The 57125-nt window shown below is 57.0% G+C and carries 52 protein-coding genes, 2 tRNA genes and 1 pseudogene (2 of these 55 only partly in view); 29 read left to right on the top strand and 26 right to left on the bottom strand.

Annotation, left to right across the window (positions count from 1 at the left end; all coding sequences use genetic code 11):
* The 15 genes and pseudogenes from xerC to ACGHP1_RS14595 all read right to left on the bottom strand — a co-directional run.
* Positions 1-102, bottom strand: a pseudogene (gene xerC, locus ACGHP1_RS14665) (tyrosine recombinase XerC) (it extends 1295 nt beyond the left edge of the window).
* A 12-nt stretch (positions 103-114) separates the two neighbouring features.
* On the bottom strand, positions 115-429 hold the full coding sequence (locus ACGHP1_RS14660; RefSeq protein ID WP_390509766.1) for a helix-turn-helix domain-containing protein: 315 nt from the start codon (positions 427-429) through the stop codon (positions 115-117).
* A gap of 79 nt (positions 430-508) precedes the next feature.
* Positions 509-811, bottom strand: a complete 303-nt coding sequence (locus ACGHP1_RS14655) for a hypothetical protein (RefSeq protein ID WP_390509765.1) — start codon at positions 809-811, stop codon at positions 509-511.
* The gene (locus tag ACGHP1_RS14650) at positions 726-1757 is read right to left on the bottom strand and encodes a hypothetical protein (protein ID WP_390509764.1); all 1032 of its coding nucleotides are present in this window, start codon (positions 1755-1757) and stop codon (positions 726-728) included. The genes ACGHP1_RS14655 and ACGHP1_RS14650 overlap by 86 nt, the downstream gene beginning before the upstream one ends.
* A 438-nt stretch (positions 1758-2195) precedes the next feature.
* Positions 2196-3524: a phage/plasmid primase, P4 family gene (locus ACGHP1_RS14645; protein ID WP_390509763.1), complete on the bottom strand. Its 1329-nt coding sequence runs from the start codon at positions 3522-3524 to the stop codon at positions 2196-2198.
* Entirely contained in the window at positions 3517-3684 is a 168-nt protein-coding gene (locus tag ACGHP1_RS14640) for a hypothetical protein (RefSeq protein ID WP_390509762.1), read from the bottom strand. The genes ACGHP1_RS14645 and ACGHP1_RS14640 overlap by 8 nt, the downstream gene beginning before the upstream one ends.
* A 492-nt stretch (positions 3685-4176) precedes the next feature.
* Entirely contained in the window at positions 4177-4416 is a 240-nt protein-coding gene (locus ACGHP1_RS14635; protein ID WP_015564590.1) for an HPr family phosphocarrier protein, read from the bottom strand.
* Positions 4417-4431: 15 nt separating this feature from the next.
* Positions 4432-5400 carry a carbohydrate kinase gene (locus ACGHP1_RS14630; RefSeq protein ID WP_005940986.1) on the bottom strand — a complete coding sequence of 323 codons (969 nt, stop codon included), beginning with the start codon at positions 5398-5400 and terminating at the stop codon, positions 4432-4434.
* Between the two features lie 9 nt (positions 5401-5409).
* Positions 5410-6792 carry an MFS transporter gene (locus tag ACGHP1_RS14625; protein ID WP_390509761.1) on the bottom strand — a complete coding sequence of 461 codons (1383 nt, stop codon included), beginning with the start codon at positions 6790-6792 and terminating at the stop codon, positions 5410-5412.
* A gap of 33 nt (positions 6793-6825) precedes the next feature.
* Positions 6826-7218 (bottom strand): VOC family protein, encoded by a 393-nt coding sequence (locus ACGHP1_RS14620; protein ID WP_117476342.1) that lies wholly within the window; start codon positions 7216-7218, stop codon positions 6826-6828.
* The gene (locus tag ACGHP1_RS14615) at positions 7215-8276 is read right to left on the bottom strand and encodes an NAD(P)-dependent alcohol dehydrogenase (RefSeq protein WP_005940978.1); all 1062 of its coding nucleotides are present in this window, start codon (positions 8274-8276) and stop codon (positions 7215-7217) included. The genes ACGHP1_RS14620 and ACGHP1_RS14615 overlap by 4 nt, the downstream gene beginning before the upstream one ends.
* Before the next feature lie 185 nt (positions 8277-8461).
* Positions 8462-9589 (bottom strand): ROK family transcriptional regulator, encoded by a 1128-nt coding sequence (locus tag ACGHP1_RS14610; protein WP_044953544.1) that lies wholly within the window; start codon positions 9587-9589, stop codon positions 8462-8464.
* Positions 9590-9797: 208 nt separating this feature from the next.
* Positions 9798-10046, bottom strand: coding sequence for a DUF6061 family protein (locus ACGHP1_RS14605; protein WP_390509760.1), 249 nt, complete (start codon positions 10044-10046; stop codon positions 9798-9800).
* Between the two features lie 540 nt (positions 10047-10586).
* Positions 10587-11033, bottom strand: a complete 447-nt coding sequence (locus ACGHP1_RS14600) for a hypothetical protein (protein ID WP_390509758.1) — start codon at positions 11031-11033, stop codon at positions 10587-10589.
* A gap of 94 nt (positions 11034-11127) precedes the next feature.
* On the bottom strand, positions 11128-13389 hold the full coding sequence (locus tag ACGHP1_RS14595) for a glycogen/starch/alpha-glucan phosphorylase (RefSeq protein WP_390509757.1): 2262 nt from the start codon (positions 13387-13389) through the stop codon (positions 11128-11130).
* A 258-nt stretch (positions 13390-13647) separates the two neighbouring features.
* Here ACGHP1_RS14595 and ACGHP1_RS14590 point away from each other — a divergent pair, with 258 nt between their 5' ends.
* The 4 genes from ACGHP1_RS14590 to ACGHP1_RS14575 all read left to right on the top strand — a co-directional run bounded on the left by ACGHP1_RS14590 (position 13648) and on the right by ACGHP1_RS14575 (position 19602).
* Complete coding sequence (locus ACGHP1_RS14590; protein ID WP_390509756.1) at positions 13648-14505, top strand: helix-turn-helix domain-containing protein; 858 nt, start codon at positions 13648-13650, stop codon at positions 14503-14505.
* A gap of 403 nt (positions 14506-14908) precedes the next feature.
* A complete protein-coding gene (locus tag ACGHP1_RS14585) occupies positions 14909-16855 on the top strand; it encodes a hypothetical protein (RefSeq protein WP_390556590.1) in 1947 nt (648 codons plus the stop codon).
* 218 nt (positions 16856-17073) lie between these two features.
* A complete protein-coding gene (locus ACGHP1_RS14580; RefSeq protein WP_049935159.1) occupies positions 17074-17805 on the top strand; it encodes a GntR family transcriptional regulator in 732 nt (243 codons plus the stop codon).
* A 279-nt stretch (positions 17806-18084) separates the two neighbouring features.
* On the top strand, positions 18085-19602 hold the full coding sequence (locus ACGHP1_RS14575) for a sodium/proline symporter (RefSeq protein WP_005938212.1): 1518 nt from the start codon (positions 18085-18087) through the stop codon (positions 19600-19602).
* Positions 19603-19737: 135 nt separating this feature from the next.
* Here the strand turns inward: ACGHP1_RS14575 and ACGHP1_RS14570 are convergent, their stop codons facing one another.
* Together ACGHP1_RS14570 and pckA are read right to left on the bottom strand one after the other, a co-directional pair.
* Entirely contained in the window at positions 19738-20400 is a 663-nt protein-coding gene (locus ACGHP1_RS14570) for a helix-turn-helix domain-containing protein (protein WP_390509754.1), read from the bottom strand.
* A gap of 150 nt (positions 20401-20550) precedes the next feature.
* Positions 20551-22155 carry a phosphoenolpyruvate carboxykinase (ATP) gene (gene pckA / locus ACGHP1_RS14565; RefSeq protein ID WP_332375731.1) on the bottom strand — a complete coding sequence of 535 codons (1605 nt, stop codon included), beginning with the start codon at positions 22153-22155 and terminating at the stop codon, positions 20551-20553.
* A gap of 511 nt (positions 22156-22666) precedes the next feature.
* Here pckA and ACGHP1_RS14560 point away from each other — a divergent pair.
* From ACGHP1_RS14560 to thrS, 12 genes are all read left to right on the top strand, one after another.
* A complete protein-coding gene (locus ACGHP1_RS14560; RefSeq protein ID WP_390509752.1) occupies positions 22667-23299 on the top strand; it encodes a hypothetical protein in 633 nt (210 codons plus the stop codon).
* 88 nt (positions 23300-23387) lie between these two features.
* Positions 23388-23462: transfer RNA gene (locus tag ACGHP1_RS14555), tRNA-Glu, on the top strand.
* Between the two features lie 41 nt (positions 23463-23503).
* A tRNA-Asn gene (locus tag ACGHP1_RS14550) sits at positions 23504-23580 on the top strand.
* 306 nt (positions 23581-23886) lie between these two features.
* A complete protein-coding gene (trpS, locus tag ACGHP1_RS14545; protein WP_097774200.1) occupies positions 23887-24948 on the top strand; it encodes a tryptophan--tRNA ligase in 1062 nt (353 codons plus the stop codon).
* Positions 24949-25104: 156 nt separating this feature from the next.
* The gene (locus ACGHP1_RS14540; RefSeq protein WP_097774184.1) at positions 25105-25866 is read left to right on the top strand and encodes an SDR family oxidoreductase; all 762 of its coding nucleotides are present in this window, start codon (positions 25105-25107) and stop codon (positions 25864-25866) included.
* Positions 25867-26185: 319 nt separating this feature from the next.
* Complete coding sequence (locus ACGHP1_RS14535) at positions 26186-26995, top strand: gluconate 5-dehydrogenase (protein WP_005938335.1); 810 nt, start codon at positions 26186-26188, stop codon at positions 26993-26995.
* A 103-nt stretch (positions 26996-27098) separates the two neighbouring features.
* Positions 27099-27443, top strand: a complete 345-nt coding sequence (locus ACGHP1_RS14530; protein WP_005938337.1) for a cupin domain-containing protein — start codon at positions 27099-27101, stop codon at positions 27441-27443.
* Between the two features lie 45 nt (positions 27444-27488).
* On the top strand, positions 27489-28124 hold the full coding sequence (locus ACGHP1_RS14525) for an RpiB/LacA/LacB family sugar-phosphate isomerase (RefSeq protein WP_005938339.1): 636 nt from the start codon (positions 27489-27491) through the stop codon (positions 28122-28124).
* Positions 28125-28136: 12 nt separating this feature from the next.
* Positions 28137-28544: a DUF1622 domain-containing protein gene (locus tag ACGHP1_RS14520; protein ID WP_097774183.1), complete on the top strand. Its 408-nt coding sequence runs from the start codon at positions 28137-28139 to the stop codon at positions 28542-28544.
* 321 nt (positions 28545-28865) lie between these two features.
* Entirely contained in the window at positions 28866-30611 is a 1746-nt protein-coding gene (locus tag ACGHP1_RS14515) for an ammonium transporter (protein ID WP_390509751.1), read from the top strand.
* A gap of 199 nt (positions 30612-30810) precedes the next feature.
* Complete coding sequence (locus tag ACGHP1_RS14510; RefSeq protein WP_097774181.1) at positions 30811-32070, top strand: chloride channel protein; 1260 nt, start codon at positions 30811-30813, stop codon at positions 32068-32070.
* Between the two features lie 365 nt (positions 32071-32435).
* Entirely contained in the window at positions 32436-34220 is a 1785-nt protein-coding gene (thrS, locus tag ACGHP1_RS14505; RefSeq protein ID WP_005938348.1) for a threonine--tRNA ligase, read from the top strand.
* 135 nt (positions 34221-34355) lie between these two features.
* On the opposite strand, the gene ACGHP1_RS14500 is transcribed toward thrS, so the two are convergent.
* On the bottom strand, positions 34356-34877 hold the full coding sequence (locus ACGHP1_RS14500) for a hypothetical protein (RefSeq protein WP_005938352.1): 522 nt from the start codon (positions 34875-34877) through the stop codon (positions 34356-34358).
* 296 nt (positions 34878-35173) lie between these two features.
* On the opposite strand from ACGHP1_RS14500, the gene ACGHP1_RS14495 reads away from it, so the two are divergent.
* Positions 35174-36094: a sugar phosphate nucleotidyltransferase gene (locus ACGHP1_RS14495; protein WP_097774179.1), complete on the top strand. Its 921-nt coding sequence runs from the start codon at positions 35174-35176 to the stop codon at positions 36092-36094.
* A gap of 109 nt (positions 36095-36203) precedes the next feature.
* On the opposite strand, the gene ACGHP1_RS14490 is transcribed toward ACGHP1_RS14495, so the two are convergent.
* The 5 genes from ACGHP1_RS14490 to ACGHP1_RS14470 form a co-directional block, all read right to left on the bottom strand.
* Positions 36204-38504, bottom strand: a complete 2301-nt coding sequence (locus ACGHP1_RS14490; protein WP_390509750.1) for an EAL domain-containing protein — start codon at positions 38502-38504, stop codon at positions 36204-36206.
* Between the two features lie 200 nt (positions 38505-38704).
* Positions 38705-39808, bottom strand: a complete 1104-nt coding sequence (locus tag ACGHP1_RS14485) for a putative ABC transporter permease (RefSeq protein ID WP_390509749.1) — start codon at positions 39806-39808, stop codon at positions 38705-38707.
* Positions 39809-39844: 36 nt separating this feature from the next.
* On the bottom strand, positions 39845-40024 hold the full coding sequence (locus tag ACGHP1_RS14480) for a DUF6472 family protein (protein ID WP_097777082.1): 180 nt from the start codon (positions 40022-40024) through the stop codon (positions 39845-39847).
* Positions 40017-40775, bottom strand: coding sequence for a tRNA (guanosine(46)-N7)-methyltransferase TrmB (gene trmB / locus ACGHP1_RS14475; RefSeq protein ID WP_390509748.1), 759 nt, complete (start codon positions 40773-40775; stop codon positions 40017-40019). The genes ACGHP1_RS14480 and trmB overlap by 8 nt, the downstream gene beginning before the upstream one ends.
* 169 nt (positions 40776-40944) lie before the next feature.
* Complete coding sequence (locus ACGHP1_RS14470; protein WP_390509747.1) at positions 40945-42132, bottom strand: alanyl-tRNA editing protein; 1188 nt, start codon at positions 42130-42132, stop codon at positions 40945-40947.
* A 23-nt stretch (positions 42133-42155) separates the two neighbouring features.
* On the opposite strand from ACGHP1_RS14470, the gene ACGHP1_RS14465 reads away from it, so the two are divergent.
* The 4 genes from ACGHP1_RS14465 to ACGHP1_RS14450 all read left to right on the top strand — a co-directional run bounded on the left by ACGHP1_RS14465 (position 42156) and on the right by ACGHP1_RS14450 (position 45773).
* Positions 42156-42476: a hypothetical protein gene (locus ACGHP1_RS14465; RefSeq protein ID WP_101956509.1), complete on the top strand. Its 321-nt coding sequence runs from the start codon at positions 42156-42158 to the stop codon at positions 42474-42476.
* Between the two features lie 187 nt (positions 42477-42663).
* On the top strand, positions 42664-44205 hold the full coding sequence (gene malQ / locus ACGHP1_RS14460) for a 4-alpha-glucanotransferase (RefSeq protein WP_097774173.1): 1542 nt from the start codon (positions 42664-42666) through the stop codon (positions 44203-44205).
* 279 nt (positions 44206-44484) lie between these two features.
* Positions 44485-45273, top strand: coding sequence for a GGDEF domain-containing protein (locus ACGHP1_RS14455; protein ID WP_390509746.1), 789 nt, complete (start codon positions 44485-44487; stop codon positions 45271-45273).
* Positions 45274-45332: 59 nt separating this feature from the next.
* The gene (locus ACGHP1_RS14450; RefSeq protein WP_044953312.1) at positions 45333-45773 is read left to right on the top strand and encodes a hypothetical protein; all 441 of its coding nucleotides are present in this window, start codon (positions 45333-45335) and stop codon (positions 45771-45773) included.
* A 144-nt stretch (positions 45774-45917) separates the two neighbouring features.
* Here the strand turns inward: ACGHP1_RS14450 and ACGHP1_RS14445 are convergent, their stop codons facing one another.
* The 3 genes from ACGHP1_RS14445 to ACGHP1_RS14435 form a co-directional block, all read right to left on the bottom strand.
* Complete coding sequence (locus tag ACGHP1_RS14445; protein ID WP_097774171.1) at positions 45918-46601, bottom strand: 5'-methylthioadenosine/adenosylhomocysteine nucleosidase; 684 nt, start codon at positions 46599-46601, stop codon at positions 45918-45920.
* A 160-nt stretch (positions 46602-46761) separates the two neighbouring features.
* On the bottom strand, positions 46762-47895 hold the full coding sequence (ychF, locus tag ACGHP1_RS14440; RefSeq protein WP_097774170.1) for a redox-regulated ATPase YchF: 1134 nt from the start codon (positions 47893-47895) through the stop codon (positions 46762-46764).
* A gap of 181 nt (positions 47896-48076) precedes the next feature.
* Positions 48077-49393 carry a M18 family aminopeptidase gene (locus tag ACGHP1_RS14435; protein WP_390509744.1) on the bottom strand — a complete coding sequence of 439 codons (1317 nt, stop codon included), beginning with the start codon at positions 49391-49393 and terminating at the stop codon, positions 48077-48079.
* 175 nt (positions 49394-49568) lie between these two features.
* Between ACGHP1_RS14435 and ACGHP1_RS14430 the strand changes: the two genes are divergently transcribed.
* From ACGHP1_RS14430 to ACGHP1_RS14395, 8 genes are all read left to right on the top strand, one after another.
* Entirely contained in the window at positions 49569-50849 is a 1281-nt protein-coding gene (locus ACGHP1_RS14430) for a serine dehydratase subunit alpha family protein (protein ID WP_390509742.1), read from the top strand.
* Between the two features lie 135 nt (positions 50850-50984).
* Positions 50985-51683 (top strand): response regulator transcription factor, encoded by a 699-nt coding sequence (locus ACGHP1_RS14425; RefSeq protein WP_005938284.1) that lies wholly within the window; start codon positions 50985-50987, stop codon positions 51681-51683.
* A complete protein-coding gene (locus ACGHP1_RS14420) occupies positions 51683-53203 on the top strand; it encodes a cell wall metabolism sensor histidine kinase WalK (protein ID WP_005938288.1) in 1521 nt (506 codons plus the stop codon). The genes ACGHP1_RS14425 and ACGHP1_RS14420 overlap by 1 nt, the downstream gene beginning before the upstream one ends.
* 428 nt (positions 53204-53631) lie before the next feature.
* The gene (gene rpe / locus ACGHP1_RS14415) at positions 53632-54282 is read left to right on the top strand and encodes a ribulose-phosphate 3-epimerase (protein ID WP_005938290.1); all 651 of its coding nucleotides are present in this window, start codon (positions 53632-53634) and stop codon (positions 54280-54282) included.
* 14 nt (positions 54283-54296) lie between these two features.
* The gene (locus tag ACGHP1_RS14410) at positions 54297-55316 is read left to right on the top strand and encodes an RnfABCDGE type electron transport complex subunit D (protein ID WP_005938292.1); all 1020 of its coding nucleotides are present in this window, start codon (positions 54297-54299) and stop codon (positions 55314-55316) included.
* A complete protein-coding gene (locus ACGHP1_RS14405; RefSeq protein ID WP_005938295.1) occupies positions 55313-56035 on the top strand; it encodes an Rnf-Nqr domain containing protein in 723 nt (240 codons plus the stop codon). Before ACGHP1_RS14410 ends, ACGHP1_RS14405 begins: the two co-directional genes overlap by 4 nt.
* Positions 56032-56643 (top strand): Rnf-Nqr domain containing protein, encoded by a 612-nt coding sequence (locus ACGHP1_RS14400; protein WP_005938298.1) that lies wholly within the window; start codon positions 56032-56034, stop codon positions 56641-56643. Before ACGHP1_RS14405 ends, ACGHP1_RS14400 begins: the two co-directional genes overlap by 4 nt.
* A gap of 24 nt (positions 56644-56667) precedes the next feature.
* On the top strand, positions 56668-57125 hold the 5' portion of the coding sequence (locus tag ACGHP1_RS14395; protein ID WP_390509740.1) for a putative glycoside hydrolase. Its footprint extends 622 nt past the window's final position; the window shows 458 of its 1080 coding nt (coding positions 1-458); it begins with the start codon at positions 56668-56670; its stop codon lies beyond the right edge, outside the window.

The raw sequence follows: 57125 nt of genomic DNA, 5'->3' as shown, positions 1-57125 counted from the left end.
TTTGGTCTTGAAACTCTCCCATCCCTCGCAGGGCTTGCCGGAATGGTCTTTGTACTTGTAACGGACGGAGTAAGAATCTCCGCGCTTCATGATAGATGCCATAGATTACCTCCCTCAGACCGCCGCAAACCAGTTGTCGAAACTCTGCTTGTTCACCCGGATGCTGGTGCCGATGCGCAGCACCCGGAAATCCTTCGTGGTGTTGCACAGGTTGTACGCCGCACGGGGAGAGATCGCCAAAAGTTGGGCAATCTCCTCCACCCGGTAAACAAGAGGTTCGTGCTTGGCTGCTTTGGTCTGGTCAGAAGATCCAATGGCAGGGGATTTAGACGCTTTCATTGTAACCGGGTTCGAGTCCATTTTCAAGGACTTATTCGTATAATCTTTATATTTCACATCTTCGGTCATGTCAGGCCGATTCATATTCATAGGCAGACCTCCACTTCCTTGTAACCGGGTGCCGGGGCAGAAAGTGCCAGCTTTCTGCTCCGAACTCTCCCGATGAGGTTCAGATTTCCGAGTGCCTCTCCTGTGTGCGGGGCTGTGCCGCTGGTTTGTTTTGCGCCTGTTCTGCCTGCAAGCGGCTCAGCAGTTGCAGAACGGAATCCCGTGCTTTCTCCTTGACCTGCTCCTTGCTCTTCTGTCGGACATCCGGCTTCAGCAGCTTCTCCTGCAAGCGGGTAGCGGTGGTTTGCATGGTTTTGAGAAACTTGTCCAGCACGGTGTCAAGACGGTGGGCGGCATATTCCCTCGTGGCTTTGGGAGCCTTGCGTTCCGGGGACAGCACCCACTTTTTTGTGTCCTCGATCATCCGCATATCTTCCTTGCGGGTCTCGGTGCGTACCACGTCCGTCACGACCTCCACCGCCTTGTCGTAGGCCGCAGCCGAAACATCTTCCAGCAAGGTTTTCCATGTCCGAAACTTTCAGGGTCAACTCGTTCAGCTTGCTCTGCTGGGCGGCAAGCTGCTCCTTCTGCTTGGCAAGAATGAAGTCCTGCTTTTCCAGATATTTGCGGTTGCCGTACTCCGCTTCTTCCTCCAATTCCAGTCCATGCCGCTTGGCGATCTCGAACAGCATCTTTCGACAGGCGGCATCAAAGGTGATCTTGCGGTTGTTCCGGCGGCTGAGAGGCTTATCCGGGTCGGGCAAGTCGAAACCTAACGCTTCCAATGCCTTTTCCTGCTGGGGTGCCACCTCGCCGTACTTGTTTTCGCAGTCGAACACATGACGCTCGTGGATGTGGGGTGTGCTTTCGTCCAGATGCAGTGCCCAGTCCAGCACATGAACATGGTCGCCGAATTTAGCCTTGAACTCCTCGATGAACTCGGTGACGATGTTCAGCAGATCCTCCGCCGAAGCGTGTTCATCCAGCGTTCCAAGTTGGTAAATAGTCTCTTCCGGGCAGGTCTTGCGGCTGGACAGCAGGTCGGGAATAGAGCGGTTGCGCTCCGTGTGCCGGATTTTGGCATTGCGCTCGTTCTGGCTTTCCACAAAAACCGTGTAGTGGGTTTCGTAGAACTGCCGTTCTACGTCCGAGAAGGTTGCCGCCAGATCGTCCGTGTCTTGTGGAGCGAGAGCCGAACGGAAACCGTGAAAGCAGTCCCAGTAGATGTTACCCTTGGCACGTTCCGGGTCGATGTGCTCACTGTTGGCAAGGTTGAAACTCCGGTCATTGTGTTTTGGGTTATAGGTGCCGTGGGCTCCGGCTCGTCCGTTGTGTCGTGTTAATTTCAGATAGGCATCCCTCCGTTTCAACAGCTTGGCGTGGAAAAACGCAGCAGCGGAGCTGCTGGATCTGCCGCCGTTTTGCGCCAGATAATACCCAGTAGTAGTATATGACGCACAGCATCATATCACTGGGCAAGGGTTTCACCCTTGACCCTTGCAAAGAGCTGGTCTCGCCTGTCGGCTCGGTCGGTGCTTCAAAATACCTGCGGCCTTTTGAGGTCGCCACTGGCGACCCGCACCTCTGCACTCTTGCTCCGGGCAAGCCGCCCTGAAGGACAGCTCGTCCGGTTTTTCAGAGGGTCATTTTGACCCTCTGATTTTGGCAAACTGTCAACCTGACACTTTGCCAACACCCCCCTATAAAGGAGAACTTTGGCGTTTCGCTGCGTACGTGCGTACGCAGCAGGCGGCTTTCTCTGTACGCACGTACGCAGCGAAAGACCGAAAACGCACCATATAGGGGGATCAAAAGCGGGTCATGCCCGCCAGCCATTGGGGGGTGAGGTCAGGCTGCACAAGGGCTTCGATGCCCACAAAGCCCCGGACACGCCGCCCGGAAGAATTGATGATGTTGTTGGTGTGTTCCAGATTGTACCTGCGCTGGTTGGCAATCAGCGCATCGCTGAATCCTCTGGCCTTGATCGCATTCAGGCTGTTCTCCTCACACCACATCTTGTAGATCTCATACAGCTCTTTCGAGCTGGTGCAGGCATCCGCCTTCAAGCGGATGTAGCCCTCGGATTCGAGGAAATCGAACACGTTGTTGTCCCGCTTCACCAGTTCCCGATTGCGCTTGGCACGGTCACTCTCGGTGAACTGGAAGCCATTCTTCACCAGCCGCTGCAAGCCCTCAAATGCCCACAGCAGGATGCCCTCAACCTCTGCCGCCATCTTCTCGGCAATGTCCGGGTCATCCACACGAGACAGGGGCTTGTCCTTGGTGGTCAGGATGAGCTGACGGCGATAGAAACCGTCCGAGCGGTCATACAATGCCTGCAGATCGCCGTTGCTGAACGCCAGCAGACGGGCGTACATCCAACCCTGATAGCTCTGTTTGCCCTTGCGCTCCAAGTCCATCTGCCCCTGTGCGGTCACAATGGATTTGACATAGTTGGTCTGACGCAGGGCTTCCATCCGCATATCATCGTCCACGCAGAGCAGGGTGTGCTCCAGATCGGCACGAGCAAAACGGTTCTCCGAGATTTTGCCGATGCTGCCATCCTTCATGTTGCAGCCGAACAGCCGGGACAGCACCACACCGATCTGCGACTTGCCCTCGCCGCCGCTGCCCTTGATGACCATCATGCGCTGCCCCTTATTGCTGGGAATCAGGCAATAGCCGATGAACTCCTGCACTGTGGGAATGTCCTCCGGGTAGAGCAGGTCGGACAGGAACCGCAGCCAGTGGACGGGCTGGGCGGCTTTCGGGTCATACTTGACGGGCAGACGGTTGCGCACAATCTCCGGCTTACCTTCCTGAAAGGTACCGGCCAGATACAGGGTGCCGTTTGCCAGCGCAATGCGGTCGGTGACGGGCGGGAAGTCCTCCACCTGTGCCGCCAGTTTCAGAACATCTACGACATTGCTGACCCGTTTTGCGATATTTGCGCCGATATGGTCTCGCAGCATATCGAAAATTTCACAGCGCAGGTTCATGGTGTCCGTGACCCTGCCTTCCGGGGTGAAAAATGCGCCATTCGAGTAAAGCAGCTGGTGGGTACTCAGAAAATCATCACAAAACAGGGATTCGTTGAAAAAAACCTTCTTGAACCATGCGGGGGTAAAATTACTCATAGGCATTCCATCCTTTCGTTGGCGTCACGGAAAACGATGTGGTCAATTTGACCACATCGTTTTTCTCCGCAACTGGGAAATCAACGTCCTGCCGTTTTCCCTGCATGGCTTTCCTGCCCCCTTCCGGCGGCGTTTTCCGGCTCTCCCACTTGGGGGTCATCGCCGGGTATCCCATGCAGACGGTCATGCGGTTTTCAAGGTCCAACGGGCAAAACGGCAACAAAAAAGCCGTCACAGAACAGACCAGCCCTGCCTTCGCTTTTTCTAGAAGGTCATGCTAGTCGGTTATGTAACGGCTGAAAGCCAAGATGTTCAGCCCCGCAGGGTCTGAACGAATATGTAAAAATATGTTATATTCAATTGTTGGGATAGATTACCACAAAAATCGAACCGTGTCAACAAAAAGTTTTGAAAGCGCGTTGTTTTCGGCAGCTTGCAAGAAAAAGCAAGGGAAACTTTGGCAAAAAGAGAGAGGGCTGGGCGGTGCCAGCCCTCTTGACAAGGCAATGAGGCACATCAATATGGGCTTGCAAAATTTATTAAGGGAATGCGGTGATAGTAGGACTTATACAAATCAAAACACCGCCCGATTCTGGTGAAGGAGAACCAGAATTGAACGGTGCAAATGGAAGAAGGAGAAAAGCGTAGAAAATCAGACGATGCAATCTGGGAGCAGCGCATGGAGCTGTGTCAGCAGTTCTTCGCAGGAATCGGAATAAATCACAAGGGTAAGCGGATTACTCAGGTCGAGACTGTAAATGCCAAGCAGGGATTTGGCATCAATGGTATATCGCCCGGAGACTAAGTCCATCTCATAGGGATATTTGGACAGCAAATCTACAAAGTCCTTGACCTGATCGACCTGCCGCATTCTGATCTGTAATTTTGTCATAGGGTATCCTTTCTTTTACATCAGTGGGATAGAGGCAATGCAGTTCTGAATTTCCACCATGGAGGGCATTGCAGGGATTGCGCCGCCCTTTGTCGTGGTCAGACTGCCCGCTGCATTGCCGAAGCGGACGATTTCTTCAAGCTCAAATGCAGGGAGGGTACGCAAATCCTCCGCAGCTTTTCTCCGCAGCTGGTAGTGAATTGCGCCCATGAAAGCATCGCCTGCACCCGTCGTGTCCACGGTAGGCACATCATAGGTGGGAAGATGCCCTGCGCCCACAGCGTTCCGGTAATAAGCACCCTTTGCACCCAGCGATACCAGCACAAGAGATGGCCCCATTTCGAGCAGGGCTTGTGAGCCGCGGGCAAGGTCGCTTTCGTTTGTGATAAGCTGCATTTCTTCCTCGGAAACTTTCAGAAGATCCGCCAGCTTGACACCTTCCTGCATCTGGACAACGGCATCTGCCGGGTGCTCCCACAGAAGCGGACGGTAATTGGGGTCAAAGCTGACCAGCTTGCCCTGCTGCCGTGCATACCGCGCAGCTTCCAACGTGGCGGTGCGGCTCGGGTCGGAGGTCAGAGAGACAGAGCCGAAATGGAAGATGGCAGCATCGTCAATCAGATTCCTGTTGACTTCTGCCGAAGTCAGCATCACATCGGCACCGGGGTTCCGGTAAAAGGTAAAGGAGCGGTCTCCCTTGCTGTCAAGCTGTACGAAGGCAAGGGTCGTGGGAATCTTTTCGTCAATCACCAGACCGGACACATCAATGCTGCTTTCCACAAGAGTCTGGCGGAGAAAATCGCCAAATCCGTCTTTGCCGACTTTTCCGATGAATGCTGTTTTGCCGCCCAGACGGGCATTCATGGCAAGGACATTGGCGGGTGCACCGCCGGGATTCCGGGCAAACAATTCGATGCCCTGTGCATTGGTTCCGTTCGGGGTAAAGTCGATCAGGCTTTCTCCCAAAGCTACAACATCAAACATGGTATCACCTCAACCTGTTTTTTTAGCGTTCAGTTCGGACATAATCTGGTTATACGAACGCTTACTGATTCGGTAGAAGAACAGGACAATCGCTGTTATCAGCCACAGCACACCGGGAAGCAGCGAGAATGCATAGTGCATCGCATTCTGCACGGCAGCATTCTGCACCTGATTGGGGGCAAAACTCAATGTACTCAGCACACCAGCCAGCGCAGAGGTGCCAATCGCCATGCCCAGCTTGTTCCCCAGTGAAACGAATGCGTACTGGAAACCATCGTTGCGGACACCGGTTTTCCACTCGCCATACTCCACGCAGTCGGGAATGATGGCGTAGATGGCGGTATTGAATCCGCAGAAGAAGAACTGGGACAGTGCAGCGAATGTATAGAACGGAATGGGAGAAGAAACTGCACTGAAGAAATAGAGCGCAATCAGGGAAACGCCGGTTCCGGCAGCGAAAAGGGAAGCGGTGTGCCCTTTGTTGCCCAGCTTTTCAAACACGAAGGGGAATGCCGCAGCACCCAGAATGGAGGGAACGATCAGGATCATCGAGTAGATGGTAAACAGATTCTCGTTGCCTTCCACATATTTGAAGTAATAGAGCAGGTCGGCATTGCGGCCATACAGCGTCACACCGAACAGGAACTGACCCGCCAGTGCAATCAGGTAGGGCTTGTTCTGAAGCGCTGCATCCAACTGCTTTTTCAGTGAGACTTTTTTCCGCTCCGGGGGCTGGACGACCTCTTTGGTTTTGGCAAAACAGAACCAGTGACAGAGGGTGAAGATACCGCCGTAAAGGACGGTCACCAGAAGATATCCCCGTGCTGCATTATCACCGCCAAAAGCAGAGATCAAAGGTAGGGTGATGATGTTGATGATATTGATGGCGATCATGGCACAGACGGAGCGGGAGGTGTTGATTTTCGCACGCTCCTCGATGTTCTGGGTCAGGGTGCCGCAGAGCGTACCATAAGGGATGTTCACGCAAGTATAGCCCAGAACCAGTACACAGTAAGTAATGTACATATACAGGCTCTTAGCACTGTCTGACCATGTGGGGTGCGCCCAGAACGTCAGCACGAGCACCACAGCAGTTGCCGGTGCGCCGAACAGCAGCCATGGACGGTAGCGTCCCCAGCGGGAACGGGTGCGGTCGCTCAGCGAACCGATCACGGGGTCATTGATGGCATCCCAGAAGCGGGAGACCAGCATCAGGAGGGACACTGCCGCCATGCTGATGCCGCAGACATCGGTGTAAAAAATCATCAAGAAGTTGCCAACGAACATCCAGCTGAAGTTGCAACCCACATCGCCCATGCCGTAAGCGATTTTACTGATCAGAGGGACTTTGATGTTCGTATCCTGCTGTTTCGGCTCTGCTGTGTAACTCATACGACGCGCTCCTTTCTCCTCTTGACGCGATGCTTATAATTTCTGGCAGAACTCTATTCTCTCTTTATTCGGGCCTTCGACCATGAAAAAGCGAACACCGTTTTCCCAGAACGGCAGTGACTGGATGCTGGAATGCAGCAGGTGCATCCCTGCCTCTTTTGCCGCAGCAAAGGCGGCTTCGATATCGGTCGTTGCCAGAGCTACATGGTCGATTGCTCCGGCCTTTTCCGCCGCACGATGGTTTTCATAGGTTTCGATCATCAGATCGCCAAGCTGAAGAAACGCAACGCGCTCCCCGGCGGCTTTGTTCACCGTTTCCAGCGCAGAAACAAACCCCAGCTTCTTGTAAAATGCAATGGTCTTGTCGAGATCATTTGTTGGGATGCCAATGTGCGCCACACCGGTCAGAACCTGCGGAAAGCTCATACCTTCGTTTCCTCCGCAATCTTCACCACTGCTTTGACGATGTTGGCCTTGTCCGAAATGCTCTTGTCCATGGCATTCTGGATGTCGTCAAAGTCAAAGATGTTGGTCACAATACCCTTCAGATTGATTTTGCCGGAAGCAACGGCATCGATCGCCATGGGGTAAATGTGGCGATAACGGAACACGGTCTTGAAGGTCAGTTCCTTGTCCAGTGCAAGGCTCATAGGCAGGGTCATCTCGCCGGATTTGGAGTAACCAACCAGAACGATGTTTGCGCCCTTCTGCGCCATCTCAATGGCCTGGCGGGTAGTGATTTCTGTACCAGCAGTCTCGATAACGAGGTCGCAGCCCAGACCATCGGTCAGATCGAGAATCGTCTGGACAGCATCCTTTTCGCGGCTGTTGATCACACCGTCTGCACCCAGTTCAAGAGCCTTATCCAGACGCTTCTGCATGATATCTACAACGTAAACACGGGAAACACCCTCGGCTTTCAGCGCCATCATGGAGACCAGACCAATGCAGCCTGCACCCATGACCACCGCAGTCTGACCGGCATGAGCACCGCCCTGATTGGCGGCGTGGAAACCAACGGCCAGAGGCTCGATCAGCGCACCTTCCATGGTGCTTACGTTGTCCGGTAGCTTGAAGCAGAGGTTTGCTTCATGTGCCACATACTCCTGAAAAACACCGTCTACCGGCGGGGTAGCGAAGAACACGACATCCGGGCAGAGGTTGTATTTGCCCTCACGGCAGAACTTGCAGTGACCGCAGGTCTTGCCCGGCTCCAGCGCAACGCGGTCGCCGACTTTCAGATGCTTAACAGCACTGCCAACTTCCACGACTGTGCCGCCCGGCTCGTGGCCCAGCACGAACGGTGGCTTGACCACATAATTGCCGATCGCACCCGTTTCATAGTAGTGCATATCGCTGCCGCAGATGCCAACGTATTCCAGCTTGACAAGAACCTCGTCCTCTTTGGGTGTGGGGATCGGGCGGGTGGTGTAGCCCATCTTGCCGATGCCGTTCATGACTGCAACTTTCATTGTGCCTTTCATAAGATGACCTCCGTTTTTATTTGTTTATTAACTTTTATAAAGTGTTTATGAATGTGACTACAAATTAACACACCGCACAACCAAAGTCAAGCCCTTTTTCGCGGATTCGGAAAACTGCACAAGGAAAAAGCGGCGGAATTGTGCAAAAAATCGAGGACGGCAGGTGCCGTCCTCGATGGGAAGGTTTATAGGTTCTGAATAAAGGCTTCGATATGGAGCAGAGCGGCTCCCAGCGCAGAGGCTTCCAGCCTATAGCGGCTGAACTTCAGGTAGGAACTGTCCGGCTCAAACGTATTACGCTCGACCAGCATTTCCCGGAGCGGTTCGCCAAACTCTGCCAGAAAGCCGCCAACGTAGCCGCCAACAATTACATCACAGTCGAAGGTCATGCGCAGATTATTGACTGCTACAGCAAGGTAAGAAAGGTATTCATTCCATGCCGTTTGCAAAGCTGCATTGCCGGAGCGCAACCCGTCAAAGAATAGTGCAAGATTTCCGTCGGTCAGCTGGGAGAGGACTTTTGCAGAGCAATAGGCATCCAGACAGCCCTTTTTTCCGCAGTAGCAGGGGCGGCCATCGGGAACGAGCGTGTTGTGCCCGAACTCTCCGGCACGAAGATGGTCGCCGCCATAGAGCGCTCCACCGGTCAGAATCGCACCGCCGACACTGTTGCTCAGAGAAAGGTAGACAAGGCTGCGGGGAGATTCGAGGTCGCGCACTTCAGCAAGTCCGGCAGCGTTCGCGTCGTTGATGAACCGGCAGGAGAACGGGATGTAACGGCTGAATTCTTCGGTAGGAACATTCCGCAGACCCAAGGCATGAGAGTAAACCAATGTCTGCCCCTCTTTGTCCAGAATACCGGGCAGCGAAATGCCGACGCCCAAGATTTTTTCGACCGGGCAGCCCTCTTTTTCAATCAGCCCCTGCACGATTCCGGCAAGCATTTCCGCATAGGTGTCCGACCGCTCATAAAGACGCTTTTTACGCTCATAGTGGAGAAGGTTACCGGACAGATCGACCAGAACTGCTCCGACATGATTCTGGGTGATCTCCAGTCCGACCGCAAGTCTGGCATTCCGCACGGGAGCAAATGCTCTCGCCTTGCGCCCACCGGTAGATTCAAAGGTGCCGACCTCCTGCACCAGTCCCATCGCCATCAGTTCTTTGACATTCTGCAATACGGTCGGCCAGCTGTTGTTGACTTTTGCCGCAAGCTCCGGCTGCGAGATTCGGTCGCAGGAAAAAATGCTGCGAATCGTTCGGATGCGGTTGATTTTTTTAACATCACGGTTATTTGCGCCGCTGCCGGTCATGGGCTTACTCACCTCCAAGAGCAGATTCAACATTTGAAAGAAGATTTATAAAGCTCTTTCTTATTATAGAGAATCTGGAGAGATTCTGCAAGGGAAACATTTACAAAAAAGCGTTAGCCGAAAAGAGCGAGTTGCTTATGGATAAGAAGCGATGCTACCAGCTTATGGCAAACCATAGGTCGGTGGGCACCGTGTTCTTTATAGGGACTTAATCTTCCAGCCTGCCGTGGTCGCATCCCAGCGAGAGATAGTGCTCCATCTCTCCTCCCAGCACAAGCTGTGCATACTCCAAAGGCTTATGGTAGAGCAGCCAGTCAAGTTCTGCCCGTTGTTTCGGGGTGCTGCCGTACTTGTCCTCGATGGCGACGCAGTCGATGGCAACGGCAGAGCCATCAGCGAACCGGGCTTCCACCCGGTTGGTGTCCATGTTGTAGCGGCAGGAAAGCAGTTTGTTCATGGGAAAACTCCTTTTATATAAGGTGGTGTCAGTTCGATTGTCCGTATCCCTGCCAAGAATCAAATTGTTGATGTACATTTGATGTGTGGTATAAATTGGTGATATAGAGTGTGCCTTTCGCCGGATGAAACAGACCTGTTTTCACCCCATTGCATAAAAATCCGATACCTGTTTTAAGGTGCTGATTTTGGCTCTGCACATTTTTGCACACTTTTTGCACACCGGAACGGCTGGATAACGGATGCAAGAGGGGATAACAGGTGCAAAGAATGCAGCAGATGCAAAATGCAAATTTACGGTGAAACGATAAAAATAACGATTTTACGCAACTCTGGAAATTGACGATTGTTGCACGTTGGTTTCTCTTAATCAGTGGGCCCAGGGTTCGAGTCCCTGGAGGTGCACCAGATATTGAACGCCAAATCGTAAGATTTGGCGTTCTTTTTTGTTATGCAACCCCGAAAAATCGGGGCTTGCACGGTCAATGCACGGTTTTTGCACGGTTGGTGTTTTCATAGGAATCCTCTGCATGGGCTGGAATTACTTTGAAATGCGTGGTAAATTTTGCATTAGGTCAGCAGAGCCAAACGGAGCTGCGCCTTTACTTCGGGGTCTGCATTCTTCAGCAGTTCCAGCAGAGCGGTCATAGAAATGGTCGGTTCGCCTGCGGCGGGTAACTGCGCCAATATCTGCATGGATGCAGACAGACTGCCGCTGAACTTCCGGCGGGCAAACTGCCTGATTTTGGTTGATACAGGCGTAGAATGCGTTTGGATTTTTAGCGGTCATCCGCCAGAATGGATATTTGATGATGACTGGGGTGTTGTAGCCAACGCCCAATTCCAGAAAGAGGATGCGCTGTCCCTCGTGACGGCGCAGAAATTCACTGTATCGCTCTGTCGCACGGTGCCATCCTTCATCCGCTACATAAGTAAAAGACGGGGTGCTGTGCATTTGTGCAGTACCCCGTCTTTTATTTGTGTTCATCTGCGCCCGGCTCATAGAGCAGCTCCAAATGCGGTGCCCATGGTTAGATAGATCTCGTCCTGCGGCAGAAGATCAATAAAATTGCGATAATAAACTATTTGCCCAGATGCCAGATGTCGCGGTCGTACTCGGCAATGGTGCGGTCGGAGGAGAACATGCCCGCTTTGGCAATGTTCACCAGACACTTGCGCCGCCAGCCCTTCGGGTCGCAGGCGTAATCGCTGAGGGCCTGCCCCTTGCGCACAACATAGGCGTTGAAGTCCGGCAGGGTCTGGAACCAGTCTTTATGGATCAGCTCGTTGTGCAGGCGGGTCAGGTTTTCGGCGTGACCGGCGGCCAGCATCTCCGGGCCGGTGAGGAAGTTGATAGCGCGGCGGATGTTGGCATCCCCCTCCACCCACTGGGCGGGGTCGTAGTCGCCCACGGCGTAGCGGTGGATGACCTGATCGGAGGTCTGGCCGAAGATATAGATGTTCTCCTCGCCCACCTGCTGGCTGATCTCCACATTGGCACCGTCCATGGTGCCCAGCGTCAGCGCGCCGTTCAGCATGAACTTCATGTTGCCGGTGCCGGAAGCTTCCTTGGAGGCAAGGCTGATCTGCTCGGACAGGTCGCAGGCGGGGATTAGCTTTTCGGCGGCGGTAACGTTGTAGTTCTCCACGAACACCACCTGCAGCCACTTGGACACTTCCGGGTCTGCGGCAATGACCTTGGACAGGGTCAGCAGCGCATGGATGATGTCCTTTGCAATGGTGTAGGCAGGTGCCGCCTTGGCACCGAAGATGCTCACCAGCGGAGCAGCGGGCAGGTGCCCGGCCTTGATCTCGTAGTACTGATGGATGAGGTACAGCAGGTTCAGCTGCTGGCGCTTATACTCGTGCAGGCGCTTGGACTGGATATCGAACACAGCATCGATGTTCACGCTCACCTTCTGGGTGCGCAGCAGCCAGTCAGCCAGTGCTTCCTTGTTGGCCTTTTTCACAGCGGTCAGCTGCTCCAGCACAGCTTCGTCGTCAGCAAAAGCCAGCAGCTTTTCCAGCTCGGTGGCATCCTTACGGAAGCCGGAGCCGATGTGCTGTTCCAGTGCGGCGGTCAGGCGGGGGTCGCATTCCAGCAGCCAGCGGCGGAAGGTGATGCCGTTGGTCTTATTGTTGAACTTTTCCGGATACAGCTCGTAAAAGCCGTGCAGCTCGGAATTTTTCAAAATCTCGGTGTGCAGCGCTGCCACGCCGTTGGTGGAGTGGGTGAAGTGGATGTCCATGTGGGCCATGTGCACCCGGTCGTCCTTGTCGATGATGGCAAGGCTCTCATCCTTGGTGCGGGTGCGGGCCAGTGCGTCCAACTTTTCGATAATGGGCATCAGCTGGGGCACCACGGCATCCAGATAGGCGCGGGGCCACTTTTCCAGCGCTTCGGCCAGAATGGTGTGGTTGGTGTAGGCGCAGGTCTTTGTGACGATCTTTACGGCTTCCTCAAATTCGATGCCCTTTTCGCCCAGCAGCCGGATCAGCTCCGGGATGACCATGCTGGGGTGGGTGTCGTTGATCTGGATGGCGGCGTAGTCGGCCAGATCATGGTAATCGCAGCCCCGGGCGGCACACTCGGACAGAATGAGCTGGGCACCGGCAGAAACCATCAGGTACTGCTGGTACACCCGCAGGCGGCGGCCTGCCTCATCGGAATCGTCCGGGTAGAGGAAGAGGGTCAGGTTCTTGTCGATGGCAGTTTTATCGAAGGCAATGCCGTCATGGACGATGCTCTCATCGATGGTGTCAAGGTCAAACAGGTTCAGGGTGTTGGTGCGGCCCTCGTAGCCGGTGACCGCCAGCTTGTACAGCCGGGCAGTGTACTCCTTGCCCGCCAGCTCCACCGGGTAGGTGATGTCGGTCTTTTCCGCCCAGCTGTGGGCGGTGAGCCACGGGTCGGGCTTTTCGTTCTGCACGCCGTCCTCAAAGGACTGATGGAACAGGCCGAAGTGATACCGCAGGCCCACGCCGTCGCCGGGCAGGTTCAGCGTTGCCAGAGAGTCGAGGAAGCAGGCCGCCAGACGGCCCAGACCGCCGTTGCCAAGAGAAGGTTCCGGCTCCACCTCTTCGATATCGGAAAGGCTCTTGCCGACGGCAGCCAGTGCATCGCGGGCTTCATCGTACAGTCCCAGATTGATGAGGTTGTTGGACAGCAGCTTGCCGATGAGAAATTCGGCGCTGATATAGTACAGCTTGCGGCCGGTGACCGGCTGCACACGGTCGGCGCTCTTCTGCCGGACGAGTTCCAGCAGCGCGAGATACAGCTCCTGATTCGTGCAGTCTGCCAGCGGCTTGCCCGTGAGACCCTGTAACGTTTCGGTAAAGCTCATAAATGCATCCTCCTTTGTTAGGGTGGATCTGAAAAGTCGAAAATTTAGTCTATTTCTACAAGCACAGCCGGATCTTGCGTGAAACAGCCTTAGATCCCGTTTGTGCTTGCGAAATATTCGTCATTTTCTTTGTTTTCAAATACACCTTGCGGAAAACAGGTTTGACATCTGTACTTCCAGATATACCACATAAAACAATCAAAATCTTGCCTAAAAAGCGCAGACTGTGGTACAATCCTATCATCGGGAGGTGAAACAATGCAAAATCAGGCATCTTTGCAGGAGACCAAGCAGCATGGTGCCGTGCGGTTTCCCTTCAATCTGTATCCCTGCACCATTCCGGGGGACTTTCCGCAGGTGGCGCTCCACTGGCAGGAGAGCATGGAGCTGGTCTTTGTCAAGCGGGGCACAGGACTGGTGCAGGTGGGCGCTGAGAGCTGCCCGGCCCGCATGGGGGACATCTTTATTTTTACGCCCGGCACCCTCCATGCCCTGCGGCAGGCCGAGGGGCAGTGCATGGAATACGAAAATATCATTTTTGAGCTGGAGCTTCTGGGCGGCGCAGAGGACCTTTGTGCCGAGAAATATCTGCTTCCGCTGCAAAGCGGGCGCTTGTCGCTGCCTGCGCGGCTGACCCCGAACGATTTGTGCTATCTGCAGGCCGCCGCCTGCCTGCGGGAGGTGGAGGATGCCAACCGCGCCAAGCTCCCCGGCTACGAGCTGCAGGTCAAGGGGGCATTGCTGCGGTTTCTTGCCCTGCTCCTTGCACAGGGCCGGCAGCGGCTTGCCGCCGAGACAGCCGACACCCAGCGGCTGAAAACGCTCCTGCAATGGCTCTCGGCCCATTATACCGAGGAACTCCGGGTCTCCGATGCCGCCGGGGTCTGCTCCTTCAGTGCCAGCCACTTCATGCGGTGGTTCCGGCAGATGACCGGGCAGAGCTTTGTGGCCTTTCTGAACGAGTACCGGCTCAACGCCGCCGCCGAAGCGCTGCAGGCCACGGATGAGACGGTTCTGACCATCGCTTCCCGGTGCGGGTTTGAGAACCTCTCCTATTTTAACCGGGCGTTCAAGGCGCACTTCGGCATGACACCCCGGGAGTACCGGAAAAAATAAGCAAAACGAGGCCGTTCTGCCTCTCTGGAAAAGAGAGGGAACGGCCTCGTTTTTTGCACATCAGATCTCCGGCGGCGGGCAGCAGCTCTCCCGTGGGATGAGCTTATGCGGCACGATGATCTTGGTTGCCAGAAGATTCGGGTTTTCGATATAAAAAAGAAAAGGCAGTGCAGCCCGCCGGGGCCACACTGCCTTTGTCAGACTTTATTGTAATCGATTCTGCTGCGATGCACAAGAGCAAGATTGTACAAAAATAGAAAACAGGGAAACCGGTCTTGTGTGAAAATATATTGCATTGGATCGCTGCAGTCTATTGCAATGACCGTTCAAAAGCGTTAGAATAAAAACAATGATTTGTCTGTAACAGACAGGAAAAATTTTACTTTCAAGGAGGACTTTGCAAATGAAAAAACGTTTGATCAGCATGGTTCTGGCGGTCAGTATGGCCGTCAGCATCATGCCTGCCCCTGCTTTTGCGTCGGGGGGGGGGCAGCAACCTGAAACTGTGATCGGGCAGGAGATCGACCGGCAAAACAGCAGTGAGGACTATTCAGAGGTCTCTTCGCTGGATCAGCTGACCTATACAAACAACGAGTGCAAGGTCCGGCTGACGGAAAACATTGTGATGACCGGGGCAGTTACAGTTAACAATGGAAACCGTTTGACCATTGATCTGAACGGCCATACGCTTACGGCAGCGGAAAACAGCAGAGCGTTCTTTATCCAGAACGGCGCGCTGACGATCGAGGACAGCGGCAGCACGGGTGTCATTCAGGGCAGCGGGACCGTGACTGGCAACGGCGGTGCCATCTGGATGAGCAGCAGTGACAGCAACAATGCACTGACGCTGACCGGCGGCACGATCCGCGGCTTTACTGCAACCGACGGCGGCGGTGTATATGTGTCCGGCGGCTCCTTTAAGATGACCGACGGAACGATTTCCACTTGCAATGCGACCAACGCGGGCGGCGGCGTATATGTGTCCAGCGGCTCCTTTGAGATGTCCGGCGGCTCGATTGAAAATTGCACAGCACATGAGGGCGCAGGCGTTAAAGTGCTTGCCTCCAGCGGAAAAGCCAGCTTCAGCATGAGCGGTTCTGGCGAGATCAAAAACTGCAATCAGGATGGTGTCTCGATCGCTGCAATAGGCGGTACATCTGAATTCAGCATGAGCGGCGGCACCATCGAAGACAACAGTGGGTTTGGTGTATGGGTGGATAACGGATCTGCTGTGATGAGCGGAGGCTCTGTCAAGGGCAGCGAACGTTATGATATCTATATTGGCAGCAGGGCCGCACTGACGGTGAAAAACACTCAGGTCGGCGGAACTGTGTTGAACCTGGGCAAGATCACGGGTCAGGGTAGCGCCGAGTTTACCGGTACGGTTGAAAATTCGGGATATGCGGTAGCTGAAATTACAGGATGCAAGATCCACAGAATCGAGCATCGCTCCCCTTATAAAGGAACAATTACAGGCTCGACGTGGGACGAGTATGTTTATCTGCTCGGCCGCAGCTGGCCGACGGCAAAGATCCCGAGCGAAGCCGGTGAAAGCATCACCCTCAAGGTTTCAAGCTATTTACCACCGGTAATGGAAAACTCCTTGGAGATCCCGAAGGGGGTCACAGTCACGGTGGATCTGGCGGGCAAAACGCTCTCTGCAGAGGAAAGCGATTTCAAGATCATCAATCATGGCACCCTGACGCTGATCGACAGCAGCACCGGCGGCACCCTCAGCATCCCCATTGAAAATGACGGCGTCCTGAATGCAAATGGCGGCACAGTGACCAGCGAAGTGACCAACAAGGGAACAATCAAGGCAACCGGCACGCCGGTCACTCAATTCACCGGAACACTGGTCAATCAAGAGGGCGCATCCGTTACGGCCGGCGATTTCAGGGGTTGCATGATCACGAACAATGGCGGAACGATCGGCGGCGATGCGATTTTGGATAATCCGGAGCCTGACCCGGAACAGCCCGGTGCTGGTTCTGAAGACGGCGGCGCAGGTGCTGTGATCGCTGCGTTGGCCGTTGGCACGGCTGTTGTGGGCGGCGGCATTCTGCTGGCGCACAGCTACATTCAAAATAACCTGCCCGAAGGCTTTGCGGTTCCTGAGACCCGGCAGGAGCTGGCTGTAGTGCTGTGGAACATGGCAGGCAAGCCGGAACCGGCCTCTCAGCAGACATACACTGACGTACAGGATGAAGAGGTTCTGAAAGCCGTGTGCTGGGCGGTAGAAAATGAATTGGTCACTCCGGAAACGGAGTCCACCCTTGGCGCAGATGTCCGGGTGAACCGGCTTCAGGTGATCGGGGCGATGTATCAGACGAACAAACGGAAGAAGTAACCGATTTTCCTCCGGAAAGAAAACACAAAGGGGATGTTTGTAAGACCGTTCGGATAGGAGTGCGCGAGGCGCACCACAAAAAAGCACGAAGCAGCAATGCTTGGTGCTTTTTCTTTTTGACATGTGCCGCGGGATGCTTTATAATAAGAATGATTTCAGATGTCTGCGGGGCGGTGCGCCCTGCGGTAAAATTACGGCAAGCAAAAAAGGGAACTGCTATGAGAGAAGAAAAGGCCAGCGCATTGCCGCTGCTGCTGGACGTGCGCAGAATGGACGAAAATAACCGGGCTTACGCCTACCGTATGCTGCGCAAAAATATTATGACCTTGCAGCTGCAGCCGGGCTGTCAGCTGAGCGAGGCCGAACTGTGCGAACAGCTGGCCATGAGCCGCACACCGGTACACGAAGCGCTGATGATGCTGAAAAGCGAGTGGCTTGTGGATGTTCTGCCGCAGCGCGGCAGCATTGTGTCCAAGATCAGCGTTCCATACCTGAACGAAGGCTTTGCCATGCGCCGCATTCTGGAACCGGCGCTGCTGCGCGGGCTGGCCGGAAAGCTGACAAGGGAACAGCTGAACGAATTTCAGGAACTGCTGAACCGGCAGAACGAAGACCTTTATCTGGATCAGGATGCAGCAGATGACTTCTTCATCTCGCTGGATAACGACTTCCACAGGCTTTTGTACCACGATTCCGGCTACGACCGCATCTGGGAGGCTATGCACAACGTTACTTCCCATATGGACCGTGTGCGGTATCTGGACTCGGCCCTTTGCCGGGGAAATATTGCCTCGGTGCAGAAAGAGCACGAGCAGATCTTTGGCTATCTGCGGGACGGCCTGCCGCTGGACGTGGACGTAGAAGCCCTGTTTGAGCATCACCTTGGCATGTACCGCGAGAATTTCCAGAAGATATTGGAACGGTTCCCGGATTTCTTTGTACAGACATAAACCAAAAAGAGCACCCGCTGCTGACCCTTACAAGGCCATGGCAGGGGGTGCTTTTTTGGTTCAATACGGATACGGCTTTACGCCGGGCTGCGGATATCAATTTACGACGGCAGTGTTTCTGATGGATTTTGCACCAGAAATGCTGCTTTTTCTGTTCAAAACCCGGAAAAACAGCAGTTTGTGCTCTTGAATTGCCCGAAAAGCTTGCAGGAATGCAGGTTTTTGTGGTAATATTTAAGATATGTTCCCGTTGAGGGGAAGAAAGAGAGGGGTAATCAAATGATCAATATCTGCATCATTGCCACCATTGTGATCTATCTGGTGGGAATGCTGCTGGTTGGCTTTGTCTACAGCAAATCCAACGAGGACAGCAGCGATTTCTACCTCGGCGGCCGCACGATGGGCCCGCTGGTCACGGCTATGAGCGCCGAAGCCAGCGATATGTCCAGCTGGCTGCTGATGGGTATGCCGGGCCTTGCATATCTCACCGGCATCGCGTCGCCGGGCTGGACGGCCATCGGCCTTGCTGTGGGCACATGGCTCAACTGGCTCATCGTGGCCCGCCGCCTGCGCCGCTACTCGGCCAATCTGGATGCCATCACGGTGCCGCAGTTCCTTTCCCTGCGGTTCCATGACCAGCGCAACCTGCTCAACGCGCTGGGCGCGGTCATTATCATCGTGTTCTTCATCCCGTACACCGCTTCCGGCTTTGCCGCCTGCGGCAAGCTGTTCAACAGCCTGTTTGGCGTGGATTACATGGCGGCTATGATCCTGTCCGCTGTGGTCATTGTGGGCTACACCATCATGGGCGGCTTCCGCGCGGTGTCTACCACCGACCTGATCCAGTCCGTTGTCATGAGCATGGCGCTGATCGCAGTGCTGGTGTATGGTGTCAGCGTGGCAGGCGGCTGGGACGTGGTTCTGGACAACGCCCGCAGCCTGCCCGGCTACCTGACCATGGCTGCAAGCCACAATGCGGCAGACAACACCGCTACCTCCTACAGTCTGCTGGACATCGCGTCCACGCTGGCATGGGGTCTGGGCTACTTCGGCATGCCCCACATCCTGCTGCGCTTCATGGCCATTGAGGACGAAAAGAAGCTGGTGCTCAGCCGCCGCATTGCAAGCGTGTGGGTGGTCATTGCCATGACCGCTTCCATCGTCATCGGCATGGTGGGTCTGGGCATGACCAAGGCGGGCGCGCTGGAGTTCCTGAGCGGCTCTTCCAGCGAGACCCTGATCGTGCGCGTGGCCAGCCTGATCGCTCAGCACGGCGTGCTGGCAGCCATTCTGGCAGGTCTGATCCTTGCCGGCATCCTTGCCGCTACCATGTCCACCGCCGACAGCCAGATGCTGGCAGCGGCCTCCAGCGTATCCCAGAACATCCTGCAGGAGTTCGGCCACATGAAGCTGACCGAGAAGCAGAGCCTGTTCGCTGCCCGCCTGACCATCATCTGCATCAGTGTGGTGGGCGTGGTGCTAGCCCGCGACCCCAACTCCAGCGTGTTCGGCATCGTCAGCTTTGCATGGGCCGGTTTTGGCGGCTCCTTTGGCGCAGTGGTGCTGTGCTCCCTGTTCTGGAAGCGCTGCAACTGGCAGGGCGCACTGGCCGGTATGCTCTCCGGCGGCCTGATGGTCTTTGTATGGAAGTACATCATCAGCCCGCTGGGCGGCGTGTTTGGCATCTACGAGCTGCTGCCTGCCTTCCTGATCTCTCTGGTGGTCTGTGTTGTGGTGAGCCTTGTCACCCCGGCACCCTCGGCAGAGATCGAGGCAGAGTTCGACGCTGCCAAGTAAAAACGATTTAAAATGCCCTCCGCTGTGCTCTGGGCATAGCAGCGGAAAAATGATTGATCCTTATGCAAAAGAGCAAAGCCGGCGGGCTTTGCTCTTTTGCTTTTTCACGGATGAGGTCGCAGAGGAAAGCGGCATTTAATTCAAAAGGATCATCCATGCTTCGCAGCATGGAAGCAGAAATCCAAAACAGAAAAAGAACAGAAGATCCAGCACGAGCCGCATCAGACGGGTAAGCGGCGTGCCGAAAGACATGGCGTGAATGATAAAAAGATTCACCTCACCCCAGCGCCGGTAGTAACCGGTTTGCTCAAAATTGTTCCAGAGCTCAAGAGATAGAAATTCAAATCCGGCAAACAATGGAAAAATGACCAGGGAGGACATCCAGCCGTCGGCCTGAAGCGAACCATCGCTGAGAGTCCGCCAGTGCACAGCTAATCTGCCTGGACAGGCAAAAATTCCCCACAGGGCAAGTGCAATGCTTAATGCAAGAAGAGCAGTACGCACAGAATGCCAGTCTACAGTGTGCTGGCGGCGCAGCATGGTGAAAAAATCTTCCAGAGGAACGGGAGGAGTGTCATCTTTTTGACGGGAGTCATGACAGTGCATCAGGTCAGCGAGGGTCAGGCCCAGCACATCGGCCAGCGGCTCCAGCGTGTTGATGTCTGGCAGCCCGATGCCGCGTTCCCAGCGGCTGACAGCTTTATCCGTAACGTGAAGCTGCTGAGCCAGTTCGGCCTGCGTCATGTTCCGCTCCCGGCGCACTTGTGCAAGGAATGCACCAAATTCTTTTGCATCCATTCTGCTCACATCCTTTTCCACAGGATAACACAGAAATGTGGAAAACACAACCGACGGAGCGTTTACCTGCCAGTCTGCAGAACAAAAAGGACGTGCTCCCTTGCGGGAACACGTCCTTTTTTATCGCTTCAGTATCAGGCGGAGATCAGCTTACAGCTGGGGGCCGGCAGAGACCAGAGCCTTGCCGTGCTCGTTGCCCTCGTACTTCTTGAAGTTCTTGATGAAGCGGCTTGCCAGATCCTTGGCCTTCTCTTCCCACTGGGAAGCGTCAGCATAGGTGTCGCGAGGATCCAGAATGCCGGTGTCCACGCCGTTCAGCACGGTGGGAACCTCGAAGTCGAAGTAGGGGATCTTCTTGGTGGGCACATTGTTGATGTCGCCGTTCAGGATGGCGTCGATGATGCCGCGGGTATCCTTGATGGAGATGCGCTTGCCGGTGCCGTTCCAGCCGGTGTTGACCAGATAAGCCTTAGCGCCGCTCTTCTGCATCTTCTTGACCAGCTCCTCAGCATACTTGGTGGGGTGCAGCTCCAGGAAGGCCTGGCCGAAGCATGCGGAGAAGGTGGGGGTGGGCTCGGTGATGCCGCGCTCGGTGCCTGCCAGCTTTGCAGTGAAGCCGGACAGGAAGTAGTACTGGGTCTGCTCGGGGCTCAGGATGGAGACCGGGGGCAGAACGCCGAATGCGTCAGCAGACAGGAAGATGACATTCTTTGCAGCGGGTGCAGAAGAAATGGGGCGGACGATGTTCTTGATGTGGTTGATGGGGTAGGACACACGGGTGTTCTCGGTAACGCTCTTATCAGCGAAATCGATGTGGCCCTCAGCATCCAGAGTGACGTTCTCCAGCAGAGCGTTGCGCTTGATGGCGTTGTAGATATCGGGCTCGGAGTCCTTATCCAGGTTGATGACCTTTGCGTAGCAGCCGCCCTCGAAGTTGAACACGCCGTTGTCGTCCCAGCCGTGCTCGTCATCGCCGATCAGCAGACGCTTGGGATCGGTGGACAGGGTGGTCTTGCCGGTGCCGGACAGACCGAAGAAGATGGCGGTGTTCTTACCGTTCAGGTCGGTGTTGGCAGAGCAGTGCATGGAAGCCATGCCCTTCAGCGGCAGGAAGTAGTTCATCATGGAGAACATGCCCTTCTTCATCTCGCCGCCGTACCAGGTGTTCACGATGACCTGCTCCTTGCTGGTGATGTTGAACACAACAGCAGTCTCAGAGTTCAGGCCCAGCTCCTTGTAGTTCTCAACCTTGGCCTTAGATGCGTTGTAGACAACGAAATCGGGCTCAAAGTTCTCCAGCTCCTCAGCGGTGGGCTTGATGAACATGTTGGTGACGAAGTGTGCCTGCCATGCAACTTCCATGACAAAGCGGATGGCCATGCGGGTATCCTTGTTGGCACCGCAGAATGCATCCACCACGTACAGGCGCTTGTTGGACAGCTCCTTCTGAGCAATAGCCTTCACAGCAGCCCATGCTTCCTGAGAAGCGGGGTGGTTGTCGTTCTTGTACTCGTCGGAAGTCCACCACACGGTGTCCTTGGAGTTCTCGTCCATAACGATGAACTTGTCCTTGGGAGAACGGCCGGTGTAGATGCCGGTCATAACGTTCACAGCACCCAGCTCGCTGACCTGGCCCTTTTCGTAGCCTTCCAGACCGGGCTTGGTCTCTTCCTCGAACAGCTGCTCGTAGGAGGGGTTGTACACGATCTCAGTCGTGCCGGTAATGCCATACTTGGTAAGATCCAACTTTGCCATATTCGCTATACCTCTACTTTCGTTTGATCCATACGTCCTGTATAGGGCACAGCGTCTCCCGGCGGGCCGGGCGCTGCGCAGAAGGCTTGCAGTTTGTAAATGCAAATTCTCCTGTATACCATTATACATAAAAGTATCCCGAAATCAATAAACGAATCGTGCTATTTGCAGAAAAGAAACAAATTTCATTAAGAAATTTAACTGCCTGAAACAATTTCAGGAAACAAAAGCAGGGGGCGAAACCTGAAAAAATAAGGTGGAACGGCGGGAAAACAATTTTTTGGTAAAATTTTAACAAGCTGGGATGCATGAAAAACCGAGCACAAAAACGGCCCTTCCCGCAAAACGGCGCGGCAGGGAAGAGCGGAACAGGATCCACAGCCCGATTTGTGCAAAATTTACGAGATTTTGACGATTTTTATGACAAAGAAGCTTTGCCTGTGGTATACTGTATCTGACAAAAGGACAGCCCCGCTTTTTCGGTGTGCTACATATAAAAAGGAAAAAGATCATGAAGACCATCTACATCCTGCTCACCCGGTCGGGTACCCTGCTTTCAAACCTTGTTTACGCTGTTACCGGTGCAAATTATACCCACGCTTCGCTGGCTTTTGACGAAGACCTGAGCTGCCTGTACAGCTCTACCCGCAAAAACGGCTATACCATGTTCCCGGCAGGGCCCAGCAGGGAATACCTGAACCGGGGTGTGTTCCGTCTGCGGGAGAACGTGCCCTGCGCACTGTATGCGCTGAATGTGAGCGATGAAGCCTACACCCGTGCCCGCCGCCGTGCCGAGCACATGATGGCCCACGGCAGCCTTTACCAGTTCAACGTTATCGGTCTTGCGCTCTGCGGGATGCATATCCGCTGGAAGCGCCGCCGGCACTATTTCTGCTCCCAGTTCGTCAGCGAGGTGCTGGAAAAGAGCGGTGCCATGGAGCTGCCCAAGCACAGCACCCTGATGCACCCGAACGACTACACCCGGCTGGAAGAGCTGCGGTGCGTATACAAGGGTACACTGGCCGGCCTGCCGCAGCGCCAGCAGATGGAATTTGACCAGAACGATACGGTGATCGGCGTATATCTGGGGCTGGCGCTGGGCCTGTTCCACACCGGCGCGGCCCGAGTGTGGAAGATTTTTTGAAAAAATTGAATTTTTGTGTTGACAAAGCAGGCGTGCTATGCTAAAATAGCCAAGTCGGGAGCGAACACCCGATGCAAAATGGACGTATGGCCCGTTGGTCAAGCGGTTAAGACAGAGGCCTCTCACGCCTTTAACATCGGTTCGATTCCGGTACGGGTCACCATTTTATAGTAGTAAAACGGTCATGTGCCGTTTTATATAGATGCCTCTTTAGCTCAGTCGGTTAGAGCACCTGACTGTTAATCAGGGTGTCGCCTGTTCGAGTCAGGCAAGAGGCGCCAGCAAAGCGATGGAAGTTTTCCATCGCTTTTTTCTTTTTCTCCGGCCGCTTTTGTTGACAGAAAATGCGAGGCGGGATATACTTAAAGCATGTTTTAGAATTGAAAATTTGTTGGTGGGCGGATGCTTTTAAGGGCAGCATCCTCGCCCTCTCAGGCGCATTCGCGCCAGCTCCCCCAAAGTGGGAGCCTTTGGCAGTCTACACGAAGTATACCGTTATGCCAAGGCCTCTCCCTTTGGGAGAGGTGGATTTGCGGAGCAAAGACGGAGAGGGCGAGCCGCCTTCCGGCAAAATAAAGGAGAACATCATGAAAAAAATCATTCTGACCGGCGACCGTCCCACCGGCCGCCTGCATGTGGGCCACTATGTCGGTTCCCTGAAGGAGCGGGTGCGCCTGCAGAACTCCGGCGAGTACGATGAGATCTACGTTATGATCGCCGATGCACAGGCCCTGACCGATAACGCCGACAACCCGGAAAAGGTGCGCCAGAACATCCTGCAGGTGGCGCTGGATTATCTGGCCTGCGGCATCGACCCCGCCAAGACCCATATTTTCATCCAGTCCATGGTGCCGGAATTGACTGAGCTGAGCTTCTACTATATGAACCTCGTCACCGTGAGCCGCCTGCAGCGCAACCCCACCGTCAAGAGCGAGATCCATATGCGCAACTTTGAGACCAGCATCCCGGTGGGCTTCTTCTGCTACCCCATCAGTCAGGCTGCGGACATCACCGCCTTCCACGCCACCACCGTGCCTGCCGGTGAGGACCAGAAGCCCATGATCGAGCAGTGCTGCGAGATCGTGCGCAAATTCAACGCTGTTTACGGCGATACCCTGACCGAGCCGGAGATCGTGCTGCCCCAGAACGCCGCCTGCCTGCGCCTGCCCGGCACCGACGGCAAGGCCAAGATGAGCAAGAGCCTTGGCAACTGCATCTACCTGTCCGAGGAACCGGAGGACATCAAAAAGAAGGTCATGTCCATGTACACCGACCCCAACCACCTGCGGGTGCAGGACCCCGGCAAGGTGGAGGGCAACCCGGTGTTCATTTATCTGGATGCCTTCTGCCGCCCGGAGCACTTTGCCGAGTTCTGGCCGGAATACCAGAATCTCGACGAGGTAAAGGCGCACTACCAGCGCGGCGGTCTGGGCGACGTGAAGGTGAAAAAGTTCCTGAACAGCGTCATGCAGGCCGAACTGGGGCCCATCCGCACCCGCCGCAAGGAGTGGGAACAGCGCCTGCCCGAGGTGGTGGAGATCCTGAAAGAGGGCAGCGCTTATGCCGAAAAGACTGCCGCTGCTACGCTGGCCGAGGTGCGCAAGTCCATGCGGATCGATTACTTCGAGAATGACAACCTGCTGAAATAAGATCTATGAGAGTGTCCGGGATGCCGCAGGTGTTCCGGACACTCTTTTTATAGTTTACGAAAACTGCATAGAAAATGCGGTCAAACTGTGTTAAAATAGGGGCAATAAGTACAGAAAGCCCCCGCTCTGGGGGCGAGAGAAAAAAGGAAAATCACCATGCAAAAGACCATCTGGATCACTGGCGCAAGCTCCGGCATCGGGCAGGAGTTTGCACGCCGCTATGCAAAGCTGGGCTGCCGGCTCATCCTGACCGCCCGCCGCACCGACCGGCTGGAAGCGCTGGCCGCAAAACTGGGCACGCCCTGCCGCATCCTGCCTGCCGATCTTGCAAAGGAAGAGGACTGCCAGCGCCTTTTCAAGGAGCTGGAGGGGGAGACCATTGATATCTTTATCAACAACGCGGGCTTTGGCGTGTGCGGCAGCTATCTGGAGACCGACGACGCCCGGGAAGAGGAAATGATCCGGGTGAATGTGGAAGCCATGGCGCGGCTGTTCCGCTTTGCGGTGCGCAGGATGCACGCGGCAGGCGGCGGCACCATCCTGAACGTGGCATCCTCGGCGGGGCTGCTGCCCGGCGGGCCCTATATGGCGGGCTACTATGCCAGCAAGGCCTATGTGGTCAGCCTGACCCGGGGCGTTGCCCGGGAGCTGCAGGAGCTGCACAGCCCGGTCTACGTGTGTGCGCTCTGCCCGGGGCCGGTGGATACCGAGTTCAACGACCGGGCGGGGGTGGTGTTTGCCCTCAAGGGCATCACGCCGGAGTTCTGCGTACAGGAAGCCATGCACGGCATGATGCACCGCAGGACCATCATCGTGCCCTCGGCCTTTATGCGGGCATGCACCACGGCGCAGAAGCTGCTGCCTGCCTCCCTGCTGATGCCCATTGTGGCACGGCAGCAGAAAAAGAAGCTGGGATGATATTCTGGATGGCTCAATATGGCTCTTGTCAACAAGCCCAAATTTTTCTGCCGAAATTGTGCGCACCGCTAATGGCTGAAACCGTGTATACAAGAAAAAACCGGTTTTTTGCAGCTTTGCACGACTTTTCACGAAAAAATTTCCCGGAAAATTAAAAATACAGCAAAAATGCAGAAGAAAATGCCTTGACAGAGCCCAAAAAGAATGTTACCCTGTATACAAGAAGGATGCTGAAATCGAGAGTTCGGCTTTTTGAGCGTCCTGCAGAGCAAAAACGGGGCTTCCCCGCAAAGGAACAATTTGATTGGAGGACTCTATTATGGCACAGTGCACTCCCAAATCTTTTGATCTGACCGGCAAGGTCGCGCTGATCACCGGCGCATCTTATGGCATCGGCATGGCGATTGCAAAGGCAATGGCAGCCAACGGTGCAACCATCGTGTTCAACGACATCAAGCAGGAGCTGGTGGATAAGGGCATCGCTGCTTACACAGAAGCAGGCATCAAGGCTCACGGCTACGTCTGCGACGTGACCGATGAGGATGCCGTCAACGCCATGGTGGCAAAGATCACCGAGGAAGTTGGCCACATCAACATTCTGGTCAACAACGCCGGTATCATCAAGCGCATCCCCATGACCGAGATGAGCGCTGCTCAGTTCCGTCAGGTCATCGATGTTGACCTGAACGCTCCCTTCATCGTGGCAAAGGCCATCATCCCCGACATGATCGCACAGGGCGGCGGCAAGATCATCAACATCTGCTCCATGATGAGCGAGCTGGGCCGTGAGACCGTCTCCGCCTACGCTGCAGCCAAGGGCGGCCTGAAGATGCTCACCAAGAACATCGCTTCTGAGTACGGCGCATACAACATCCAGTGCAACGGCATTGGACCCGGCTACATCGCTACCCCGCAGACCGCACCTCTGCGCGAGATCCAGCCCGACGGCAGCCGTCATCCCTTCGACCAGTTCATCGTTGCCAAGACCCCCGCAGGCCGCTGGGGCGAGGCAGAGGATCTGGGCGGACCTGCTGTCTTCCTGGCATCTGAGGCTTCTGACTTTGTCAATGGCCTGATCCTGTACGTCGATGGCGGCATTCTGGCTTACATCGGCAAGCAGCCCCAGTAATGGTTGGGGATATCCCAAAGGACTGAGCACGGCGGCAGCCGGGCAGGCTTTGCCTGCTGGCTGCCGCTTTTTGTGTTTGTATGGGAAAGGATGTTGTGTTATAATGGAAAAACAGCATAAAGACGCAGTATGGGTGCCCCATGCCGAGATCGAGCCGGAGGTGTGCGGCAAGGGCGTAAAGCGCCGCATTCTGGCCTACAGCAAGGATGCTATGTGTGTGGAAAATACCTTTGAGACCGGCGGTGTGGGTGCCATGCACTGCCACCCGCACACGCAGGTCACCTACATCGTCTCCGGCCGCTACCGCTTTACCATCGGCGACGAGACCCGCGAGGTGGGCCCCGGCGACACCCTGCTCAAGCAGGACGGCGTGATGCACGGCTGTGTGTGTCTGGAAGGCGGCGTGATGCTGGACTTCTTTACCCCCATGCGCGAGGACTTTGTATAACACCTGCACCTGCAGGAGAAGATCATAAAAGGAGAAGAAACTACTATGAAGATTGCACTCATCAACGAGAACAGTCAGGCCGCCAAGAACGGCATCATTGAAACTGCCCTGAAAAAGGTAGTGGAACCCATGGGCCACGAGGTGGTCAACTACGGCATGTACGCTGCCGACGATGCTGCCCAGCTGACCTATGTGCAGTGCGGCATTCTGGCTGCCATCCTGCTGAACAGCGGCGCAGCCGATTATGTCATCACCGGCTGCGGCACCGGCGAGGGTGCCATGCTGGCCCTGAACAGCTTCCCCGGCGTGATCTGCGGCCATGTGGAGGACCCTGTGGATGCCTACACCTTTGCCCACGTGAACGACGGCAACGCCGTTGCCATGCCGTTTGCCAAGGGCTTCGGCTGGGGCGGTGAGCTGAACCTTGAGTACTGCTTCGAGAAACTGTTCGGCTTCGGCCACGGTCAGGGCTACCCCAAGGAGCGCGTGGAGCCTGAGCAGCGCAACAAGAAGATCCTGGACGGCGTGCGTGCCGCTACCTTCAAGCCGCTGATCGAGTGCCTGAAGAGCATCGATCAGGACCTGCTGAAGGGCGCTGTGGCCGGTGCAAAGTTCAGCGAGCTGTTCTTCGCCTCCTGCAAGGACGAGGAGCTGGCAGCATACGTCAAGACCCTGCTGTAAGAGGATGCTGCTATGGGCTGGCTTTATCATCTGAACGCAGGCATTACCCATGGACTGGAAGGCTTTCTGGAGACCGCAGTGCCTATGATCGCGGGCCTTGCCGAAGTGATCGGTCTGTTTATCATCGTCACCAGTCTTATCAAGGCCACCTACCACTATGTGCGGGCGACCTTCTTCCATGACCACCATGATTTCCACCACGAGATGAGCAGCGGCCTGACCACGGCGCTGGAATTTCTGATGTCGGCGGAGATCGCAAAGACCTTCCTTTTGCAGAATCTGGAGTCGGTGGTGCCGCTGGCTGCCACCTTTGCGCTGCGCGCCATGATGAGCCTGATGCTGCACTGGGAAATGCAGGGCGGACACCGCTCCGGCCGCAAAAAAGCAGAAAACGACACAGAAGCGGAAAAGAATGACTAGTGCGCAGCTGAAAACAGAGTTTTGCCAAACTTTTGCCGTGATAACTTTCTTTGCGTTGTGAAAAACGTAAAACCTTGACATGAGCCCTTGACACTTTTGCACAAAGGGACTATACTCTTGCCATCGAAAGCAAAGGCGCTGACGGAATTGATTCCGCCAGCGCCTTTTGTGTTTTCGGGGATATTGCCGCTCGGGGGAAGATAGAGGGTCTCCTGAGTGCAAATGAAGCGTTCCTGCGTGCGATCGGCACGGGGAACACCGCACACGCCAAAAGGTTCTGGTGGCCTTGCGGCATCACATTCGTGGGAGGTATGGAAAGTTATGTTCAGCTCCGTCAACACCTGTTGGACGCTCGTGGGAGCGTTCCTCGTCTACTTTATGCAGGCGGGCTTCGCCTTGTGCGAAGCCGGTTTCACCCGTGCCAAGAACACCGGTAATATTCTGATGAAGAATATGATGGACTTCTGCATCGGCACCCCGTGCTACTGGATCATCGGCTTTGGCCTGATGTTCGGCGGCACCGGCGCACTGATCGGCGGCTTCGACCCGTTCATTCAGGGCGATTACAGCCATCTGGGTCTGGATATCCCGCTGTGGGTCTACATCGTGTTCCAGACCGTGTTCTGCGCAACGGCCGCCACCATCGTTTCCGGCTCCATGGCCGAGCGCACCAACTTCAAGGCTTACTGCGTTTATTCTGCTGCGATCTCGCTGGTGGTCTACCCCATCTGCGGCCACTGGATGTGGGGCGGCGGCTGGCTGCAGAGCATGGGCTTCCATGACTTTGCAGGCTCTGCAGCAGTCCACAATGTGGGCGGTGTCATCGCTCTGCTGGGCGCATGGATGCTGGGTCCCCGCATCGGCAAGTACGACAAGAACGGCAAGCCTCACGCCATTCCCGGCCACAACCTGACCGCCGGTGCTCTGGGCGTGTTCATCCTGTGGTTCTGCTGGTTCGGCTTCAACGGCGGTTCTTCTCTGAGCCTTGCCACCGACGAGGCCATGACCATGACCGGTCTGGTCTGCTTCAATACCAACCTTGCTGCAGCCGTTGCCACCTGTGTGACCATGATTTTTACCTGGCTGCGCTACGGCAAGCCCGATGTTTCCATGACCATGAACGGTTCTCTGGCCGGTCTGGTGGCGATCACTGCAGGCTGCGATACCGTTTCTCCCTTCGGCGCATTCTTCATCGGCTTTGTGGCCGGCTTCCTCGTTGTTCTGAGCGTTGAGTTTTTCGATAACATCGCCAAGGTGGATGACCCTGTTGGTGCAGTTTCTGTCCACTTTGCAAACGGCGTGTGGGGCACCATTGCGGTGGGCCTGTTCTCCACCGGTGCCAACACTGAGCACGCAGGTCTCTTCTACGGCGGCGGTCTGGCACAGCTGGGCACCCAGCTGCTGGGCCTCGTGACCGTTGACATCTACGTTGTCGTTGTGATGTTCATTATCTTCAAGCTCATCGATAAGTTCATCGGCCTGCGCGTTCCCGCAGAGGTGGAGATCGACGGTCTGGATATCCACGAGCATGGTCTGGCATCCGCTTACGCTGGTTTCTCCATCTCCGATGCAAACTCTGCTGCCATGGTGCCCAACGAGAACACCGACCTCGGCGAGGACGATGTGACCAAGGCCACCGACAAGCAGATCAGCGCTGCCGTTCCTGTGGTGCGCGAGCCTTCGCCCGTGATCCACGATGGCGTGTACGACACCGGTATGCACAAGGTGTCCATCATTGCAAAGCTTTCCAAGTTCGATCAGCTCAAGACTGCCCTCAACGATCTGGGCGTTACCGGCATGACCGTCACGCAGGTGATGGGCTGCGGCATCCAGAAGGGCACTTCCGAAAAGTACCGCGGCGTGCCTGTGGATACCACCCTGCTGCCCAAGATCAAGGTGGAGGTGATCGTCTCCAAGATCAGCGTGGACGCTGTGGTGGAGGCCGCCAAGAAGGCACTGTACACCGGCCATATCGGCGACGGCAAGATCTTTGTGTACAACGTGACCCGCGTGGTTAAGATCCGCACCGGCGAAGAGGACTTTGCCGCCCTGCAGGATGTGGAGTAAAGCTCCAAAATCTCTAATAGCAACCAGATCAAAGGCCCTGCTTCTGCGCACAAAGAAGCGGGGCCTTTGGCATTTGTTTTACCGGGTATGTAAAAGTTGTATAATATCCTTTGCCATTCTTTGGTTGACTTTCACAGAAAAACGTGTTATGTTTTTGCCCGCATCAAAATCAGACTGCAAGATAGAGAGGGATACAACAATGAAGGAATGGTTCCTGCATTATAAGGAAGCGATCCGGGTCTCGCTGCTGGCACTGTTCCGGTGGACGCTTCTGGCTGTGTGCACCGGCGTGCTGTGCGGCGGCATCGGAACGCTGTTCCATCTGGCAGTGGAATGGGTGACCGAGCAGCGCACGGAGCATGTCTGGCTGCTATGGCTTCTGCCTGCGGCGGGCATCGCCATCACGGCTCTGTATAAGGCGACGGGCTGTGTCGGCAAGGGCACCAACGATGTGCTGCGGGCCGTGCAGGACGGCAGCTCGGTGACGCCGTGGCTGGTCCCGGCCATCTTTCTGGGCACTGTGCTCACCCATCTGTGCGGCGGCTCGGCCGGCCGCGAGGGCGCAGCGCTGCAGATGGGCGGCAGCATCGGCTGGAATATCGGCCGGGTGCTGCACTTCAACAATCATGACTGCCGCACGGCTACCGTGTGCGGCATGGCGGCATTTTTTTCGGCGCTGTTCGGTACGCCGCTGACCGCGACCCTGTTTGCGATGATGGTGGTGGATGTGGGCCTGATGCTGACCGTGGCCTTCGTGCCGGGCTTTCTGGCGGCGCTTATTGCATACAGCATCTCGCTGAAGGCCGGCATTGCGCCCACACGGTTTGTGATGGAAGCGCCGCCGCTGGATGCCCGGACGGTGGTGCGCACCGCCGTGCTGGCCATGTGCTGTGCGGTGGTGGCGGTGATTTTCTGCCAGATGCTGCACTTTTTTGAGCATGAGATCCCCAAACTGCTGCCGAATCCGTGGGTGCGGGCTGCTGCAGGCGGTGCGGCTGTGGTGGCACTGTCCTACCTGATGGGGGTGGGCCGCTATAACGGTGCCGGCATGGATGTCATTATGGATGCCGTTGAGCTGGAGCAGGCTCTGCCGTGGGACTTTGTGTGCAAAATGGTGCTTACGGTGCTGACCCTGAGCGTGGGCTTCAAGGGCGGCGAAGTGGTGCCGAGCTTTTACATCGGCGCAACGTTTGGCTGCGTGGTGGGGCCGCTGCTGGGGCTCCCGGCGGGCTTTTCTGCTGCAGTGGGTCTGGTGTGCGTGTTCTGCGGGGCGACCAATACGCTGGTGGCTTCCATTGTACTGGCGGCTGAGCTGTTCAGCGGGGCCGGGTTTGAGCTGATGGCGCTGGCCTGCGGCCTGAGCTATATGTTCTCCGGCTATCACAGCCTGTATTCCAGTCAGGGGTTCCGCACCAGCAAGCTTTTTTCGGAATTCCTGCAGCCGAAGGAAGAAAAATGAAGAAAAAATTTCATGGCTGCGTCTCTTGATTTTTTCGGCGGGACGTGCTACAATCAGCGTAGTTTCATCCTGTAAAAGCGATGATGCGGACAAACTGAGTTCCCGTTTCTCCATGACCCAGAGATGGCTGCCCCGCAAGGGCGCTGCAAGCAGCCTGTCATGTGCCGGAGCTCTACCACCGCAGAGCGCAGAGGAGAACCTCTGCCGGGTGCGCCCGTTACAGCACAGCGAGTGGCACGCAGAGGCGTGCAATTCGGGTGGAACCGTGGAACGTTTCTGATTTTTTCAGGCGCTTCATCCCGTAAGTAAGTGTGCGGGATGAAGCGCTTTTTTGTTTTACTTTATCTGTCAAAGGAGCAAACATTATGAAGATCATCTATAAGGACGGCCATGTGGACGAGTGCCCGCAGGACCAGGAACTGCACGTTATCCGCCACACCGCAGCCCACATCATGGCGCAGGCCATCAAGCGCCTGTATCCGCAGGCTGATTTCGCCTTCGGCCCCGCTACCGAGAACGGCTTCTACTACGACGTCGATCTGGGCGACCAGAAGCTCAGCGACGAGGATCTGGCAAACATCGAAAAAGAGATGCGCAAGATCGTCAAGGAGAACCTGCCCATCAAGCCTTTCATCCTGCCCCGCGCCGAGGCCGTGAAGCTGATGGAAGAGCGCAAGGAGAACTACAAGATCGAGCACATGGCGGATCTGGCCGATGAGACCGAGTTCAGCTTCTTCCAGCAGGGCGAGTACGTGGATATGTGCATCGGACCCCACCTGACCTACACCAAGGCGCTGAAGGCCTTCAAGATCACCCAGCAGTCCGGCGCATACTGGAAGAACGACAAGGAAAACAAGATGCTCACCCGCATCAATGGCGTGGCCTTCCGCAATCAGGAAGAGCTGGATGCATGGGAGAAGGAGCAGCAGGAGGCCCGTGAGCGCGATCACCGCAAGATCGGCAAGGAAATGGGCCTGTTCATGACCGACGATCTGGTTGGCCGCGGCCTGCCCATGTTCCTGCCCGCAGGCTACACCGTCTGGCAGGAGCTGGAGAACTATATCAAGGAGAAGGAGCGTGCACGCGGCTACCTGCACGTTATGACTCCCTGCATTGGCACTGTGAACCTGTATAAGACCTCCGGTCACTGGGATCACTACCGCGAGAACATGTTCCCCGCCATGGAGATGGAGGGCGAGAGCTATGTTCTGCGCCCGATGAACTGCCCCCACCACATGATGATCTACGCAAATCGTCCCCATTCTTACCGTGACCTGCCCATGCGCATCGGTGAGATCGCCCACGATTTCCGTTACGAGTCCTCCGGCACCCTGAAGGGCATCGAGCGTGGCCGTCACTTCTGCCAGAACGATGCTCACCTGTTCTGCACCCCGGAGCAGATCAAGAGCGAGGTCGCAAACGTGTGCGACCTGATCTTTGAGGTGTACAAGGACTTCAACATTACCGATTACCGCTGCGTGCTGAGCCTGCGTGATCCTGCCGATAAGAAGAAGTACCACGACGATGATGCCATGTGGAACCATGCAGAGCAGGCCCTGCGCGAAGTGCTGACCGAGCTGGGCATCCACTTCACCGAGGAGATCGGCGAGGCTGCCTTCTACGGCCCCAAGCTGGACGTGAACGTCAAGCCCGCCGTGGGTGCCGAGTACACTCTGTCCACCTGCCAGCTGGACTTCTGCCTGCCCGCAAAGTTCCACCTGACCTACGTGGACAAGGACGGCACCGAAAAGACCCCCGTGGTGCTGCACCGCGCCATCCTGGGCTCTCTGGACCGCTTCATGGCTTACCTGATCGAAGAGACCAAGGGCAAGTTCCCCACCTGGCTGGCTCCCACGCAGGTCAAGGTGCTGCCCGTCTCCGAAAAGACGCTGGACTACGCCGAGGGCGTGACCGAAAAGCTGGTGGAAGCCGGTGTCCGTGTTGTGCTGGACGACGACAACCAGAAGATCGGCTACAAGATCCGCGAGGCACAGCAGGTGGACCGTGTGCCTTATATGCTGGTTCTGGGTGCCAAGGAAGCCGAGGCAGGCAACATCTCGGTGCGTGACCGCAAGGGCGAGACCACCACGATGGAGCTGGATGCATTCATCGCAAAGGTGACTGCCGAGATCCGCAACCGCAGCCTGTAAGCAGACACTGCAAAACACAAAGCGCCGCTTTCCCGGCAGGGGAGAGCGGCGCTTTTTTGCTGCAGCGAAACGCCAAAGGCCGCTGCTCAAATGGAAACAGCGGCCTTTGGCGTTGGATGCTTTATAAAAAGGAAATCAGGCATTTTCCTTCTGGACGCTCTTGACGGCCAGAGCCTTGGCGGGCTTCATCAGCAGCACGCACACGCCGTTGAAGAGAACGGAACCCACGATGAAGGTGATGAAGAACTGGGGCAGGTGGGTGGCCAGAGCGGTGGTGTCGATGCAGGCCACAGTCAGGTAGGCAAAGCCCACGTTGTTCAGCACCTTGGGTGCGTAGGGGTGCAGGATGATGAGGATGAACAGAACCACGGCCAGCGGGATGAGGAAGCCGAAGAAGCCGCCCAGCACCGGGGTCAGGGCCGTGATGGAAAGCAGAGCAATCACAGTGAGGATCAGACCCACAAGACCACCCAGCTCGACGGTGACGAAGCGATCCTTCACATCGCCTTCCAGCGTGAACATCATGATATTGCTCAGAAAGATCAGCCAGCTGTACTCCAGACCGGTCACATGGATGATGGCATTGGCGATCAGGATCCACACCAGCAGCATCAGGCGGAAATACAGCAGAAAGCGCTTGGTAACGGCTTCATTCATGATAAAATACCTCTTTCTTGATCGTATTGGAAAGCTTTGCTTTCACTAAAGGACGCTTTTTGACAGGTAAAACCTGCATTGATGCCGCCATTATACAATATTCACATGGCAAAAACAATACTTTTACAAGAATAAATTGCATATTTTGGAAATTTTAACTTGCGGAACGAAGGGACGATTGAAAAATGGCAGAGCGAGGCGGAGCCATTTCAAATTGTTTTTCTGTCCAAAATGGAGTATAATGAGACAATAAATATTCTGCCGCGGCTGCGGCTCAGATACGGGAGGAACCTTATATGAACAAACCGGTACTGGTGGTCATGGCGGCTGGCATGGGCAGCCGCTACGGCGGCATGAAGCAAATCGACCCGGTGGGGCCGAACGGTCAGGTGATCGTGGATTATTCCCTTTACGATGCCCGCCGCGCAGGCTTTGAGACGGTGATCTTTGTTATCAAGCATGAGATCGAGGATGCTTTCAAGGCAGCCATCGGCGAGCGTGTATCCAAGGCCATGAACGTGAAATACGCCTTCCAGCAGCTGGATGAGCTGCCCGCAGGCTTTGCCGTGCCGGAGGGCCGTGTCAAGCCCTGGGGCACCTGCCACGCCGTTCTGGCGGCAAAGGACCTCATCGACGGCCCGTTTGCAGTCATCAATGCCGATGATTATTACGGCCCGGAGGCCTTCCGGGTGATGTATGATTACCTGTCCACCCACGAGGACGGCAGCTATTACGACTACTGCATGGTAAGCTATCTGCTCCGGAACACTGTCTCCGAGAATGGCAGCGTGGCCCGCGGCGTATGCGTGACCGAACCCGACGGCACTCTGCACAGTGTGACCGAACGCACCCGCATTGAAACGTACGAAAACGGCGTACACTTCACCGAGGACGGCGGCGCAAGCTGGACCGACCTGCCTGGCGATACCCCGGTGAGCATGAACCTGTGGGGCTTTGGCAAAAGCTTTCTGGACGAAGCCGAGCAGCGCTTTGCGGGCTGGCTGACCGAAAATCTGCCTAAAAACCCGCTCAAGTGTGAGTATTTCCTGCCGCTGGTGGTCACGGAACTGATCGAAGAGGGCAAGGCAAAAATTCAGGTGCTGCGCAGCACGGATAAATGGTACGGCGTTACCTACCGTGAGGATAAGCCGCTGGTGGTGGAAGCCATCGCCCGCAAAACGGCAGAGGGCCAGTACCCGGAAAATCTGTGGGCCTGACCATTTAAAATGCCCTCCGCTTGGCTCTGGGCACCCGGCACAACTTTTCTGTAAAAACAAAAATCGGAAACGACCACAGTCGTTTCCGATTTTTTTAACGTTTAATCACTTATTTTGTCTGGGGAGGGGTAAGGGATGCCCCTTCATCCGAGAAGATCCAGAGCGTTTCATCGATATGAGAGCCACTCCTGGAGTAGGGTGTCACCTTGACGCGGAAGGTGGTGTCGTCGGTCTTTTTATAGGTGTGCTCCACGATGTCGCCGGTCAGGACCTTGCTGCGGATATAGTTGTAGTCCAGCAGGTCCGCCAGACTCTCGCGGTAGGCGGGCTGCACCTGCGTATCACGGTACTGCTGCAGAACGGCGAGGAAAGAGCCGCCGGAGGTGTTCAGAATTTTCTGGAAATAGTCCGGGACGATCACGCCGCGCATACGGTCGGTCTTCAGATCCACAACGAACACGCTCTTGTACTTGGGGGCAAGGACCCGCAGGAAATGCTCGGCATCCCGCTTTTCGGTCAGGGTCTGCTCCAGCTTCTCGTTCAGGCCCCGCAGCTGGCGCTCCTGGCCGTTGCGGGCATAATAGGCCTGCTTGTCCTGCCGCATGGCAGCTTCGGCCTGATTCATGGCATCGTCCAGCCGGTGCAGGTCGTTGGTGCTCTGGATGCCCACCGAGATCTCATATTCCTTCGCGCGCAGGAAAGCACGCATCTTGTCCACAGCCACCCACACGCTGTAGGGCGGCTGGTTCGGGGTGAAGATCACGAATTCGTCACCGCCGATGCGGTAGATGCGGCTGGAAACAAAGAACTTGCGGGCCGCATTGGCAATGAAGCAGAGCATGGCATCGCCGCTGCGGTGGCCCAGATGGTTGTTGATCTCGTGCAGGCCCACCACATCGATGTAGGTGCACACCATGGAGTCGTATTCGCTGGACTGCAGCGTCCGCAGATCGGTCTCGAAGAGGCTGCGGTTCAGCAGGCCAGTCAGGGTGTCGTGGCTGTAGGAGAAGTCCAGCTCCTCGCTGAGATGGTCGGCCTGTGCATCCTCACGCACCACCACGGTGGCCCATGGGTTCTGGGCGCAGCAGTTGCGGCAGGGCAGAAATTCCATGGTGATCCACACGAACTGGCCGGACACGTTTTTGCGGAAGCGGTAGGCCTCCGGCTGCTGGGTGCTGAATACAGCGGAGCGCAGGGTCTCCAGATCGGTCTGGTCGGTGAACATCTCCGCGTCGTCCGGGTGAATCACCTTGTTCGTCACCATGCGCTCACAGTAAGCGGCAAAGTCCTCCTCGGTGTCCGAACCGGCACCGGGCAGGCGTGGATCCCGCTTGATGACCCGGTATTCGCCGGTGGAAAGATTCAGCAGGGAAAGCTCCAGCACATTATCCGCAAAGATCTGGTAGGCCTGCAGTGCCAGTGCGGTCTGCTCACTGTCAGAGACGGGGAACCGGCGGTCACGGCGCAGCAGGTCGCGGCGCATATCCCAGTAATCCTCGCTGTTGGGCTGGGCCAGCAGGGCCTCAGCATTCTCCACCGGCATGGGCTTGTAGAAATAATAGCCCTGCGTATACAGGCAGTCGGCGGCCTGCAGCATGGAGACCTGCTCCGGCGTTTCCACGCCTTCGGCGATGATGGGCAGATTCAGGCGGTGGGCCATATCCACCACCGATTCCACGATCTGCACGCCCTTGCTGCGGTTTTGCTGGTTCATGTCGATGAGCTTCATGTCCAGCTTGATGGCATCCACGTTGGTGTCCTTGAGCATATTCAGCGAAGAATAGCCGCTGCCAAAGTCGTCCATCATCACAGAGAAACCTTTGCGGTGCAGGCCCTGGATGGTGTTTTCCACCAGAGAAGCGTTTTCGGCCAGCATGGTCTCGGTGATCTCGGCCAGCAGGAGCTTAGGCTCCAGCTGATACTTTTCCACAAGGTTGGAGAAGATCTGCGGTACGTCCAGATTGACGATATCCACCACAGAAACGTTCACAGATACAGGCACAAGATTGCTGCCGCTCTCCTGCCACTTGTGCAGGGTCTTGCAGACAGACTCCCAGATGTACTGATCCAGCTGGGTCACAAGGCCGGTGCTTTCCAGCAGGGGCATGAACTCAGACGGGGGCACGCAGCCGCGGGTGGGGTGGTTCCAGCGCACCAGTGCTTCCATGCCCACGATGGCGCGGGTCATGCTATTGCACTTGGGCTGCAGAAAGAAGCAGAACTCGTGATTTTTCAGGGCGTGCTCCAGCTCGCTCAGCAGCTGACGCTGCTTCTTGAGACGGCTGAGCATGGCCGGAGTAAAGGGGTGCATACCGCCTACGGCCGGGCTGGGGTCTACCGATGCGATCTGTGCAAGTGCATCGGGTTGCAGTGCGCCGACATTTTCATTCGACTTCAGTTCTTCGGACATGATAAATCCCTCGCTGTTGGATGTTTTCGACAAAATATGGCATTTTAGAAAACAGTATAGCACGATTTTAAACCTTTGAAAATAGATATTTAAAACATTGCGACATTGCGGCAAAAAAGAACGGAACGCCGGACGGGTCCGGAAGGCGGGGCATAAAAAGACCGCTGCATTCCTGTGCAGCGGTCTTTTGGGCAGCAGTCTCAGGCATCCTTGCGGGTGTCGGAGCCGTTTTTCTTCGGTTCTTCTTCGGGGCTTTCCCGGCGGGCAAGACCAAGGCGCAGGGCCTTGAGGGTGGTCTTTTTTACGCCATGCTTCAGGCCGGGGAAGGCGCGCAGCATGCGGCGCGGGCCAACGATGCGGGGGGTGCGCAGCAGCTGGGCCTGCATTTCATCGCTGCGGGCCTGCAGCTCCTCGGCCAGCTGTTCCAGACGCAGCAGCTCGGCGGCGCGCTCCATCGTGCCCTTGGCGGCCAGCTGTGCAGCCTTGGCGGCTTCGGCCGTGTTGAGCTTGGCGATCTCGGAAGCACGCTTTGCGGCCTCGCGGGCCTCTTCGGTCTTGGCACGGACGGCGGCCAGCGTTTCACGCAGGGCGCGCTTTTTCGGTGCGGCTTCACGGGCCTCGGCGGCAGCAAGCTTGAGCTGCAGGCGCTGCTCGTCCAGCTTCTGGTCGGCGTTCAGGGTGGTAGTGCCCAGCAGCTGGGTCATGGCATCGCTGACGGCATGGATACTGTCAGCCAGCTGCTCCATGGCATCCAGCGTCTTGGCCAGACCGGAGGCGGCAAAGGCCGTAACGACTACGTCTGCCGCGTAGACTGCATAGAGCACACACATAACGACAAAGCCCACAAAGGGCGGGACCATATCCACAAGACCGGCGACGACCGGGTGGACGATGCGCATGACCACCAGCGTGCCCACGCCCCACAGCAGGCTGAATTCCAGACAGATGTAGCCGCCGATGTTGAAGGGAAAGTCGCTGTAGTCCCACCAGCGGGTGTGATAGAGCTTATACAGTGCCCAGCCGCCTACCAGTTCCAGCGCACTGGGCAGGATGACACCGCCGATGTACAGCAGCAGGACGCTGCCCTGCAAAGGGGTCAGGGCGAACAGCACGATGACCATGCCGAAGCCGTAAATGGGGCACACCGGGCCGTTGAGAAAGCCGCGGTTCACCAGCTGACCGGTGGTGGCGGCGGCAAAGATGACCTCCAGACACCAGCCGGTGCAGGAATAAATGAGGAAGAAGGCCAGCACATGATACAGCGAAAAGCCGCATACTGTGGTGGTCGTGAGAAAGTTGAGCATAAAACACCTCCTGTGAGAATCATGCTGCTGTGCAGGTCAGTTCTGTTTTTGTACGATCTTGTATTCATCGCCCGGCTCAAAGAACGGGCAGGCAGCTGTGCTGCGGGAAAGATAGCGGGCCATCTCGTCCTCGTCCAGACAGCCGCCCTGAGCACAGTACCAGCTGCCGTACTCGTCCTGCACATTGTTCAGGCAGATCTCGCAGGGGTCATTCATTGCCTTCGCCTTCCTGTGCAGCCTCGGCCGCTTCGCGGGCCTGACGCTTGAGGATCTTCGGCTCGATCCAGGTCACGCTGGCAGGGTCCGGGTCCTTGCGGGCGATCAGGGCCTTGATCTTGATGCCCATTTCGGTGAACATGCCCTCGTGTTCGGTGCGGATGTTCCACTCCGGCTCGTTCTCATGGAGGTCAAAGGTCATCCACTCGATGTCGTAGCCGGAAGCGGGGAAGTATTCCAGACTGTCGCGGAACAGATCATCGTCGTCGGTCTTGAAGTAGATCTCGCCGCCGTCCTTGAGGAACTCACGGTAGTTGATGAGCTGGCGCGGGTAGGTGAGGCGGTGCTTGTGGGAAGAGCCGTTCTTGCTCCACGGATTGCAGAAGTTGATGTAGATGCGGCTGACCGTATCCTCGGCGGTAATGACCCCCTTGATGCGCTCGATGTCGGTGCTCATGATCTTCACGTTGTCGATGGGGCGGCCTGCAGCCTGATAGGCGGCTTCGATCTTGCGCTTGGCGAGGATGAGCACCTTATCGGTGATATCAATGCCCAGATAGTTGTTTTCCGGGTGGGCGCAGGCCAACTGGGAGATGAAGCCGCCCTTGCCGCAGCCCAGTTCCAGCACAAAGGGCTGCTCCGGGCGGGCGTACTGGGCGTGCCACCTGCCGCCCCAGATCAGCGGCTCGTGGACATGGAAATCGGCTGCCATCAGCTCGTCGTGGGCATAGGGTTTGAAACGCATTCTCATAGTTTGTTGTTCTCCTTAAAATTAACGTGGCTCGCCCTCTCAGGCGCTGACGCGCCAGCTCCCCCAAAGGGGGAGCCCTTGGCAAAGCCGGAAGGTTTTCCGTACTGCCAAAGCCTCTCCCTTTGGGAGAGGTGGCTTTGCGAAGCAAAGACGGAGAGGGCGAGGATGCTTACCGGTTTTGCTCCCGCAAAAATTCCTCCACCTGTTCCGGTGCAGCGGCGCAGCTGCCCTGACAGATGCCGGGCTTGCCGCCGCCGCGTCCGTTCAGGGCGGCGTTCAGGGCTTTGGTCAGGGCGCGCACATCGCCGTCTGCCTGCGCAATGCAGTAGCCGGTGCCCTTTTCGGTGGGGGTCAGGGCGGCGCAGAGACCGGTGGTGGCTTCGGTCAGGCGCACCGCCAGCCGGTGCAGGCCGTCCGGGTCAAGGCCGGGCACTGTGCGGATGGCATCCTCACCGGGGTTTGCCAGCTGGGCAAGTGCATCGAACAGCTGAGAACATACACCAAAGTGTGTAAACTTGAGCGCAGTATACTCATCGTAGACGCGATGCACCGCCACAGCGGTCTGGTCGGCCTTGGCCGAGAGCAGCGCCCCGATCTCTGCCTGCCGCTGGCGCATAGCCTGTGCAGCAAGCAATGCCCGCTGGCCGCACACCACGCTCAGCCGCACGCCGCCCTTGTAGTTCTCGCTGGCCAGAATTTTGATCTGTCCCACCTGTCCGGTGGTGCGGGTGTGAGTGCCGCAGCAGGCGCAGACATCCGCACCGGGAATGGTCACGATGCGCACCTGCCCTTCGATCTCCTTTTTGGAGCGGTAGACAAGGGCGGCAAGCTCCTCCCGGGTGGGGTAGCTGACCAGCACCGGCACATCCTGCCACACGATGCGGTTGGCGGCAAGCTCGGCTGCCTGCAGGCCCTCGGCAGAAATGGGCACGCTGGTGTCCATGCGCACAGCCTCGGAACCGATGTGGAAGCCCACGTTCTCGGCCCCGAACATCTGGTGCAGGATGCCGGAAAGGATGTGCTCACCGGTGTGCTGCTGCATTTTGTCAAACCGCCATTCCCAGTCGATGCAGCCGGAAACGGCAGTGCCGGGAACAGCGCTTTCCGGCAGAGCGTCCACGCTGTGCCAGAGGATGCCGTCATGCTCGTGCACATCGGTCACATTCAGCGTGGCACCGTCCGGCAGGGTCAGGGTGCCCCGGTCGGCAGGCTGACCGCCGCCCTCCGGGTAGAACACCGTGCCGTCCAGCGCAATGCGCCCGCCGCCGGTCTTTTCGTCCGGCTCTGCGGCAAGGATGATGCTCTCGCACTGGGTGCGGAAAGCGTCCTGTTCAAAATATTTTTCTGTGCGCTGCATGGCGCGGGTACCTCCTGTTCAGGGTGCAGTTTGACGATTTAAAATGGCCGCCGCAGGCTCTGGCCATATTCAGCGGAAAATTTATTTTTATTTTTGCAGAATTGGAACGACTGCGGTCGTTCCAATTCTGCTTTTTCACGCAAGGGGCCGTAAAGGCCAACAACAAAAGAGATTTTACTGCATCTGCCGGTTTCGGCCCTTCTGGTGAAAATGCGTTTGGAGCGGCCCGCGTTTGCGCAGCAATGAAAGCCCCGGTGGGGCTTTTAAGCGGCGAGCGGTCTGCGTCAGCAGATGGCGGGGCCTTGCCCCGACAAGTTCCGCAGGCCGCGACAAACGCGAAATAAAAAATCTGGATTCCGCTGAACATAGCCAGAGCGAAAGCGGAGGCTATTTAAAATCGAAAAAGGGATACACACCCAGTTTAAAAATAAGTATACCACGTTTTTTGCCTGTGGAAAATAGTCTGCGGATATGTTATGATAAGAAACAACGATATTCCCATAAAATGTTAAAAATGAGGAAGGTAATAGCATGCGTGAAAGTGGAATCCTGATGCCGGTGTCCAGCCTGCCCGGCCCTTACGGTATTGGCTGTTTTGGCAAGGAAGCATTCAAGTTTGTGGATTTTCTGGCACAAGCGGGCCAGAAGATCTGGCAGATCCTGCCGCTCAGTCCCACCGGCTACGGTGACAGCCCCTATCAGAGCTGCTCGGCCTTTGCGGGCAACCCCTATTTTATCGACCTCGACGCTTTGAAGGAAGAAGGCCTGCTCACCGCCGCCCAGCTCAAGGCCGAAAAATGGGGCACAGACCCCAAAGAGGTGGACTACGGCACTTTGTATGTGAGCCGCTTTAAAGTCCTGCGCACCGCCTACGCCGCATGGCGCAAGCAGTGCACTGGGCTGCACGGCTGCAGCTATTACTTCCCGGATGATTACTATGCCTTTACCCTCGCCAATGAGGAATGGCTGGACGACTATGCCCTGTACATGGCCCTGAAAGTGGCCAACGGCATGAAGAACTGGGTGGAGTGGGACAAGCCCTACCGCCTGCGCGACAAGAAGGCCCTTGCTGCCTTTGCCGCCGAAAACGAGGAAGAGATCGGCTTCTGGAAGTTCGTGCAGTACAAGTTTGCGGCCCAGTGGCAGGCGGTGAAGGCCTACGCCAACAAAAAGGACGTGCAGATTTTGGGCGACATCCCCATCTATGTCTCTGCCGACTCGGTGGATGCATGGGTGGGCGGCGCGCTGTTTGAGCTGGATGCCGACGGCGGCTTTGCCCGTGTGGCGGGCTGCCCGCCGGATTACTTCTCTGCCGACGGTCAGCTGTGGGGCAACCCGCTGTACAACTGGGCCTACCACAAAAAGACCGGCTACGCGTGGTGGGTGCGCCGGGTGCGCCACGCACTGGGCATCTACGACCTGCTGCGCATCGACCACTTCCGCGGCTTCGATACCTATTGGGCCATCCCGGCGGACAGCACCACCGCCCGCACCGGCAAGTGGGAGAACGGCCCCGGCATGGAGCTGTTCGATGCGCTGGAAGCTGCCCTTGGCAAGCTGCCCATCATTGCCGAGGATCTGGGTGAACTGTTCCCCAGCGTGCGAAAGCTGCTGGCCGACAGCACCTTCCCGGGCATGAAGGTGCTGCAGTTCGCCTTTGGCGGCGGGGACAGCGAGTATCTGCCCCACAACCACGTCAAGAACAGCGTAGTGTATCCCGGCACCCACGATAACACCACCCTGACCGACTGGTGGGAGAACGGCGCTTCCGAAAAGGAAAAGGCTGCCGCTGCCGCTTATCTGCACCTGACCGGCGTAAAGCCCACCGTAAAGGAGCTGGCGGCCATCCGGACCGATGATGTCCGCATCGCTCTGCTGCGCGCAGCGCTGGGGTCGGTGGCTGACCGGGCCATCATCCCCATGTACGACTGGCTGGGTCTGGGTGCGGAAGCACACCTGAATACCCCCGGCAAGCTGGGCGGAAACTGGGCATGGCGCGCCGCTGACGGCTTTGCCGCCAAGGCACTGGCCAAGACCATCCACGACGAGTGCAGTGTGTACTGCCGCGTATAAACAGAAGGCACAGAGCGGCGGGAGCTTGGCAATTTGACGAAAATGTAAAAACTCCGGCAGAAAATTGTGCGTTTTGCTGGTAAAATCGGAAGCTGAATGGTATAATGTTGCTAAAGCGGCATTATGCCATTTTTCTTTACCTGATGCGTTCCCGGCATTTCCGGAAACAGGGCGGGCGCGGGATGCATAATGCGGCAGATGGTTCCTGAACGTATGGGGAACAGGTGACTGCACGCGGGATACGGGAGCGCCGCGTGCGCAGATGATGGGGAAAAATACATGAAGAAAGAATGTACCGAGCAGGATCTACGGGAACTTGCGCGCTCAGCGCAGGCCGTATTTGAGGCAGTGACCCTGACCGAAGCACCGCTTTGTGACGGCTGGCAGGACGATGGCCTGCGGGTGGACTACGAGCTGCGCAATGGCCGTGTGGACTGTGTGCTGCACCGCAGAGTGGAAGCGGACGGCAAATGCTGGGAGCTGGAAATGTGCGCACCGCTGGCAGGCAATGTGCTGCCGGAAGAGCGCATGACGCCCCGGGAGCGGGAACTGTGCCGCGAGGATATGAGCCACGATTTCCTTACCGGCGTGTACAACCGCCGCTATCTGGAAACGGTGTTTGCCCAAAAGCTGGAGCAGTGTGCAGCGCAGGGCCGCAAGGCGGCTGTGGCGCTGGTGAGCATCGACAATGGCCAGAAGCTGCGGGATACCTACGGCCAGCCTGTGATGGACCAGCTGCACTGCTTTGTGGGCAACCAGTGGAAAAAGAACTTTGATACCCCTGCGACCCGCGTGGTCTGCCGCCTGACCGGCAGCATCTTTGCGGTGGGCTGTCTGGACGCCGACGGCAAGCAGCTGGCAGAGGAAATGCAGAACCTGTATCGGCAGATGCCCCGGGAATGCATCACCACCACCGGCATGATGCGCCGGGTGCCCTTTACCCTGAGCTGCGGCGTGGCGAGCCTTGAGGATGTGCAGGCCAAGAACTGGCAGGCACTGTACGAGTTGTGCGATGCACGCCTGCGGGAGGCACAGAACGCCGGCGGCGATCAGATGCGTGCAGAATAAAACCAGTGTATAAAATCCCCCTTTTGGCGCAGACTAAGGCCAGAAGGGGGATTTTTTGTATGGAAAACCAGAAAAACGACAACCTGAACCTGCTGGAAGCCGTGGTGCAGAATACCGAGATGGGCAAGAACACCTTGGAACAGATCGTGCCGATGACCGACGATGTGCAGTTCAAGGCCGAGCTGCTGCGCCAGCGCAATGTGTACCACCAGCTCAATCAGGAAGCGCACACCGCCATCGAGGCCTGCGGCGGCACCGCGCAGGGGCAGAGCGCCATGGCAAAGCTGAACACGAAAATGGGCATCAGTATGAAGACCCTCACGGACAAGTCCACCCGCAATCTGGCCGAGATGCTCACACAGGGCAGCGGCATGGGGGTGGTGGACTGCGTAAAGGCCCAGAAGGATTACCCCAATGCCGCGCCCGGCGCAAAGCGCCTTGCCCAAAGACTGCAGGAGTTTCAGGAGGATAGCCGGGTAAAGCTGGAACAGTTCTTGTAAAAGAAAACCCTCTCAGGCTCACTTTGTTCGCCAGCTCTCCCGAAGGGCGAGCCATTGGCAAAACGGAAAACGTTTCCGGAATGTCAAAAGCTCCCCCTTTCGGGGGAGCTGGCAATGCGAAGCATTGACTGAGAGGGTTCTTTTTTACAGTGCTTCCACCATTGCTGCCACGATCTTGGTGGCGGTGGCTACATATTCCGCAATGCTGAACTTTTTCACCACCAGCACCTCGTGGCCGTCCTCGTCAGCGTTGTCGCTCATGGCGCGCAGGATGACGCAGGGCACACCGTTCTTGGCGGCGATCTGGCTCACAGCGGCACCTTCCATCTCCACGCAGTCGGGGGCGCATTTGGCTTCAATGGCGGCCTTGGTTTCACTGTCGCCCACAAACAGGTCGCCGGTGGCGATCTTGCCCACCAGAGCCTTCACACCCGCTTCGGCGCAGGCTTTTTCGGCGGCAGCGATCAGCTCCGGGTCGCCGGTGTATTCCTTGAGGAACGGCGGGTTCTGGCAGATCATGTCCAGCTGAGCGTCATGGTACAGCACGGTCTTGCCGATGACCACATCGCCAATGCCGATCTTCGAGGTCATATTGCCTGCGATGCCGGAAAAGATGATCTTCTCCGCGCCGAATTTTGTGATGAGCACCTGAGTGGTGGCGGCGGCATTGGCCTTGCCCATGCCGGCACAGCACACCACCACCTGTTTGCCGGCCAGCGTGCCCTTGTGGTAATCCACGCCGCCGTAGGGCTCCACGGTGACATTCTCCAGCTTTGCACACAGCTGATCGACTTCATCGGGCATTGCGCCCATAATACCGAAAATCATAGGAAACCTCTTTTACGATTTTAAATGGCCGACGCGTGCGCTCTGGCCATATATAGCGGAAAGTTATTTTTGATTTTGTAAGTTCCAAAAGCCTGCGGGCTTTTGGAACTTACTTTTTCACGGGAAGGGGCGAAACCGGAAGTGACATCTTTGCCGAAAATCAGACGTTGAACAGGAACTCGATCACATCGCCATCGTTGACAACGTATTCCTTGCCCTCGGTGCGCTGCAGACCCTTGGCCTTGACGGCGGCGTAATCGAAGTTGTTGGCTTCCAGATCGCTATAGCCAATGACGCTGGCACGGATGAAGCCGCGCTCGAAATCGCTGTGGATCTTGCCGGCAGCCTGCGGTGCCTTGGTGCCCTTGCGGATGGTCCATGCGCGGCACTCCTTCTTGCCGTCGGTCAGGAAGGAGATCAGGCCCAGCAGATCATAGCTGGCAGTGATGAGGTTGTCCAGACCACTGGCTTCAATGCCCATTTCAGCCAGAAAAGCCTTCTTTTCCTCGGGAGAGTAGTCGGCGATATCCTCCTCGGTCTTGGCGCAGATGGGAATGTAGCGTGCGCCCTCTTCCTTGGCGCGTGCGGCCACCAGCGGGACATACTTGTTGTTTTCGATGCCCTCCATCAGGTCGTCCTCGCCCACGTTGCAGGCGTACAGCACCGGCTTTGCGCTCAGCAGACCCATCTCGTGCAGAACAGCTTGCTGCTCGGCATCGCCCTCGTCAAAATCGAAGCTGCGGGCAGGCTTGCCGGCGCTCAGGTGGTCGGCAAGCTGCTGCAGCCATGCGGCTTCGGCGGCAGCGCCCTTGTTGTTGCCGCTCTTGGCGGCCTTTGCCATGCGGCCTGCGCGGTTCTGCACCACCTCAAGGTCGGACAGGATCAGCTCGTAGTCGATGGCATCGATGTCAGCAATGGGGTCCACGGCCTCGGCCTTGGAAACATCCTCCACCACGTGGATGATGTTGTCATCGTCAAAGCAGCGCACTACATGCACAATGGCGTCGCACTCGCGGATGTGGCCCAGGAACTTGTTGCCAAGGCCTGCACCCTGGCTGGCACCCTTCACAAGACCCGCGATATCCACGAACTCCACGATGGCAGGGGTCTTTTTGTTGGTCTGCCAGATCTCGGCCAGCTTGTCCAGACGCTTGTCCGGCACGGCTACGATGCCGCTGTTCGGCTCGATGGTGCAGAAGGGATAGTTTGCGGCTTCTGCGTTCTTGGTGGAGGTGATGGCATTGAACAGAGTGGACTTGCCGACGTTCGGCAGGCCGACGATACCTAATTTCATTTTATTATACTCCTTGCGAAAAAGATTTTACGCTGCGGTAAAAAGCGATATTATAACAGGATAATTGTAGCACAATGGACGTTTTTTCTCAATACTCACTTAAGCGGAAACGAAAAGCCGCCCGCGGAAGAGCAGTGCTGCTTTTCCACGGGCGGTCCTTATGATTCAGGTTGTACGGGCCTTACTTGCTGATGGTAAGGGTGCCGGACGCGGTCTCCTCAAAGTGGCTGGCGTAGAATTCCTCCATCAGCCGGATGAGAGAAACGATGTCCCGGGCACCGGCGGTCTCGTAGCAGGAGTGCATGGCCAGCTGGGGCAGGCCGATGTCCACGCAGTTCATGGATACCTGTGCCATGGCAAGGTTGCCCAGAGTGCTGCCGCCGACTTTATCGGAACGGTTGGCAAAATACTGCAGCGGGACACCGGCGCGGGCGGCAAGCTCCTTTGCCACGGCCATGCTCATGCCGTCGCTGGTATACTTCTGGCCGGCGTGCACCTTGACCACAACGCCCTCGTTCATGTAGGTGCAGTTGTTCACATCGGTATATTCCGGGTGGTTGGGGTGCACGGCGTGGGCGTTGTCGGCGCTGAACATGAAGCTGGAGGCCACCGCACGGTGGAAGTCCTCATCGCCGGGGCAGACGTTCTGCGCGATGCGGTGCAGTACATCGTACAGGAAGGTGGAAGCCGCGCCCTGCTTGGTGCCGGAACCCACTTCTTCGTTGTCGAAAAAGGCGGCAACATTGATGGACTGGGCGCTGTGTGCTTTCAGGAAACCCTTCAGGATGCCGAACACGCACTGCTGGTCATCCAGACGGCCGGAGGAGATGAACTCCTCATTGCAGCCCCAGACGGCGGCCTTTTCGCGGATGCAGAGGAACAGGTCGCTGCCAAGGATCTGCTCTTCTGCGACCTGCAGCTCAGCGGCGACCAGCTTTTTCAGCACGCCTTCCTCGGCGGCACCGCCCAGCAGGGGCAGCATATCCACCTGCTTGTTGTAGGAAGCCTTGTCGTTGACCTCGCGGTTCATATGGATGGCCACGCTGGGGATCATCAGCAGGTCGCGGTCCAGCGTGAGCAGGCGGGAGGTGATGGCATCGTTCTCCTTTATCAGTACGCGGCCTGCCACCGACAGCGGCCTGTCCATCCATGTGGAGCAGATCATGCCGCCGTAGCCCTCGGTGTTCAGCTTGGTGTACTTCCGGCCCATGTGGATCTCGGCGTTTTCCTTGATGCGGAAGCAGGGGGAATCCGTGTGGGCAGCGGCCACGTTGAAGCTGTAGTTTTCCAGCTGCTCTCCCATGCGGAACGCAAGGATGCTGGAGCCGTTGCGGCAGACAAAATAGCTCCCGCCGGGTTCCAGCTGCCACCGGCGGCTCTCCAGCAGCTCGGAAAAGCCCTCCTTCAGCAGGATGTTCCGGACGGATGCAGTGGTGTGGTATGCGGTAGGATTGCCGTCAATGAAGGACAGCAGCTCCTGTACTTCTTTTTCGATCATTGGAAGACCCTCCATGGATTTATCGGTTTGGATGCTCCTATTCTACTTCTGCGGTTTGCGCTTTGCAATAGCCGGCCCTGCGGGCGGGGAAGAATTTGTTTTACATTGCGCGGGTTCTATAGTATACTATTCCTGTTGGTAAATATCGAATCGACAGGAAAGGCAGGGAACCGTCATGGAACGCAGCGATCCGCGCTATCAGGCGTATGTGGAAATATTAAAAGAGGAGCTCATCCCGGCAATGGGCTGCACAGAGCCCATTGCACTGGCTTATGCTGCGGCCCGGGCACGCGAGGTGCTGGGCGCACTGCCCGAGAGCGTGCAGCTGCAGGTGAGCGGCAGCATCATCAAAAACGTGAAGAGCGTCATCGTGCCCAACACCGGCCACCTGAAAGGCATGGAAGCCGCTGTGGCAGCGGGCATCATTGCCGGTTCGGCAGACAGAGAGCTGGAAGTCATCTCCGAGGTCAGCGAGGACAAGAAGGCTGCCATCCGGGACTATCTGCAGACGGTGCCCATTTCCATCCAGCACATCGAGCAGGGGCATGTGTTCGATATCATCGTTACCGAGCGCAGCGGGGATTCCTACGCAAAGGTGCGCATTGCGGATTTTCACACCAACATCTGCCTGATCGAAAAGAATGGCCGGGTGCTCTACGAAAAGCCGCTGCTGAACGAGGAGGCCCAGCGGGACAGCCGGGCCGACCGCAGCCTGCTGAACATGAAGGACATCTGGGACTTTGCCGAGACGGCCGACCTGCAGGATGTGGCGGACCTGCTGGAACGCCAGATCCGCTATAACAACGCCATTGCAGAGGAGGGCCTTCTGGGCGACTATGGCGCGAACATCGGCCAGGTACTGCTTTCTACCTACGGCAACGATGTGTCTATCCGGGCCAAGGCCAAGGCGGCCGCCGGTTCGGATGCCCGCATGAACGGCTGTGAGCTGCCGGTCATCATCAACTCCGGCAGCGGCAATCAGGGCATCACCTGCTCGGTGCCGCTCATTGAATATGCCAAGGAGCTGCACAGCGGCAAGGAAAAGCTTTACCGTGCCCTCATCATTTCCAATCTGGTGGCCATCCACGAAAAGACCGGCATCGGCACCCTGTCCGCCTACTGCGGCGCAGTCAGCGCCGGTGCGGGCGCTGGCGCGGGCATCGTATATCTGTGCGGCGACGGCTATCAGGCCGCCATCCACACGGTGGTCAATGCGCTGGCCATCGTGCCCGGCATCGTGTGCGACGGCGCAAAGGCCTCCTGCGCGGCAAAGATCGCATCCTCGGTGGACGCGGCCTTGCTTGGCTACAACATGTACAAGTGCCATCAGGAGTTCAAGGGCGGCGACGGCATCGTGATGAAGGACATCGAGACCACCATCAAGGGCATCGGCCGTCTGGGCAAGAACGGCATGAAGGAGACCAATGAGGAGATCATCCGGCTGATGATTGAGTAAGGCCGGGCCGGAATTGTGAAAAAATCATACAAATCCTTCTTTATTTTGTCATAACTCTTCCGTATAATAAGAAGTGGAATACTTTGCTGCTCTGCCTGCCCCGGCGGGCATCCGATAAAATGGGAGGAGATCATTATGGCCAACGAAAAGATCCTCGTTGTGGACGACGATACCAATATCTGCGAGCTGCTGCGGCTGTACCTGACCAAGGAGGGCTATCAGGTCACGGTGGCAAACGATGGCGAAGAAGGTCTGGAAAAGTTCAATCAGGTCAAGCCCGATATGGTGCTGCTGGACGTGATGATGCCCAAGATGGACGGTCTGGAAGTGTGCCGCCGCATCCGCAAGGCGGGCAACACCCCGGTGATGATGCTCACGGCCAAGGGCGAGACCTTTGATAAGGTGCTGGGCTTGGAGCTGGGTGCAGACGATTACATGGTAAAGCCCTTTGATGCCAAGGAAGTGGTGGCCCGCATCAAGGCGGTGCTGCGCCGCTGCCAGACCACCACGGCTGCTGCCGAGAGCACCGAGGGCGTGATCGAATTCGACAACCTGCGTCTGGACATGAACAGCTATGAGCTGCGGGTCAAGGGCAAGGTGGTGGAGGCTCCCCCCAAGGAGCTGGAACTGCTGAACTGTCTGGCCTCCCATCCGAACCGCGTCTACACCCGTGACCAGCTGCTGGACGAGGTGTGGGGCTTTGAGTATTACGGCGACAGCCGCACCATTGATGTGCATGTCAAGCGCCTGCGCGAGAAGCTGGCCGGTGCTTCCGACAAATGGGAGCTGAAGACCGTATGGGGCGTGGGCTATAAGTTCGAGGTGCGTCAGTAATGCGCAAAAGTATCTCGGTGGCGTTCTTCTCGCTGGTGTCCACCCTGATGGTGCTTGGCATCGTGCTGATGGGCGCTTCGGAGTGGGTGCTGTTCAAGAACTACTTCGCCAAGGACCGCTACGAAACACTGGATCAGGTGGTGGGCGTCACCCAGCGCACGGCCCAGTATCTGGTCCAGCAGGCGGAGCTGCCGAAAGGCGATGAGCTGGACGCACTGAGCACCAAGCTGGAGATCATCGGCGAGAGCGCGGAGGCCTATCTGTTCTTTACCGACAACGACGGCCGGGTGATGATCGCCTCCAGCCCGGACAAGCTGGAGAGCCTGACCGTGCCGGAAGAAATGATGGAGAAGATCGACGCTTCCGATGCAGACTACTACCATGTGTTCGGCACGCTGGGCGGCATGCTGGACGGGAAAAGCTACATCACGGTCAGCGAAATGCGCAATGAGAACGGCCAGCCCAGCGGCTACCTGTTCCTGTGCTCTTCCGGCGAGCAGCTGACCCAGTTCAAGCAGCAGTTCTGGTCCAACTTCCTGCTGTCGGCCTGTGTGATGCTGCTGTGTGCCAGCATCCTGACCAAGATCCTGATGCGCCAGCTCACCGACCCGTTGCAGAAGGTGACGGATGCCGCCCAGCGCTTTGGCGGCGGTGATCTTTCCGTCCGTGTGGAGGGGGTGGAAGGCGAAGGCGAGGCAGCCGACCTTGCCCGCACCTTCAACCGCATGGCAGACAACATCCAGATGAACGACAACTCCCGCGGTCAGTTCATGGGCAACATCGCCCACGAGCTGCGCACCCCCATGACCACCATCAAGGGCTTTGTGGACGGCATTCTGGACGGCACCATCCCGCCGGATATGCAGAACCACTACCTGCAGCTGGTCAGTGAGGAAACGGGCCGTCTGGCACGGCTCATCCAGAACATGCTGGATCTTTCCAAGCTGGAAAGCGGCGAATATCAGGTGAATGCCCGGATGTTCAACATCTGGGAGACGATCACCGGCGTGGCGCTCTCGGCAGAGCAGCGCATCAACGACGGCATGATCGACATCGACGGCCTGACCATGGACGAAAAGGTACTGGTCTACGCCGACCCCGACCTGATCCATCAGGTGGTGTATAACCTGCTGGACAACGCCATCAAGTTTACGCCTGCGGGCGGCACCATCCGCTTTGGGGTGGAAAAGCTTGGCCCGGAAGCCGAGATCTCCATCTGGAACTCCGGTCAGGGCATCAGCCCGGAAGCGCTGCCCTACGTGTTCCAGCGGTTCTACAAGGAGGACCGCTCCCGCGGCCTGCACGCCCGGGGCGCTGGCCTTGGCCTGAACATCTGCAAGGTGCTGGTGAACCTTTCCGGCGGGCAGATCCGGGTGGAGAGCCAGCAGGGCGAGTGGTGCCGGTTCGTGTTCACCCTGCCCACCGTGGCCCCGAACCCCGGCGGCATGAAGCGCCTGCCGGACGAAGCCGGCGGTGAACCCACCGTGGAAGACCCTGCAAGCATGAAGCCCGTAGAATGAACTTCCAGCCAGACTGCCCCGGACCCGGGGCGGTCTGGCTGTTTTGGCGTGGGGAAACCTTGCCGCCGATGAAACTCCCCCAGTCATCTCGCTGCGCTCAATGCCAGCCCCCTCTGGGATGGGGCCCTTGGCATGGCGGTAAAGCTTCCGGTTAAAGTGCAAATCTTCCGGGCGTGCCAGAGGCTCCCTCTCCGAGGGAGCTGGCAAAGCCGTCAGGCTTTGACTGAGGGAGTTTACTTCGCAAATGGACAGATCTTTCCAAATACGTCATTTCCGTGAAAAAGCCATTGGCGGGTTTGATTTTTTGCTCGTTTTCATGTAAACTAAAAGATAACCATGCCCATGCTGTTTTTGCGGTTTGAAACCGCCAGCATAATGGGACAAATGGGAATAAGAAATTATAAAATAACGGAGCGTAAAGATAGAATATGGCAATCGTAAGTCCTTCGATCCTTTCCGCTGATTTTGGCAAACTGGGTGCAGACTGCCGCATGGTGCTGGATGCCGGTGCACAGATGCTGCATTACGACGTGATGGACGGCCACTTTGTGCCCAACATCAGCTTTGGCGTGCCGGTGCTCAAGAGCCTGCACAAAAATCTGCCGGATGCCTTTTATGATGTGCACCTGATGATCAGCCATCCGCTGCAGTATGCGGAAGCCTTTATCAAAGCCGGTGCCACCCTGTACAACTTCCACCTTGAGTGCGAGGACGATATCCAGGCCACCATCGATGCCGTCCGGGCGCTGGGCTGCAAGGTGGGGCTGACCATCAAGCCCGGCACCGAGCCGCAGGCGCTGGCACCGTATCTTGACCAGCTGGATCTTGTGCTGGTGATGAGCGTGGAGCCCGGCTTCGGCGGGCAGAAGTTCATGCCCTCGGCGCTGGACAAGCTGCGCTGGCTCAAGGCAGAGCGCGAAGCGCGCGGCGCACACTATCTGCTGGAAGTGGACGGCGGCGTGGACAATGCCACCGCGCCACAGTGCGTGGAAGCGGGCGCTGATATTCTGGTGGCGGGCAGTGCAGTGTTCGGCGCAGCAGACCCTGCTGCAGCCGTGCAGCACCTCGTCAGCCTTTGAAAGGATAACCATTTATGGATGAATCTTTGATCCGGGAGCAGGAGGCACAGCTCCAGAAGACCGGCCGCTACTATAAGCATATCTGCTTTATGGCGGTGCCGGTGCTGTGCATGGCCTGTTTTCTGTACGGTGTGCGCCCGCTGCTGCTGTGCGGCATTGCGGTGCTTACCGGTAACCTGTGCGACCGTCTCGTTTCGCTGCTGCGCCGCCGCGTGTATCAGGGCAGTGACTTTTCTAACGAGAGCTTTGCGCTCGTCATTGCCCTGCTGATGCCGGTGACGGTGGATATCTATGTTCTGATCGCCGCAGTGATTGCAGGTGTGCTGATCGGAAAGGAGATTTTTGGCGGCTACGGCAGCTACCCCTTCAACCCGGCTGCTGTGGGCTATGTGGTGGCGGCAGTGTCATGGCCGGAACAGGTGTTCCGCTATCCGCAGCCCTATACGAACATCCCTTTGTGGGACACCTCCATGGTGCCGGTCTCCAGCGCCATTGAGGACACCCTGCGCAGCGGCGGCATGCTGAACATCGGCTCGCTGGCGCTGGGTCTGGGCGAGTATGCTGCTCCCATGGGCACCGGCGCTGCGCTGGTGATCCTTGCCTGCGGCCTGTTTTTGTGGACCCAGAAGGATGCCCACATGTCTGCATCAATCAGCTTTCTTGTGACCTGTGCGGTCATTGCGTTCTTCTTCCCGCGGCAGGCGGGCCTTGCCGACAGTGCCGTGCTGTCAAATATCCTGCCCCGCCTGCAGTGTGTGCGGGATGAGCTGCTGACTGGCGCGATCCTGTTCAGCGCGGTGTTCCTGATCAACGAGCCTTACACCTGCGTGCACCACCGCATGGGCCGTGTGTTGTACGGCGTGCTGGTGGGCGTTGTGAGCATGGGCTTCCGCTACTATGGCGTGTACGAGACCGGTGTGTGCTTTGCGCTGCTGGTGGTCAACAGTGTGTCGGCATGGATCGACCGCACCGAGGCAAAGCTGTATCACCTGACCCATCTGCAGGCAGATGCCGGAAAGGGGGCAGCACAATGAGACGCGCAACGGCTGAACTGATCGTAAAAGATCCCAACAAGTTTGCCCACCACGACCGTGTGTTCCTGAATAACCCGGTGGTCATGCAGGGCATGGGCCTTGCCCCGCTGGTGGTGCTTGCCACCAGCGGCCAGAATGCGGTGATGCTGGCGGTGGCGGTGGCGCTGCTGCTGGTGCCCTCCCGCGTGCTGGCCTGTCTGCTGAGCCGCCTTGTGCCCCTGCACGACGAGGACCCCGCTCCGGAAACGCTGCAGAAAAAGCTGCTGCCCCGTGCACTGGTGTACGGCTTCAGCACGGCGGTGGTGTATCTGGCGGTGTATCCCATCCTGAATATGCTGTTCAGCACCAGCCTGCTGAGCCTTGGCATCTACCTGCCCCTGCTCACCATGGAGCCGCTGCTGACCTACCGCTTTGGCCGCGTGCAGGAGACGGTGCGAAAGGCTGTCTCCAAGGGCCTGCGCATCACGGTGGGCTATGCTTTGCTGCTGGTGCTGCTGGGCTGCGTCCGTGAATGGCTGGCCGCAGGCACCATGTTCGGTGTGGTTGTCAGCCGCCCGGTGCTGCCCATGGCAAGCATGCCGGCAGGCGGCTTTATCGTGCTGGGCGTGCTGTGCGCCGTATGGCGTGCACTGGCCCAAAAGCGCAAGGCATATCTCACCAAAGAGGCACGCAACCTTGTGGATGTGCATTCCCAGAAGGAGGCGGACCGCGAACAATGAGAGATGTTGTAACAACAAGCGCAGTGTTCTTCAGCTATGCACTGCTGGCGGTGTTCGCGCAGAACGCTGTCTTTACCCGTGCACTGGGCGTTTCGCGTCTGGTGCAGCTGGTGGGCGATGACCGCACCAGCAGCTGGCTGTTCGGTATGCAGCTGTGCATCACGCAGGTGCTGGTAACGCCCTTTGCGTGGTATGCCGGCAGCCGGATCGCGCCGCTGGCAAACCGTGCCCAGCTGCGCCCGCTGGTGTATATTGCCAGCATTGCCGTGGTGTGCGTTCTGGAGCACGCCGTGCTGTGGCTGGCGAAGGGCCTGCCGCACCGCAGCGCATTGCTGCGCATCGTGCCGCTGGCGGGCCTGAACAGCTGTGTGCTGGGCACTGTACTGGTGGAGCGCACCCAGAGCTTTACGCTGGGGCAGAGCCTTGGCTTTGGCCTTGGCAGCGGCCTTGGCTATGTGCTGGCGGTGCTGCTGGTAACGGAAGCCCGCCACCGCCTGCGCAGCAAGGCCATCCCGGAAGCATTCCGCGGCCTGCCCATCACGCTGGTGTATATCGGCGTGCTGGCACTGGCGATCTATGGTTTCACCGGACATTCTGTGATCCTGTAACATTGGCAGGGAGGAGAATCGACAATGGCAAAGTATAAACGTCAGAAGGTCAAGCGCTACCGCCGCAGCTTCTACAGCCGCGGTACACGCATCAAAAAAGGCATCGGCATCGTGGTGCTGGTGCTGGCGGTGCTGGGCGCAGCCTGGCTGGCAGCACCCCACGTGCTGGACTGGGCTACCCACACCTGGTATACTGTGGTGAAGAACCGTGATCTGGAAGCTGAATCGGCATCCCGCGCAGCCGCCTCGTCCGAAGCGGCTGCATCCTCGGCGGTACAGGAAGCGGCTTCGTCCCAGCCGGAGCCGGAACAGCCCAAGGAGCTGGACGGCAAGGCCATTACCGGCGGCAGCTGGGCCGCAGTGGATGTGAGCACCCTTGCCGATGATGCGGCCATCCGTGCAGCGGTGCAGCAGCTCAAGGCGCAGGGAGCGGATTACGGCCTTGTGACCCTGAAAACACCGGATGGCAGCATCTGCTACGC

Source organism: Faecalibacterium sp. i21-0019-B1 (assembly GCF_042852915.1).
Taxonomy (GTDB): Bacteria; Bacillota; Clostridia; order Oscillospirales; family Ruminococcaceae; genus Faecalibacterium; species Faecalibacterium taiwanense.
This window is presented reverse-complemented; position numbering and strand designations above follow the sequence as displayed.

Coding starts and splice junctions, on each gene's coding strand:
- ACGHP1_RS14525 (WP_005938339.1), top strand. CDS start 27,489: ATGAAGATTGCACTCATCAACGAGAACAGTCAGGCCGCCAAGAACGGC.
- ACGHP1_RS14580 (WP_049935159.1), top strand. CDS start 17,074: ATGAGAGAAGAAAAGGCCAGCGCATTGCCGCTGCTGCTGGACGTGCGC.
- ACGHP1_RS14630 (WP_005940986.1), bottom strand. CDS start 5,400: ATGTTTGATGTTGTAGCTTTGGGAGAAAGCCTGATCGACTTTACCCCG.
- ACGHP1_RS14450 (WP_044953312.1), top strand. CDS start 45,333: ATGGAAAACCAGAAAAACGACAACCTGAACCTGCTGGAAGCCGTGGTG.
- ACGHP1_RS14490 (WP_390509750.1), bottom strand. CDS start 38,504: ATGTCCGAAGAACTGAAGTCGAATGAAAATGTCGGCGCACTGCAACCC.
- ychF (WP_097774170.1), bottom strand. CDS start 47,895: ATGAAATTAGGTATCGTCGGCCTGCCGAACGTCGGCAAGTCCACTCTG.
- ACGHP1_RS14655 (WP_390509765.1), bottom strand. CDS start 811: ATGATCGAGGACACAAAAAAGTGGGTGCTGTCCCCGGAACGCAAGGCT.
- ACGHP1_RS14420 (WP_005938288.1), top strand. CDS start 51,683: ATGCGCAAAAGTATCTCGGTGGCGTTCTTCTCGCTGGTGTCCACCCTG.
- ACGHP1_RS14645 (WP_390509763.1), bottom strand. CDS start 3,524: ATGAGTAATTTTACCCCCGCATGGTTCAAGAAGGTTTTTTTCAACGAA.
- ACGHP1_RS14445 (WP_097774171.1), bottom strand. CDS start 46,601: ATGATTTTCGGTATTATGGGCGCAATGCCCGATGAAGTCGATCAGCTG.
- ACGHP1_RS14595 (WP_390509757.1), bottom strand. CDS start 13,389: ATGAGCTTTACCGAAACGTTACAGGGTCTCACGGGCAAGCCGCTGGCA.
- trmB (WP_390509748.1), bottom strand. CDS start 40,775: ATGAGAATGCGTTTCAAACCCTATGCCCACGACGAGCTGATGGCAGCC.
- trpS (WP_097774200.1), top strand. CDS start 23,887: ATGAAAAAAATCATTCTGACCGGCGACCGTCCCACCGGCCGCCTGCAT.
- ACGHP1_RS14470 (WP_390509747.1), bottom strand. CDS start 42,132: ATGCAGCGCACAGAAAAATATTTTGAACAGGACGCTTTCCGCACCCAG.
- malQ (WP_097774173.1), top strand. CDS start 42,664: ATGCGTGAAAGTGGAATCCTGATGCCGGTGTCCAGCCTGCCCGGCCCT.
- ACGHP1_RS14400 (WP_005938298.1), top strand. CDS start 56,032: ATGAGAGATGTTGTAACAACAAGCGCAGTGTTCTTCAGCTATGCACTG.
- ACGHP1_RS14540 (WP_097774184.1), top strand. CDS start 25,105: ATGCAAAAGACCATCTGGATCACTGGCGCAAGCTCCGGCATCGGGCAG.
- ACGHP1_RS14560 (WP_390509752.1), top strand. CDS start 22,667: ATGAAGACCATCTACATCCTGCTCACCCGGTCGGGTACCCTGCTTTCA.
- ACGHP1_RS14640 (WP_390509762.1), bottom strand. CDS start 3,684: ATGACCCCCAAGTGGGAGAGCCGGAAAACGCCGCCGGAAGGGGGCAGG.
- ACGHP1_RS14590 (WP_390509756.1), top strand. CDS start 13,648: ATGCAAAATCAGGCATCTTTGCAGGAGACCAAGCAGCATGGTGCCGTG.
- ACGHP1_RS14510 (WP_097774181.1), top strand. CDS start 30,811: ATGAAGGAATGGTTCCTGCATTATAAGGAAGCGATCCGGGTCTCGCTG.
- ACGHP1_RS14485 (WP_390509749.1), bottom strand. CDS start 39,808: ATGCTCAACTTTCTCACGACCACCACAGTATGCGGCTTTTCGCTGTAT.
- ACGHP1_RS14410 (WP_005938292.1), top strand. CDS start 54,297: ATGGATGAATCTTTGATCCGGGAGCAGGAGGCACAGCTCCAGAAGACC.
- ACGHP1_RS14455 (WP_390509746.1), top strand. CDS start 44,485: ATGAAGAAAGAATGTACCGAGCAGGATCTACGGGAACTTGCGCGCTCA.
- ACGHP1_RS14660 (WP_390509766.1), bottom strand. CDS start 429: ATGAATATGAATCGGCCTGACATGACCGAAGATGTGAAATATAAAGAT.
- ACGHP1_RS14425 (WP_005938284.1), top strand. CDS start 50,985: ATGGCCAACGAAAAGATCCTCGTTGTGGACGACGATACCAATATCTGC.
- pckA (WP_332375731.1), bottom strand. CDS start 22,155: ATGGCAAAGTTGGATCTTACCAAGTATGGCATTACCGGCACGACTGAG.
- ACGHP1_RS14610 (WP_044953544.1), bottom strand. CDS start 9,589: ATGACCGGCAGCGGCGCAAATAACCGTGATGTTAAAAAAATCAACCGC.
- ACGHP1_RS14405 (WP_005938295.1), top strand. CDS start 55,313: ATGAGACGCGCAACGGCTGAACTGATCGTAAAAGATCCCAACAAGTTT.
- thrS (WP_005938348.1), top strand. CDS start 32,436: ATGAAGATCATCTATAAGGACGGCCATGTGGACGAGTGCCCGCAGGAC.
- ACGHP1_RS14500 (WP_005938352.1), bottom strand. CDS start 34,877: ATGAATGAAGCCGTTACCAAGCGCTTTCTGCTGTATTTCCGCCTGATG.
- ACGHP1_RS14620 (WP_117476342.1), bottom strand. CDS start 7,218: ATGAGCTTTCCGCAGGTTCTGACCGGTGTGGCGCACATTGGCATCCCA.
- ACGHP1_RS14605 (WP_390509760.1), bottom strand. CDS start 10,046: ATGAACAAACTGCTTTCCTGCCGCTACAACATGGACACCAACCGGGTG.
- ACGHP1_RS14515 (WP_390509751.1), top strand. CDS start 28,866: ATGTTCAGCTCCGTCAACACCTGTTGGACGCTCGTGGGAGCGTTCCTC.
- ACGHP1_RS14495 (WP_097774179.1), top strand. CDS start 35,174: ATGAACAAACCGGTACTGGTGGTCATGGCGGCTGGCATGGGCAGCCGC.
- ACGHP1_RS14635 (WP_015564590.1), bottom strand. CDS start 4,416: ATGACAAAATTACAGATCAGAATGCGGCAGGTCGATCAGGTCAAGGAC.
- ACGHP1_RS14625 (WP_390509761.1), bottom strand. CDS start 6,792: ATGAGTTACACAGCAGAGCCGAAACAGCAGGATACGAACATCAAAGTC.
- ACGHP1_RS14480 (WP_097777082.1), bottom strand. CDS start 40,024: ATGAATGACCCCTGCGAGATCTGCCTGAACAATGTGCAGGACGAGTAC.
- ACGHP1_RS14435 (WP_390509744.1), bottom strand. CDS start 49,393: ATGATCGAAAAAGAAGTACAGGAGCTGCTGTCCTTCATTGACGGCAAT.
- ACGHP1_RS14575 (WP_005938212.1), top strand. CDS start 18,085: ATGATCAATATCTGCATCATTGCCACCATTGTGATCTATCTGGTGGGA.
- ACGHP1_RS14570 (WP_390509754.1), bottom strand. CDS start 20,400: ATGGATGCAAAAGAATTTGGTGCATTCCTTGCACAAGTGCGCCGGGAG.
- ACGHP1_RS14535 (WP_005938335.1), top strand. CDS start 26,186: ATGGCACAGTGCACTCCCAAATCTTTTGATCTGACCGGCAAGGTCGCG.
- ACGHP1_RS14615 (WP_005940978.1), bottom strand. CDS start 8,276: ATGAAAGGCACAATGAAAGTTGCAGTCATGAACGGCATCGGCAAGATG.
- ACGHP1_RS14530 (WP_005938337.1), top strand. CDS start 27,099: ATGGAAAAACAGCATAAAGACGCAGTATGGGTGCCCCATGCCGAGATC.
- ACGHP1_RS14600 (WP_390509758.1), bottom strand. CDS start 11,033: ATGAACACAAATAAAAGACGGGGTACTGCACAAATGCACAGCACCCCG.
- ACGHP1_RS14430 (WP_390509742.1), top strand. CDS start 49,569: ATGGAACGCAGCGATCCGCGCTATCAGGCGTATGTGGAAATATTAAAA.
- rpe (WP_005938290.1), top strand. CDS start 53,632: ATGGCAATCGTAAGTCCTTCGATCCTTTCCGCTGATTTTGGCAAACTG.
- ACGHP1_RS14585 (WP_390556590.1), top strand. CDS start 14,909: ATGAAAAAACGTTTGATCAGCATGGTTCTGGCGGTCAGTATGGCCGTC.
- ACGHP1_RS14520 (WP_097774183.1), top strand. CDS start 28,137: ATGGGCTGGCTTTATCATCTGAACGCAGGCATTACCCATGGACTGGAA.